Source organism: Corynebacterium casei LMG S-19264 (assembly GCF_000550785.1).
Classification (GTDB): Bacteria; Actinomycetota; Actinomycetes; order Mycobacteriales; family Mycobacteriaceae; genus Corynebacterium; species Corynebacterium casei.
This window is the reverse complement of the sequence record NZ_CP004350.1, coordinates 400,686-458,356: the sequence shown is the minus strand read 5'-3', so window position 1 is coordinate 458,356 and position 57,671 is coordinate 400,686. Positions and strand designations below refer to the sequence as shown.

Below are 57,671 nucleotides of genomic sequence, written 5' to 3'. Positions count from 1 at the left end.
GCCTTTTATGCCGTGCTCAAGCTGGGCGCATCGGTAGTTGAGCACAACCCGCTGTACACCGCGCCCGAGCTGGAAAAACTCTTTAAGGATCACGGTGCCCGCATTGCTATTGCGTGGGATAAAGCAGCACCAACCCTGGAGAAACTGCGCGGAACGACTGACTTAGAGACCGTTATTTCCGTCAACATGATTGACGCGATGCCCACGTTGCAGCAGATTGCCCTACGCATTCCGGTTCCACCGCTTAAGGCAAAGCGCGATCAGCTCTCCGGCGAAGCCCGCAATTCAGTTCCCTGGGACACTTTGATTGGCAACGCCATTGGTGGCGACGGCAGCGATATTGAATCTGAGCCATCAGTCACCACGGACACCACCGCCGTGGTTATGTACACCTCCGGCACCACGGGCCAGCCCAAGGGCGCCGAACTTACCCACGGCTCTCTCTTTGCCAATATCGCGCAGGGCAAGGCTTGGGTTCCAGAGTTGGGTGATTCCGATGAGCGCATGCTGGCAGCGCTGCCGTTCTTCCACGCTTATGGCCTGACCATGAACCTCACCTTGGCGCAGTTCATCGGCGGCGAGCTGGTCCTTCTCCCCTCCCCGCAGATTCCACTCATCATGGACATCATGAAAAAGCGCACCCCAACCTGGGTTCCGGGCGTGCCAACGCTCTACAGCCGAATCGTGGAAGCAGCCAAGGACAAAGGCATTGCTATTAAGGGCATCCGCAGTGCATTCTCTGGCGCTGCCTCTCTTCCGGTTTCCACCGTGGAGGACTGGGAAGAGCTCACCCAAGGCCGCCTGGTTGAGGGCTTTGGCTTAACAGAGACTTCCCCAATTCTTATTGGCAACCCAATGACTGATAGCCGCCGTCCTGGCTACGTGGGCATCCCTTTCCCCGATACGGAAATCCGCATTGTTAATCCAGAGAACCCGGATGAAATCATGCCGGATGGTGAGGAAGGCGAAATCATCGCCCGCGGCCCACAGGTTTTCAAGGGCTACCTCAACAACCCGGAGGCAACAGAGCAGGCCTTCCACAATGGCTGGTTCCGCACCGGCGACTTGGGAATCATGGAAGAAGACGGTTTCATCCGCCTGGTTGCACGCTTGAAGGAAGTCATCATCACTGGTGGTTTCAATGTATATCCAGCTGAGGTTGAAGAAGCACTTCTCTCCCACCCAGATGTGGAAGAAGCAGCCGTGGTGGGCCGCCCACGCGAGGACGGCTCCGAGGATGTCGTTGCGTGCGTAGCCCTTCGCGATGGCGCCGCATTGGATCCCGAGGGCCTCAAGGAATTCTCCCGCGAGCGCCTGACCCGCTACAAGGTTCCACGCACTTTCTACCACTTCGAAGCCCTGGCTAAGGACCAGCTGGGCAAGATCCGCCGCCGCGAAGTCCAGCAGGATCTGATCAACCTCTTGGAGAAGCAAAACAAGTAACAGCCACACTCGCAGATTCACTGCACAGGCTTTCCCGCATCGGACACATCCCCCACTTTCGCCGCAACACCTGGCTGAGAATGACGGATACCGATGTGGGAATTTTTCGCATCTGGGGGTGGAAGAAGTTTTCCTGCAACAAACCGAACAAAGGTGAGGTTTCCATCATGTTCGCTCTGTATTATGGAGCCTAAAATATTTAGGCGTCTAAATACAGTTTCTCCACACTGTTATTGTTTCGGCGTCAATTCATACTGAATAACCGAACACAATCGCATTAACGCGAGCCCGAACATTTGGAAGGACCGCATGTCAGCATCTGAAACCAAGGCCTGGACCAAGCTCTACGCCCCTTGGACCGAACCCGAACTGGAATATGGCGAAGACACCCTCGCGTCAATCTATGACCGCAACTTGGAGCTCAACGCCGACAAACCCGCTACTTATTTCTTCGGACGCGGCCAAAACTACAAAGAACTTGACCAGCAGGTGCGTGCTGCCGCCGCAGGCCTGAAAGCCTTTGGCATCCGTCCGGGTGACCGCGTCGCTATTGTGCTTCCAAACTGCCCGCAGCACCTCGCGGCTTTCTTCGCTATTCAAAAGCTTGGCGCAACTGTGGTTGAGCACAACCCGCTGTACACCGCGCATGAACTCGAAGGACTTTTCAAAGACCACGGCGCACGCGTAGCCATTACTTGGGATAAAGCGGCACCAACGCTGGAAATGATTCGCGCTACTACTGACTTGGAAACCATTGTCTCCGTCAACATGACTGAAGCAATGCCGCGTCGCATGCAGCTGCTGCTGAGCATTCCAATTCCTCCGATTAGCGCCAAGCGCGATGCATTAACAGGCGCTGCCCCAAATACGGTTCCATGGTCAACGCTGATTTCTCAAGCCATCGGCGGCAATGGCAGGGACTTTGTCAACAATGAAGTCTCTCATGATGACACCGCTCTGATTCTGTATACCTCCGGCACCACGGGCGCACCCAAGGGTGCGATGATTTCCCATGCCAATATTTTGGCCAACTGTGTCATGGGCAAGGCGTGGGTTCCAGGACTTGGTGAAAAGCCGGAGCGTTTCCTCGCGGCGCTGCCGTTCTTCCATGTGTACGGCATGACCACCGTGGTAGCGCTGGGTGTTTACGTTGGCGCGGAAATTATCCTGCTGCCGGCACCACAGATTCCGCTGATTATGGATGTTATTAAGAAGCACACGCCAACGTGGGCGCCAGGCGTGCCAACTCTGTATGACAAGATTTTGGCTGCAGCTGAAGAAAAGGGCATGGATAAGACGCAGCATCCGATTGCGAGTTCTTTCTCTGGTGCCGCAACATTGCCGGTTCGTACCGTAGCACGGTGGGAAGCATTCTCCGGCGGCTTGCTGGTGGAAGGCTACGGCCTGACTGAAACAGCACCGGTTATTTGTGCCAACCCGATGGACGGTAACCACCGTCCGGGCTATGTCGGCCTACCGTTTCCAGATACCGAGGTACGTATTGCTAACCCAGAAAACCTCGATGAAACTATGCCTGATGGCGAGGAAGGTGAGCTGCTAGTCCGCGGCCCACAGGTATTCAAGGGTTATCTCAATAATCCAGAAGCTACCGCCGCAACCTTTCACGGTGATTGGTTCCGCACTGGTGACGCAGGCGTCATGGAAGAAGATGGCTTTGTCCGTCTCGTAGCCCGCCTCAAGGAAATCATCATCACCGGCGGATTCAACGTCTACCCTGGTGAGGTCGAGGAAGCTATCTCAGCGCATCCAGATATCGAAGGCATTGCCGTAGTTGGACGTCCACGTCATGACGGATCCGAAGATGTGGTCGCGTGTGTCACGCTGCGCGACGGTGCTGCTCTCGACCCAGAAGGTCTAAAAGACTTTGCCCGCGAGCGTCTTACCCGCTACAAGGTGCCACGTACCTTCTACCACTTTGAAGAACTGGCCAAAGACCAGCTGGGCAAGATTCGCCGCCGCGAAGTCCAGCAGGATCTTCTTAAGATGCTGGGCGATAAGTAATTAACTCGTCCTCCCAAGCGATAGGACTTGGTGCACTAAGCTCATAAGAAGTACATCACTTCTTTGCCACTTCTCGCCGGTTGGCCCCGCAAGATTTTCACGCTGACCGTTGCAGATGCACCATCGATACATTATCCCTGGGAGGACGTCTTATGTCGGCATTTCAAACCAAGGCTTGGATCCACAATTATGCTGAGTGGACCGAACCGCATCTGAACTACGGCGATGACACGCTGGTTGATTTCTATGACAACAACTTAGAAAAGAACGGCAACAAGTCCGCGACCTATTTCTTTGGCCGCACGCAGACTTACAGCGACCTGGACCACCAGGTACGTGCTGCCGCGGCTGGGCTCAAGGCCTTTGGCATTCGCCCCGGCGACCGCGTGGCCTTGGTTCTGCCGAACTGTCCACAGCACATCGCCGCGTTCTATGCAGTGCTCAAGCTCGGCGCGACGGTGGTTGAGCATAATCCGCTCTACACCGCGCATGAGCTTGAAAGCCTTTTCAAGGACCATGGGGCACGCGTGGCTATTGTGTGGGACAAGGCCGCGCCAACGTTGGAAAAGCTGCGTGGCGTTACCCCTTTGGAGACCATCATCTCCGTCAATATGACTGAAGCCATGCCACGTCGCATGCAGCTTCTGCTGCGCATCCCAGTTCCGCCAATTACGTCCAAGCGTGACGCGCTTACTGGCGATGCCCCTAATACCGTCCCATGGTCTACCTTGTGCTCACACGCTATTGGTGGTTCCGGTAAAGATATTGAGTTTCCTGCGGTTACCAAGGAAGATACCGCGCTGATTCTGTATACCTCGGGCACCACTGGTCAGCCTAAGGGCGCCATGCTCAGCCACGGAAACATGGCTTCGATGTGTGTCATGGGTGAGGCATGGGTTCCGGGCTTGCGGGATAAGCAGCAACGCTTCCTCGCTACCTTGCCGATGTTCCATGTCTACGGTTTGACCATGGTGGCAACCCTTGGCCCTTATGTTGGTGCAGAGATGGTTTTGCTGCCAGCGCCGCAGGTTCCGTTGATCATTGATGTGTTGAAGAAACACACCCCTACTTTCGCACCGGGCGTGCCAACCTTGTACGAGAAGATCATTCAGGCCGCGAATGAGAAAAATATTGAAATCAAGGGCATTGACAATGCCTTTTCCGGCGCTTCTACACTGCCGGTCTCTACCGTTGAGGACTGGGAAACTCTCACCGGCGGCAAACTGGTGGAAGGCTACGGTCTAACTGAGACTTCCCCAGTTATTTGTGGCAACCCTATGAACGGCAAAACCCGCCCAGGCTATGTTGGCCTGCCTTTCCCTGATACGGAAGTGCGCATTGCCAACCCAGATAATCTGGATGAGACCATGCCCGACGGCGAGGAAGGCGAGCTTCTGGTTCGCGGACCTCAGGTGTTCAAGGGATACCTGAACAAGCCCGAAGCCACCGAGGAAGCCTTCCACGGTGATTGGTTCCGCACCGGCGACGTTGGCGTTATGGAAGAAGACGGCTTTGTGCGATTGGTTGCGCGCATCAAGGAAATCATCATCACCGGTGGTTTCAACGTCTACCCTGCTGAGGTCGAAGAAATCCTGCGCACCCACCCGGATATCACCGATGTCGCCGTGGTTGGCCGCCCCCGCCACGATGGCTCCGAGGATGTCGTTGCCTGCGTGACGCTTCGCGATGGCGCCGCCCTAGATCCCGAGGGCCTCAAGGACTTCTCCCGCGAACGCCTCACCCGCTACAAAGTGCCACGCACCTTCTACCACTTCGAGGACCTTGCCAAAGACCAACTGGGCAAGATCCGCCGCCGCGAGGTCCAAGCAGACCTGCTCAAGTTATTGGAGAAGTAGTCAAAATAATATCCGCCCTCCCCTGTGCTTCACAGCAATCAGGAGAGGGCGGATACTTCCATTATCAGTGGTAGCAAGAGCAATATGCTCTACCCACAGCTCGACTCAGGCACTGGGGGAAATACGTTAATTGGGACCATCGAATCCGTCGCGATCCAACCACGTGGAGGGTTTTCATGCCCTTGGTACGCTGCTATGCGCGTGCTATGCGTACAAGTTGGATCATCAAGAGATATCGCTAGTACCTCAAAGACTTCTTTCTCACCTTCGGGAGCGCTGTTTACCATGTATGCCATATTTTCATCGAAAGTCATTGAATAACCCCACAAGGGAGGCACAACCGAGACACGATCAAATATCCACTCACCAGTTTTCAGATCGACCGTGCTGAAGTTCCCATCTTCGTCAAAAACTGAATAACGTTTTGTCTTGGTATCTACGTCATCAAATCGTGCCAGTCGCCTTTCGGGAACATAGCCAAGTTCGATCGTTTCTCCCACGTCAACTTTCTCGCCATCGAATGTGATCTCCGTGGACGTAGCGAAAGACTCCCCTCGCTTTTCATCAAAATCGCCACGGACGTAGTACCCCGTCTCCCCATTACAGCCTAGAGTGCCACCCGAAATTGCTGCATAGTCCAATTCTTGTCCGTCAATGGGAATTTCTGCGGGTTCATCAGCATCAGCCGCCCAATACATGTAGATAGCCGGCCCGAATTCTCTGCGTTCTCCTGTGATTTCAATGTCACGTTCTATCCAATGCACTGATCTGTCTTCACATGCTGTCATAGCATCTACTGGACGAATCCTGCGTCCACTATCTTTAGCCACACCATCATGAACCGTGACGAGAATCGAATCATAGTTTCCGACAGGATTATCACCCGTTTCATTGAATTCATAGACAACAGTCGTGTTTTGCGGCTCTCGATCCGCAACCGCAACTTTTGTAAGTGACCCCTTATCTCCATCAGGCATGGCAATGGTGTCAACCTCACCAGTCACACCATCCACCATTATCAATTCTTCAGAACTTGTAGCAATAAACCCCGAATCTAGACGTCTAAGGGCTGAAAAATACTGATACCCAGCCTTCTTGATTCCTTTTGCCGCCACACCGCCTTCGGCGGAAAGAAAAACACTATTCTGTGTTTCAGCATTATCGAAAATGTCTATCGTATGCCCAATAAACTGCGCATCTTCTAATTCCAATTCGGAACCCTGCGGAACATCACGAACACAAGACGCCAACACGAAAGAGCCGATAAACATACAAACTACTAGAGAAACCCTAGAAGCTCGGGAATAATCTGCACCAATCATCAAGCCCAAATCCTAGGAGTACTCTACGGTTCGATGCGATCGAAGGATATCAATTGGATATACTCCAGCCCGATAAGGCTCATACGGAAACCGCTCACCAATATCAATTTGCCCATTCGATGCCGCTTTATACGCTGCCCACACCAACTGCGAACAGTTATAGCTGTCGCGGTTCAATATACCCATTTCCCTCACCACCCTCAGTTCTCACGCCGGCATTTCACGCGCAAAAGTAGAATAACAGACCTCTACAAATCCAGCCGGGAATTCGATAAAAATAAATATTGATTCACAAACAGTTATATAACCCCAGTTGCTTATAAGGGTTTGATAGCAGGGCTTTCAGATATTGTTGAACTAAGAATCCCACCATGAGCGTATATAGACATTGGTGAAATCGATAGGACAAACATTGGGTAGGATGCGCTTACGGAGTACTACCATCTTGAAGCTGTAGTCGGTTGCTGCGGCGCCCCTCTACGTTGAATCTGCTTAGCCAATGCCCGTTCTACTATGCATTTATGTAACTTGTACCTATGTCCCCGCGTTCGAAGAATCCTGAGCTTCCTGCAGAAACCCCGAATCCTTTTCGTCCGACCTTTGGTGCTTCACCGCGCTTTTGGGCTGGGCGGAAGGCTATTCTCGAGGGCTTTTCGGAAGCGCTAGATAGCCCGGTGGGACACCCCGACCGGGCTATGTTGATTAGCGGCACGCGAGGAATTGGCAAGACAGTGTTGCTGACGGAGCTTGAAGATATTGCAGAAGCTCGTGGCTGGATTTCGGTGCGCGGTATCGGCGGTGCAGGTATGGCTGAACACCTTATCAATACAGCCATCCCGTCGCACATTGCGAAGCTCAACCCGCAGGCAGAGACCAGGTTGAAAACGCTTGGCATCGCTGGCCTGGGCCGGGTGGAAACAGAGCTTGACCCACGGTATGGGCAGCTGCAGCCGGTTCCCACCGTGGAGACACGTATCCGTCAGCTCTTGGATTACACCAGTGGCAGTGGCGTGTTCATTGCCATTGATGAAGTCCAAGACGCTCCGAGCGAGGATTTGGCCGCGGTGGCACAGGCTTTCCAGAATCTCATTAAAGATGAGCTTCCCGTGGCACTCGCATTTGCTGGTCTAACCGTTGGCACCCGGGACTTACTGGATTTGCCGGGCACTACATTCCTGCGCCGCGCGAGCGCTTATGAGTTAGGGCCATTGACTGCCGATGACACCATGAGCCTTCTTGCATCTACTGCCGATGGCTCCGGTATCCACTTCGGCAACGCCGCCGCCCGGCGCGCGGCCGAGGCTTCCTACGGATTCCCCTACTTGGTACAGCTCATCGGCGCCCTGGCATGGCGGGTCACTAAAGACAATGCAAACAGCGAAGTCACCGAAGCAGTTATTGAGGAGATTCTCAAAGAGGCCATCGATACTTTTGGCTCCCAGGTGCATCGACCAGCACTGCGCCACGTTACTGACCTGCAGCGCGAGTTCCTACGCTCCATGGCGCGCCTTGGCCGGGAAGAACAATCCATTGGTGAAATTGCCGGGCTGCTTAAGAAAACCACCACCGGCATCAGCCGAATCCGCGCCGCTTTGATTAAGCAAGAGCTCATCGAGCCTTCCTCACACGGGCATGTACGCTTCACCCAGCCCTACATGGCGGAGCACCTGCTCGCCGAGCCCCGCACTCGCTATATTCAATAGCCACTCGCAAACAGGGCAGTGCCTTGGCGCAGGTTCTAGCAGCTAACTAGCTAGTCCAGGAATCGCGCACGATTTGTTGACTGTTTATACCCATTGCTATCTATATGCTCCAGGAGCTTTTTGCGCAAGAACTGTGCATCGCATTCTGCATTGATCACTTGGTACGGAACTGAAGACGTATCCGCGAGCAGTGCAAGTTGTATATGCTCCGCTCCGACCTTATCAGCCCCCGATTCACGGGCAATCGCTTCCGCAGTTGTCAGGAAGGTTTTAGCGCGAGGTGTCAATTCCATATTTGAGGTCCTCCAATGCCAGTACGTACGATGGAACTACAGGTACGTCTTGATTATCCAAGAAAAGCCAGCTTCACTTCTGAAGTTCGATCCCTTTAGCCGTAGCAGCTATTTCAGCCACCCGATCGCCATCAGGATGTTCCTCGAAATCCTTTAAATCCTCAATCAGAGCATTGGTGTCCCCGTTTTGATGCCTATTCCAAAACGTCACCAAAGCTGTAGCAGCTAGATCAACCGACCCCGGAAGATGAACAAGAGGAAACAGATAGTCATAAACTAAATTCTGAATTCTCTCGAACTCCACACTCGCTGGAAGAATTTTGACGGTTTCTTGAATGAAATCGCTTACTTTCTCAGCATTGTCAAACTTCCACTCATACGAAACTTCACTCCATTCCTCTGCAGAAAACTGGCTAAACAAAGCCACTAGTGTGGCTTCATCATTGTTTTCTGCAGCCTCAATGGCAGCCTCAAAATCGGAAATCTCCATCAGCGGCCCAACCACCCATCACGAATTTGACAGTTCTCTGAATACGAGAAAACCATCGTCTGTTTGGATTTTAACGTTGAGAAGCTCAAAGAATACACAAACGATGGGCCAGTTCTATGCCAAATCCCGCGACTGGGTCTCTCGGTGCTTCTTCCAAAAATCAACACCCCACAGCGACACCTTGCAGAACCAGAGCATACGATCAACATATTGTGCAGATGTCTGGCCCCGAAGCCTCGGGTCATCTTCATCCATGGTGGCCATGGAATATATGGCAAAAAGCCAGGTCCCAATATTGAGAAGCAATGCAAGCGGAAAGCCAGTCCAGAACCCCATCGAAGACGGAAATCCGACGAGCGTGCCAAGTACCAGCCAGTGAGCTAGCCCGCCGAGAGTATTTCCCAAAAAGAATTGATGAGCGCCCCAAGGCCCAGCCCAAACTGCGATCATGTACGCCCGTTGCTTGGTACGAACGAGTGGGACTCCTTCGGTTTCTTCGTCGGTTAAATCAAACCGCCCTGTAGGGATATACCCAAACACAATTCCATCCTTTTGAGCTATGTAGTCAGAGCGCAAGATGCGGCATACACCACTATCCTGGCGGTGAATACGGCAGGATTCTTTTTCAGAAATTCACGGAGACCCTGTGACGCCCCATATTCCAAGGCATTTCCTGCGGCAGCTGTAGCCCATGCCTGTGTCAACACATTAGCTGCACCTTTCCAGTCCTTAGCCCTTAGCCTTTGCCCAATTCGAACAGCATCAGAGTAATTGATAAACCCAGGTAGAAAACTTTCTGCCACACAGCGACCATAAGCTCCTGCGCTCCGCGTCTGCGCGGCGGACTGTTCTTCAGCGTTAAGCAAATCTGCTGCGCTTTGCAACTCTTCCATCGACATTTCAGGAAGTATTTCTGCGGCAGCCTCGGGATCGACTTCCCAGACTCCGTTTTCATTTGGCACAACTACCTTAGTGAACATTGTTTCGAAGCCATCGGCAATGTCTTCTTCAAGTTCGTAAACTTCTGCCTGCTCTGCCGTGATTTCAGACAAATTCGGCTCCCCCTTTGCAGTCGCAGGCGGAGCAATGCCAAGCACCAAAATTACAGACAATAACGACACAACTATTGATTTAACCTTCTCCTTACCCCTATGCCCCTATCTTTCGTACAAAGTAACCACAACTTTGCAAATTTCACACACGTATGTTGACGCGCCTAAGTTTACCGAACTCCATACAGAACGTCATTCTCAGTTTAAAATCGAAGATAATCGCCCCCTTTAACCTCATCCAAGATCCAGGCATTTTCAGTGAAATTTCAGGGTCGTAACAGGCTGGTTTTACGTTAAATTCGGGGACTATTTCGTGAGTTTTCCTCGGTGATTCTCGTGGTCAGGACACGATCGGTTACATCTTTTGCAAATATGAGAAAAACCTCACATTTGGGTGTGTGAAGCTCCAAACTTACGCACAAGTAGGCTACGGTGGCGTAATCGCGATAGTTTGTATTTGTTTAGCAAACTCCATGACGCCTATCGCGCCACTTTCTGGCTTAGGGAAAAGCCACGGAAAATATCACCGATACGTTTAAAGAGGACTAACAGTTATGTCGTTGACCCCCTTGCTTACCTTGTCCAATGACAGCACTGCTCCGGCAGTGCTGTTTGCAGGTCAGGGTTCTGCATGGCAAAAGGCTATCGCCGATGCCGCAGCCAGCCACCACCAGGCAGAAAACCTGCGCAATATCCTTGCAGAAGTACGCACCACCACCGGCCCTGTAGCGCGAATCATCGCCTCCTCTTGCCCAGGTGTCTATGAGCGCTTGGAAGAATTGGCTAGCACCCCAGCGGGCGAGCCACCAGTGGCTAAGGACTATGACGCTTACCCGGCATACTCCATCCCAGGTATTGTTCTGGGCCAGATTGGTGCCATTGACCACCTTCGTGAGCTTGGCTTGGACGTAGACTCCGCGCAGCTTGCTGGTCACTCCCAGGGTTCTTTGGGCGTTGCAGCTGTCAAGGATGCACGCCAGGCCCTGGCTCTTGCAGTTTTGATGGGTACCGCAGCTGCTGTTACCCAGGGCGCGAATGATTCCCGCTCCCACATGTTGACTGTCCGTGGCGTGCCACGTGAACTGGTTGAAGAGTACCTCGCGGGTGACGCAGCTATTGCTGTTGTCAACGGCCGCGTGCACTTTGCATTGTCCGGCACTCCAGAGGATTTGGCTAAGACCGAGTCCAACATCGAGCATGCTGCAAAGTCCTACAATGAGGCACTCGAAGAGCGTCTCATCGGTGGTTCTGAAATCAACCCGAAGTTCGACGTTCTGCCGGTAGCACTTCCTTTCCACCACTCATCCCTGCAGGCCACTGCAGACTTGACCGTGGAATACGCACAGCAGTGTGGCCTGGACGCAAAGCTGGCACGCGAACTCGCTGACTCCATCCTGGTTCAGCCACACAGCTGGGTTGAGGCCGTTGCGGCATTGGACTCCAACTACCTAGTAGCGCTGGACCGTGGCCTGTCTTCTTTGACTGCACCACTAGTTGGCGGTACCGGCAAGGTAGTTGTTCCTGCCGCTACCCCAGCTGAGCGCGATAATCTGGCAACCCCAGGTACTGAGCTGCCAACCGCTGTGAACTACGAAGAGTTCTCACCAAAGCTGATTTCCCTGCCAAACGGCAAGTCCTACACCCAGACCCGTTTCTCTGAGTGGACCGGCATGTCCCCCATCATCCTGGGCGGTATGACCCCAACCACCATGGATCCGGGCATTGTTGCTGCTGCTGCAAACGGCGGCTACTGGTCAGAGATGGCCGGCGGCGGACAGTACTCCGATGAAGCTTTTACCATCAATAAAGACGGCATGATGGAGCTTTTGGAGCCAGGTCGCACCGCAGCATTTAACACCATGTTCTTCGACCGCTACCTGTGGAACCTGCAGTTCGGTCAGGCTCGCATTGTGCCAAAGGCACGCGCTAACGGCGCGGCTTTTACCGGCGTCACCATTTCCGCGGGTATCCCTGAGTTGGATGAAGCAAAGGAACTGCTGGACCAGCTCACCGCTGATGGATTCCCTTATATCTCCTTCAAGCCAGGTACCACCAAGCAGATTCAGGACTGCATCGCTATCGCTGCGGATAATCCTGAGCACCGCGTCATCATCCAGATCGAAGACGGCCACGCTGGTGGCCACCACTCGTGGGTTGACCTGGATGAAATGCTGCTAGCCACCTATGCATCGGCACGCCAGCACGCCAACCTTGCGATCACCGTTGGTGGCGGCATCTACTCCCCTGACCGTGCATCTGAGTACCTGACCGGTTCCTGGTCCACCAAGTACGGCTTGCCAATCATGCCGGTTGATGGCGTCTTCTTGGGCACCGTTGCCATGGCAACCAAGGAAGCAACTGCTAATGATGACGTCAAGCAGCTGCTCGTTGACACCCCAGGTATCACCCCAGACACCAACGGCGGCTGGGTTGGCCGCCTGAAGGCTGACGGCGGCGTATCTTCCTCCCAGTCCCACCTGTTGGCTGACCTGCACGAGGTTGATAACTCTTTCGCTAAGGCATCCCGCCTGATCACCTCGATCCCTATCGAGGACTATGACTCCCGCCGTGATGAAATCATCGCGGCTTTGGCAAAGACCTCGAAACCTTACTTCGGCGATGTTTCGGAAATGACCTACGAGGAGTGGGCTTCCCGCTTCGCAGAACGTGCATTCCCATGGGTTGACCCAACCTGGCACGATCGTTTCCATGATCTTCTGCAGCGCGTTGAGGCTCGTCTCAACGAAGCTGACCATGGTGAAATCCCAACCCTGTTCCCTTCACTCGAAGATTCCGAGAACGCACCAGAGGCAGTGGCAAAGCTGATTGCTGCTTACCCGAATGCGAAGACCACCAAGGTCAACACTCGTGATGAGGCATGGTTCCCAACCCTTATCCGCAAGCACGTCAAGCCAATGCCGTGGACCACCGCTATTGACGGTGATCTCAAGGAATGGTTTGCAAAGGACACCCTGTGGCAGGCACAGGACCCACGCTACGACGCTGACGGCGTACGTATCATCCCTGGCCCAGTCGCTGTTGCGGGTATTACCAAGAAGAATGAGCCAGTAGCTGAGCTGCTTGGCCGCTTCGAGGACGCAACCACCGCAGCGCTTGGCGATGCCGGCGTGGAGTCGGTTTCCCTCTACTCCCGCTTGGCTTCGGCTAAGACCGCAGAAGAATTCCTGCGCAACGCGCCAACCATCATGTGGCACGGTCACCTCATTGCTAACCCAGCATTTGAGCTGCCAGACGAAGCATTCGACATCGTTGATGACGGCGAAGGCTTGGCCATTCGCATCAACTCTGATTCTTACTGGGATAACCTCCCCGAAGAGCAGCGTCCGTTCTACGTCAAGCACGTGGACATCCCAGTTGCGCTGTCTGAGGCAGTAGCAACCGGTGCATCCCCAGTTGTGGATGATGCACGTTTACCAAAGGCCGTCTTTGACCTGCTCGCAGGCGTTGCTGGTGTTGGTTCCATCTCCGAGACCGGCGATGAAATCACCGCACTGCCGAAGGTTATTGAGGGTTCTGTCTCTGAAGAGAACCCCTACGGCCTGGTGGAGTACTCCTTCACTTTGCCTTCTACCCTGCTGACCGCGCACACCGCTGTCACCGGCGCAGCCCTGGGCACCGCAAATGCTGGTACCCCGGACGCACTGGTTGGCCCTTGCTGGCCAGCAATCTACACCGCGCTGGGCACCGGTCGTTTGACCGAAGAGCACGGCGAGCCAGCTGGCACTGACTTTCCAGTCATCGAAGGCCTGCTCAACGCGGTTCACCTGGACCACGTTGTTGACGTGCGAGTTCCTCTCCAGGAACTCGCGAGAGGAGCCAAGGGCGAAGGCCGTCGCATTGACGTAACTTCCCGTTGTGCTTCTATCGCCGAATCCAACGCGGGCCGCATTGTCACCGTTGAACTGGAACTGCGTGACGCGCAGACCCAGGAAGTCGTCGCAACGCAGATGCAGCGTTTCGCCATCCGTGGCCGCGCAACCGGTTCTTCTGTCCCAGTTCCTGCACCAGCATGGGGCGGCGGCAAGTCCCAGGACAAGGTGGAGACCACTCCACGCTCCTTCGTGGACCGCGCTGTTGTCACCGCACCAGCAGACATGACCCCATTCGCGCTGGTCTCTGGTGACTACAACCCAATTCACACCTCCACCAACGCAGCACGGCTGGTCAACCTGGAAGCACCACTGGTGCACGGCATGTGGCTCTCGGCCACCGCTCAGCACCTGGCTGGCAACCACGGCACCGTGGTCGGCTGGACCTACTCCATGTTCGGCATGGTTCAGCTCAATGACGAGGTTGAAATCACCGTTGAGCGCGTCGGCCGCAAGGGCATCCACGCTGCATTCGAGGTCACCTGCCGTATCGACGGCGAAGTCGTTTCCCGCGGCCAGGCACTGATGGCGCAGCCACGCACCGCTTATGTCTACCCAGGCCAGGGCATCCAGGCTGAGGGCATGGGCCGTGGCGACCGTGATGCATCGGCAGCCGCACGCGAGGTATGGCGCCGCGCTGACCGCCACACCCGCACCGCGCTGGGCTTTAGCATCCGCCAGATCATTGATGACAACCCAACTGAGCTGGTTGTTCGCGGCACCAAGTTCATCCACCCGAACGGCGTTCTGCACCTGACCCAGTTCACCCAGGTCGCCCTCGCAGTGGTTGCTTATGCCCAGACTGAGCGTCTGCGCGAAGCTGGCGCTTTGGGCACCAACTCCATGTACGCCGGCCACTCCCTTGGTGAGTACACCGCGCTTGCATCTTTGGCGAATATCTTCGACCTCGAAGCTGTCATTGACATCGTGTACTCTCGTGGTTCCGCCATGGGCACGCTCGTTGAGCGCGATGCAAACGGTAACTCCAACTACGGCATGGGCGCACTGCGTCCAAACATGATTGGTGTTCCAGCTGACCAGGTTGAGGCATACATTGCTCAGACCGCCGAAGAAACCGGCGAGTTCCTGGAGATTGTTAACTACAACATCGCTGGCCAGCAGTACTCCATCGCGGGTACCAAGGCTGGTCTGGCCGCACTGAAGAAGAAGGCTAACTCCGTCAAGGACCGCGCATATGTCACGGTTCCTGGCATTGACGTGCCTTTCCACTCCCAGGTTCTGCGCGGCGGCGTTCCAGCATTCGCTGAAAAGCTCGATGAACTGCTGCCAGCAACCCTCGACTTGGACGCACTGGTTGGCCGTTACGTGCCAAACCTGGTGGCTTCCCCATTCGAGCTCACCCAGGAATTCGTGGAGAAGGTTAAGCCACTGGCTCCTTCCGGCAAGCTGGACAACCTCAAGGTTGAAGACCTTGATGACCAAGCTCTTGCTCGCCTGCTCGTCATCGAGCTGCTGTCCTGGCAGTTCGCTTCCCCAGTTCGCTGGATTGAAACCCAGGAACTGCTCTTTGGTGAAGTAGACCAGATCATTGAAGTTGGTCTCGCGGCATCGCCTACCTTGACCAACCTGGCTAAGCGTTCCATGGACATCGCGGGCGTTGACCTGCCAGTATTCAACGTTGAGCGCGACCAGGATCAGGTCATGCTGCAAGACGTCAAGGAAGCACCAGCTGCTACCTTCGACGCCGAAGAGCGCGAAGCAACGTCTTCCACCTCTGCATCGGAAGCACCAGCGGAATCCGCCGCTGCCGCATCTGACAACACTCAGGCCATCCCATCTGCTGAGCCACAGACCGTCGCTGCTGCACCATCAGCGCCTGTATCGTCGGCTGGCGCCACTGCAGCCAGCGATGCTCCGGACCTGCCATTTAGCGCTGCTGAAGCAATCATGGTTCTGTTCGCTTTCCAGAACAAGATCCGCCAGGACCAGATCAATGACACCGATACGGTCGAAGAGCTCACCAACGGTGTCTCCTCCCGCCGTAACCAGCTGTTGATGGATATGTCCGCGGAAATCGGCGTGCCAGCTATTGATGGCGCAGCTGATGCTGACGTGGCAACCCTGCGCGAGCGCGTCAAGACTGCTGCACCGGGTTACTCCCCATTCGGCACCGTCTTGTCTGAGGCAATCACTGCTCGTCTGCGCCAGCTCACTGGTGCAGCAGGCGTGAAGCCGGCCTACATTTCTGAGCGCGTCACCGGCACCTGGGGACTGCCTGCTTCTTGGGCTTCCCATGTTGAGGCAGAAATCCTGCTCGGCTCCCGCGAAGAAGATTCCGTGCGTGGTGGCTCCTTGTCCACCGTTCCATCTTCTGCTTCCTCGAAGTCGGATGTGGACGCTCTTGTCGATGCCGCAGTTCAGTCCGTCGCGGCAGCTCACGGCACGTCCGTGTCCATGGGTTCCGCTGGTTCCGCTGGCGGCGGTGGAGTTGTAGACTCCGCGGCCCTGGATGCTTATGCTGACACCGTCACCGGTGAAAACGGTGTTCTGGCAACCGCTGCTCGCCAGATTCTGACGCAGCTCGGTCTGGTCGATGAAGCACCAGAGACCCCAGAGACTGACAACACCTTGTTCGAGACCGTTGAGGCTGAGCTCGGGTCCGGTTGGGCGAAGACCGTCACCCCAGCATTCGATGCAAAGCAAGCAGTGCTTTTCGATGACCGTTGGGCTTCCGCACGTGAAGACCTCGCGCGCGTCGCGCTCGGCGAGCTGGACCTTCCAGCGGACCGTTTCCGTGGCACCGGCGAGACTATCGCTAAGCAAGCTGAGTGGTGGGCTAACAACACCGCTGTATCCACGGGTGCGCACGCGAAGGCAACCTCTACAGAAACCCTGCAGGCTATTGCTTCAGCAGCACGTGAAGAACTCAACGGCGAGTTCGCCGGCGATGTCGCACTGGTCACCGGTGCTGCACCTGGTTCCATTGCTACCGCTTTGGTGGAGCGTCTGCTCGAAGGCGGCGCGACCGTCATCATGACCGCGTCCCGTGTCAGCCAGTCCCGTAAGGAATTCGCACGCAAGCTCTACGCTGCACACGCCATCCCAGGCGCAGCCCTGTGGGTTGTTCCAGCGAACCTTAGCTCCTACCGCGACGTTGATGCCCTCATCGACTGGATTGGCACTGAGCAGCGTGAGTCTGTTGGCAACGAAGTCAAGATCACCAAGCCAGCTTTGACCCCAACCTTGGCATTCCCATTCGCGGCACCAAGCGTGTCCGGTTCCGTTGCGGATGCAGGTCCGCAGGCAGAGAACCAGACCCGTCTGCTGCTGTGGTCGGTTGAGCGCACCATCGCTGGCCTGTCCAACCTTGCGCAGCAAGGCGTGGACACCCGCTGCCACATCGTTCTGCCTGGTTCCCCGAACCGCGGCATGTTCGGCGGCGACGGCGCTTATGGCGAGGTCAAGGCAGCTTTGGACGCTATTTTGGCGAAGTGGTCTGCAGAGGCAGGCTGGCCAGAAGGTGTCACCCTAGCGCAGGCGAAGATTGGCTGGGTATCCGGCACTTCCCTGATGGGTGGCAATGACATCCTCATCCCAGCTGCAGAACAAGCTGGCATCCACGTGTGGGACCCAGAAGAGATTTCTTCCCAGCTGATGTCCTTGGCATCCGCTGAGTCCCGCGCGCAGGCAGCCGAGGCTCCACTGGAGCTGGATCTGACCGGTGGTCTTGGTTCTTCCAAGATCTCCATCTCCGAGCTTGCTGCGCAGGTTCGCGAAGACGCGGAAAACGCATCCGCTTCTGAAGAATCGGATAGCGTTTCCGCGGCAGAAGAAGTCACCATCCTGGCTTTGCCTAACACCCGCCAGGTAGAACTGCCTGCCGCGTTGCCAGAAGGTGAAGTCGGAGAAGTCACCACCGACTTGGATGACATGGTTGTCATCGCCGGTGTCGGCGAGGTTTCCTCCTGGGGCTCTGGCCGTACCCGCTTCGAAGCAGAATACGGTCTGCAGCGCGATGGTTCTGTTGACCTGACTGCTGCCGGTGTTCTGGAATTGGCTTGGATGACCGGTCTGGTGCAGTGGGCAAATGACCCACGTCCCGCCTGGTACGACGAGGACGGCAACGAGATCGATGAGGCGGATATCTACAACCGCTTCCGCGATGAAGTTGTTGCCCGCTCCGGTATCCGCACCCTGACCGACAAGTACAACATGGTTGACCAGGGCTCTATTGACCTGACTTCCGTGTTCTTGGACCGCGATATTGTCTTCACCGTGGCTTCTGAGCAGGAAGCACGCGATATTGAAGAAGCAGACCCATCCTTTACCAAGCTGCGTGAAGTTGACGGCGAGTGGGAAGTCACCCGCCTCAAGGGCGCAACCGCGCGTGTTCCACGCAAGGCAACCTTGACCCGCACCGTTGCAGGTCAAATGCCTGAGCACTTCGATGCAGCCAAGTGGGGCATCCCAGACCACATGCTGGATGCTCTTGACCGCATGGCAGTCTGGAACCTGGTTACCGCGGTGGATGCGTTTACCCAGGCAGGTTTCAGCCCAACAGAGTTGCTGCAGGTTATCCACCCAGCACAGGTTGCTACCACCCAGGGCACCGGTATCGGCGGCATGGAATCCCTGCACAAGGTCTTCGTGACACGTCTGCTCGGTGAAGACCGTCCTTCTGACATCCTGCAGGAGGCACTGCCAAACGTTATTGCAGCGCACACCATGCAGTCTCTGGTTGGCGGCTACGGTTCGATGATTCACCCAATCGGTGCTTGTGCAACCGCTGCGGTGTCCATCGAAGAGGGCGTGGACAAGATTGCTTTGGGCAAGGCCGACTTGGTTGTTGCCGGTGGTATTGATGACGTTCAGGTTGAGTCTTTGACCGGCTTCGGCGATATGAATGCAACCGCCGAGACCAAGAAGATGACCGACCAGGGCATTGATGACCGCTTCATCTCCCGTGCGAATGACCGCCGTCGTGGCGGCTTCCTCGAGGCAGAAGGCGGCGGTACCGTCCTTCTGGTTCGCGGCTCCCTGGCTCGTGAGATGGGTCTGCCGGTTTACGCTGTGGTTGCTCACGCGGCTTCCTACGGCGACGGTGCACACACCTCCATTCCTGCTCCAGGTCTGGGTGCTTTGGGTGCTGGCCGTGGACGTAAGAACTCCCGTCTGGCCAAGGGCCTGGCTGGTTTGGGTCTGACCCCGAACGATGTTTCGGTGCTGTCCAAGCACGACACTTCCACCAACGCTAATGACCCGAACGAGTCGGAGCTACACTCCATCCTGTGGCCAGCTATTGGCCGCGACGTTGACCAGCCACTGTTCGTCATCTCGCAGAAGACCCTGACCGGTCACTCCAAGGCTGGTGCGGCACTGTTCCAGACCGGTGGTTTGATTGACGTCTTCCGCACTGGCCGCATCCCAGCGAACCAGTCTCTGGACTGTGTTGACCCGCTGATTGAGCCAAAGGCGAAGAACCTTGTCTGGCTGCGTTCCCCACTACATGTCGAGGCAGCTAACCGTCCTGTGAAAGCCGCTGCGCTGACTTCCTTGGGCTTCGGCCACGTGGGTGCACTGCTGGTTTACGCTCACCCAGGTGTCTTCGAAGCTGCCGTAGCTCAGCAGGTATCGCCTGAGGCTGCTGCCGAATGGCGCGAGAAGGCCAATGCCCGCCTCGCTACCGGCGCTGCCCGCTTCGAAGCCGGCATGATTGGCAAGGAAGTTCTCTTCGAGGTCATCGACGGCCGCCGTCTACCTGACACAGCCGGCACCGTAGAGATCGAGAACTACGGCCCAGTCGCCGCCGACAAGGCCGCAGAAATTGCGCTCTTGCTTGACGATGACATCCGTCTCACCGCCGAAGGCACCTTCCCTCCGGCCAAGTAGAACCGCGTAGGGCGCGCTAACCCGCGCTCACGCGAAGGCTCCCCACCGGCCGGGACTGACTGAACAGTCTGGCTGGTGGGGAGCCTTCGCCCTGTTAGGGGACAAAATCTATACCAACCATAGCTATTCATGCAGATCCAGCGTTTAACACAATGCGAACATAGCAAGGCAAGGCCAACCTATTATAACGATTTAATCACAGTCCCGTTTGACCTGACTTGGCTCACGTTTCGGTGTTGTCACGTCATCTAAGTCCGTGACCTGCGGGGCTTCGGCGGAATTCGGCGAGAAACCGTACTAAACAGTCAGTCCTGGACCGGTAGACTCCTGAACATGCAGCCCAGGATCCGCACCGTGACCACCGCCTCCGGGGCTACTGCGGTGCAGATCATCTACTCCTACGCTGGTGGTGCGACCTCGATGGAACACCTCGGCTCAGCCCACACCGACGCCGAACTTGCCGCGCTGAAGGCCGAAGCCGCCCGACGACTCCAGGGCAACCAGCTCGAACTCGGCCTGGACCTCGACGTCACCGATATCCCAGCAGTCCGTGGGACAGGCACCGAAGAGCAACCGTGGGAGGTCACCGCACAACGCTCCGGCTACCTGCTCGACGCGATCGACACCGCCTATAGGGCAATCGGCCTGGACGTTGCTGCCGACAATGATGACGTGTTCGCTGGCCTGGTCACCGCCCGGATCCTGCAGCCAGGCTCGAAGTACGACTCCATCCGTGTGCTGGCCGAAGCCGGAGCAACCTCGGCGAGTTACTCGACGATTAAGCGCCGACTGCCTCGCTACGCCACTGACGAGTTCCGCGACGCGGTCACCGCCGTGTGCGCTGATCATGCGGGCATCGGGCCGACGTCACTGGTGCTCTACGACGTAACCACCCTCTACTGGGAAGCTGACGAAGGTGACGGGTTCCGTGAGCCCGGGTTCAGTAAGGAGCGCCGGATTGATCCGCAGATCACCGTCGGCATGCTCACTGACGTGAACGGGTTCCCACTGCGCATCCAGGCTTTTGAAGGGAACAGGGCGGAAACGAAGACGTTCCTTCCCTCGGTGGAAGCGTTCATGGACACCTACGACCTGCATGACGTCACCGTCGTCGCCGACGCCGGGATGATCAGTGAGGCCAACCGGCGGGACCTGGACGCCGCCGGCCTGTCATATGTCCTGGGTGGCAAGACCAGGGAGTTGCCGTACCCGATCTGGAAGTGGCGCAACGACCATCCCGGGGTCGAGTACACCCACGATCAGATCTGGGTCAGCCGGGATCCCGGCGACCCGGCCAAGGGGATCCGACCGTCACGGACGATCTACCACTACTCCGCCGACCGAGCCCGCCGGACCGTCAAGGGGATTGACGAGTCACTGCGCAAGGCCCGCAACATCGCAGAAGGAAAGACCCCGGTCAAGCGCAACCGGTACGTGAAAATGGGAAAGACGACCAAGGAAGTCAACCTCGAACTCGCTTCCCAGCACCGCGAGCTGGCAGGGATCAAAGCCTACGTGACCAGCAGGTTGGATGAGGATCCGATGGTGATCATCGGCTACTACCGGCGGTTGTTTCAGATTGAGCGGTCATTCCGGATGGCGAAGTCGGATCTGAAGGCCCGACCGATCTTCCACACGCTCAAGCAGTCGATTGATGCTCACCTGACGGTGGTGATGGCGGCGTTGGCGGTGGGTCGTTGGCTGGAGTCGGCATCGGGGTGGTCGTTGAAGAAACTGGTGCAGACGCTGCGTGGTTACCGGGAGATGCGGATCAATGTCGGCGGGCACGAGGCGGTCGCGGCAGTGCCGCTACCGCCGGAGTTAGTAGAAATCGTGAGCGATATTCGGCGCCGTGCCGTGGGAACACCGTACTAATCTGAGCCAAGTCAGGTTTGACGGTTCCATTCTCGTACAGGGAATGATACAAATTGAAATTAGGTCGCTCGTAATCGTCGAGATGACCAATTTCAAGATTATCGGCATTGTGGGCTAAATTGGCTACTTTAAAACAACGCTTTTCTGCCATCACGGCGGCACTTATTAGTGCATCTCTGATAGTAATTCCAACTGCAAATGCACAGAGCAGTCAAACTGTACAAGGGGAGGTCATCATCGCTGTCGACGAATTGGGGGAAATTGAATCAATTGAATCGCAGCCTAGCACTTCTCAGCTATCCGAGACGGAATGGGCGCCAGATTGCGTCCGAGCTGTTTCAGAAAAAGGATTCGTGCAAGTCTACAATAATTGTGAATGGGATCTCCGTGTCAAAGTCAAGATGGCGTTTTCACCAGATTCAGCTTGCAAACTAGTACTGGCAGGAACGAGAGCAAACATCGCTCCTCACACGGGCCGAATCGACGGGATTGAAAAATGCTAAAAGGTAATCCGCAAGAACTCACCCACAGTTTTAAACCAGCCCTATTATCAGCATTTCTAGCTCTTTCATCTCTGTTGGCCGCAGTGTCAGTTGCAATTGCACCTCAGGCCCACGCTGATATTGGCAAGAGGATGTTTGAGGACGGAAGGCAATGCCGAGAAGCTCTGGAAGAAATGCGCAAGGATCCTGGCATTGGGTACTGGGCGACGAAAGCAGATTGCCATTGGCACCCAGAACTCAACAACGGCAAAGGCATCTGGTGGATGCATCAATAAAATTTCTCGAGTTTCCATCCGAAAGGAATTGAATCAACTGATGCTAGAAGGTTACAGGGAACAGTTCGGCAACCGACTAGAAAAATTTGAAAATCAGGAGGTGCCCGAAGCACTTGCATCTTTAAACAGAGCAGACCGAAAACTAGTGGCCAACGGAGAAGGCGGTTTTCCTAAGGACATTTTGAACACAATTTTAGAATCCAACGACGACCAACAACAAAAAATCCACAAAATTGTTGCAATAACTGGGACATGGATGATCGCTAGCTCCGAGGCTCGTTGGGCAATTGGGCCCATCGAGGAAAGTCCCTATGCGGAACGGGTCGGCATTGGAATTGAAAATCCCAATGCCAAGTCTTTTACGCCGCTTTTGGCACAAGCGGAAGAGCTCGTGCTAGATGCGTCAGAAAGAAGTGCAAACTTGGATCTTCTAGCAGCTTTTGCCGAGTTCGATAAGCGCCAGTCAGCTAAGCCATAAACTCCTCATCAGTCGGTCAGCTAACACTCAGTTCCAGCCAACGGGGAGCTTTGCTGGCTTTCCAGTTTTAGAGTGCGTTTTGAATTCTGGGCGTCGTTGCACCAGTTGATGTGCATTTAGATGATGCTACCGGTTTCTCTTAGTGCTTGTGTCATGACTTCGGCAGAGTTTCTATCCCAGGATTTTCCTGGGTTTTGTGGTTGTAAATATCGGCAACCGTCTCTGAGCTTTCAGCAGTGGATTGCGATAAGTCTGACGATTTGGGAAGGTTTCTCCGCAGTCTGCCGTTAGTGTTTTCATTGCTGCCGCGCTCCGAGACCGACCAGGGCATCGATGACCGCTTCATCTCCCGTGCGAATGACCGCCGTCGTGGCGGCTTCCTCGAGGCAGAAGGCGGCGGTACCGTCCTTCTGGTTCGCGGCTCCCTGGCTCGTGAGATGGGTCTGCCGGTTTACGCTGTGGTTGCTCACGCGGCTTCCTACGGCGACGGTGCACACACCTCCATTCCTGCTCCAGGTCTGGGCGCTTTGGGTGCTGGCCGTGGACGCAAGAACTCCCGTCTGGCCAAGGGCCTGGCAGGGCTTGGTCTGACCCCGAACGATGTTTCGGTGCTGTCCAAGCACGACACTTCCACCAACGCTAATGACCCGAACGAGTCGGAGCTACACTCCATCCTGTGGCCAGCTATTGGCCGCGACGTTGACCAGCCACTGTTCGTCATCTCGCAGAAGACCCTGACCGGTCACTCCAAGGCTGGTGCGGCACTGTTCCAGACCGGTGGTTTGATTGACGTCTTCCGCACTGGCCGCATCCCAGCGAACCAGTCTCTGGACTGTGTTGACCCGCTGATTGAGCCAAAGGCGAAGAACCTTGTCTGGCTGCGTTCCCCACTACATGTCGAGGCAGCTAACCGTCCTGTGAAAGCCGCTGCGCTGACTTCCTTGGGCTTCGGCCACGTGGGTGCACTGCTGGTTTACGCTCACCCAGGTGTCTTCGAAGCTGCCGTAGCTCAGCAGGTATCGCCTGAGGCTGCTGCCGAATGGCGCGAGAAGGCCAATGCCCGCCTCGCTACCGGCGCTGCCCGCTTCGAAGCCGGCATGATTGGCAAGGAAGTTCTCTTCGAGGTCATCGACGGCCGCCGTCTACCTGACACAGCCGGCACCGTAGAGATCGAGAACTACGGCCCAGTCGCCGCCGACAAGGCCGCAGAAATTGCGCTCTTGCTTGACGATGACATCCGTCTCACCGCCGAAGGCACCTTCCCTCCGGCCAAGTAAGGTGCAGTTAGCAGGCTAACGCCACGCGAGAGAGATTAGCTCCCTCCCGGAATTGGTACTGTGGGAAACCACAACCAACCGGGGAGGGAGCTTTTTCATCCTCGGCATTGCCGGCACGTGGATGATCGCAACCACCGGGGCACGCTGGGCGATTGGCCCTATTGGGGAAGACCCCTATGCCGAGCGTGTTGGCATAGGGATTGAGAACACGTCCAACCGGTCCTTCACTCCTCTTTTGGCGCAGGTTGAAGAGCTCGTCCACCACGAAGATGTACGGGACGCGAACCTAGATCTCCTGGCAGCTTTTGCCGAATTCGACAAGCGCCAGGCAGCTAAGTAGGCTCCCAAATCGAAGGCCCCGGAGAGATCCCTACGTTTTAGCCGTACATCACCGGGGTTATTGATTTTTCTAGGCTTCGCAAACGGGGTAAGTCTTAGATTTCGGTGCCGAGCCACACTGGTTCGGGGATGAGCTTGACGCCGAATTCGTCGAAGACGCCATCGCGGATGGTGCGCGCCAAGTCCACGATGTCCTTGGAGGTGGCCTCACCGCGGTTGGTGAGCGCGAGGGTATGTAGCGTCGACAAGCGAGCCTGCGCCTCAATACCGGGGTAGCCGCGCTTGAAACCTGCGCGCTCAATCAGCCACGCCGCGGAAAGCTTTTTGCCTCCCTCGACGTCGAAGCGCGGCATGGTTTCGGCGGCTTCATCGCCAAGTTTTGCGGCAACGCGCTGTGCGACCTCGTCAGCTTTTTCTTCGGCCACGATGGGATTGGTAAAGAAGGAGCCGGCGGACCAGGTGTCCTTATCGGAGGGATTGAGCACCATGCCCTTGCCGCGGCGCAGCTCCAGGACGGTGTTACGAATCTCGTCGGCGGGGCGACGCTCGCCAGGGTTCTCAGTGAGCTGGCGGAAGTTCAGCGGGGCGGAAAGGCCATCGGTAGTCAACTGCATCTCAATGGCAAGCACCACGGCGCGCTCGGTGAACTTGATGTTGGAATAGCGGTAACGCAGCTCCAACGTGGAAGCCTCCACCCATTCATCTTTCTCAGTCCGGCGGTCATACAGGCGCACCCAGGTCAGCACGTCAGAGACCTCAGTGCCATAAGCACCGACGTTTTGCACTGGCACCGCGCCCGCACGGCCCGGAATGCCCGATAGGCACTCGATGCCGCCCAAGCCGGCATCGACAGCCGCTGCGACAACCTTGTCCCAATTCGCGCCCGCACCGGCACGCACAATGCCCGAATCCTTATTGACCTGAATGTGGTCAAACTCCAACGACACCGCAACATAATCCAACTCACCCTGGCCCATGGATTCATCCGCCACCAGCAGATTAGAACCATCACCAACAATGACAATCGGAATATTTTCACCATCGAGCACGCGGACTACGAAACTAGCCGCATCCGCATTGTGACAACGCACCGTATAGCGGGGTTTCCCGCCCACACGCAGCGTGGTCATGTCGGCGAAAGTGGCCTCATTGTCCACCTCAACGCCGACGAATTCTTTCAGGTGCTGGGTCATAAATTCATCGTTCACACCTACCAAGGTAGTCTGTTAACCATGTCAACCCGTAGCGAAAACACCGTAACTATCAATCACCCCATTGAAAAGGTGCACCAGGCGTACTCCACCAAGGAATTCTGGGAGTACATCGTAGCCAACCTCTCCCCAGAACCAGGCGAGGTCAACGAGTTCACCGGTGAAGAAGCAACCCTCTTCGAGGTTCTTCCAACCACCCTTCTGCCAGAAGCAGTTCGTGCCATGGTTTCCCAGTCCCTCAAGGTCAAGCGCGTTTTGAGCATCGGCAAGCTGGACGGCGAAAAGTTCACCACCGCCTTCAACGCTGACGTGAAGGGCACCCCAGTTGATTTCAAGGGCGACATCAACCTGGCTAGTGAAGGCGAAGCTACCAAGCTGAACTACACCACCGATGTCTCCATCAACATCCCACTGATGGGTGCCGCTATTGAACCTAAGGTTGGCGAGGCTCTGGAAGAGCTCTTCGGCAACGAAGCTAACCTGGCTGAGCAGTGGATTGCTGAGAACCTCTAAGGTTTTCTCCACCTCGTAATGGCCGACCATGCACATAATCTGCGCGCTGACGCAGTAGCTGGTCGGCCTTTTGGCGTTATTACCCGCGGCACCACCGGGCACAACCGGCTACGGCGCTGTGACCGGTGGATGGCTTATCACCCGGAGATTTCTTCGCTGCTGCGCATGACGCCCGAGCCTCTGGCTTTGGATGTTGGCTATGGCGCGTCCTACACCACCACCGTGGAGTGGGCGCGGTGAACCCTTCGGTGCGGGTGACGGGCCTGGAAATCAATCCCGAGCGCGTTTTGCCGCCGCGCGATGGTGTGAACTTTGAGCTCGGCGGCTTCGAGCTGCGCGGCTATCGGCCACAGCTGGTGCGCGCATTTAATGTGCTGCGCCAATATGACGTGGACCAGGTGCCCGCGGCCTGGGAGTCAGTTACCTCCCGTCTTGCGCCCGGTGGCTTCTTCGTGGAGGGCACCTGCGATGAGCTGGGGCGGCGCAGCACCTGGATCTTGCTGGATGCGCACGGGCCGAAGACTCTGACGTTGGCGTGGGATCCCTTCGATGTGGAAACCCCCTCACAGCTAGCGGAGCGTCTGCCCAAGGTCCTTATTCACCGCAATGTGCCGGGCGAGCCCATCTATGAATTGCTCAAGGCTGCCGATGAAGCCTGGGCGCACACCGCCGGCTGGGCCCCGCACGGCCCGCGGATTCGCTGGCGCGAGGCCCGTAAACTCATGCAGGCCCAAGGAATTGCCTTGCATCCGATTCGCCGCCGGATTCGGGATTGCGTCCTAACTGTGGACTGGAATGTAGTAGCGCCTGCAGTTTAACTGTGAATTGCCACCCTGCTTTGACTCCCGCATTGCCCGAAGTGGTGCACATGCGTCACACTAGTACCTATGGCAAAGACTAAATCAGCGGGATCAACCGCGTGGAAAATCATCGTCGGCACTTTGGTGGCTGTGCTCATCATCGTCTTGATCGCAGAATTCGGCCTGCGCTGGTTTACCGCGAAACAGATGAAGGACCAGTTCCATGCCGCCGCGCAAGAAGACGGCATTGAGGTATCAGAAAAACCTACGGTGTCCTTCGGCCCTTCCCCACTGATTTTTGGTCTGCTCGGCGGCGAAGTCTCGCAGCTAGAAATGCACACCCCCTCCACGCTGCAAATCAACGGCAACGTTATTACCGGCCAGCCAGAATCCACCGTGGAAATGGAAGGCATGACCCTGACTGAGGATCCTGTGGCGCGTCATTTGGTTGCCACCACCGTTATCCCAGAGGACTATTTACTGATTACCTTCCAGGAGGCAATCGCTAGTGAATCCGGCGTGGACATGCTGCGCGATGTTGTGGTCACTGAAATCACCGCCAACGGCGAAGAAGGCGTGTTGGACTTCCAGCTCGGCGGAGGACTAGCCACCATCTCCCTGCAGCCATCTGCTGTTGACGGCCAGCTGCAGCTGGAAGCAACCGATTCCACCCTCTTTGGTGTCTCCCTGCCTGAACAAGCCACCCAGTCCATCTCTGAGGGCCTAAGCAAGGGCATGCAAGACCAGTTCACCGGTGATTTGTCCATTGAGGACATCACCATCAATGACGGCACCGTTTCCATCCGCATGGCCGGCGATAACGTGAACTTCAACGAGTTAAGCCAGCAGATGAGCCAGACCGCTCAGGCTGTTGAAGAACCTGCGCCGGCAAGCTAACCAAGGCGCTGCCTGTGGATAACTTGGCCTGTTGGGTGACGTGTCAATGTAATTATCCACAGGTATTCAGGCCTGCTCTGGTGCGGGCTTTCGTTGTGGGTTTAGCGTCGAAGTTATGGACTTTCTTCACGCAATCAAATTCATCTACTCCCAGGGCATAGGGTTCCTCCGCTTTATCAACGAGCAGTCTCCCTATGACTTGGAGGACTTGGGCATTGTGCTGCCTAAAGCAAAGGAGTGCTCCAAGCTTGCCGATAGCCTTCTCGGCTCCGCCGACTCCCCGCGCCTGCAGCGCGAATCAATAGTGCTGGCCGAACAACGCCAGTTAAGCCTCGACCATCTCATGATGGTTAATAGATACGCGAAGAAATTGAAGAAGCGCGGCGCAGCCTGGAAACTGCGCGCAGAGCTTATCGCACACGAGGGCTCGTGCAAGGAAGTCAATGCCTACGGCAACCGGCGTGTGAAAGAAATCCAAGGCGACAAACCGAAAGAGCCCGGTGTAAAAGTGAGCCAGTCCAAGAACGGCATGCGCACCATGACCGTGACGGATACGCAGCGCCGAATCACTGATTTTACGAAGACCCTCTACGCGATAGAAACCACTGAGCAGCCGAGGAAGAAAGCGCTGTTGGAGGCATTTGGAAACTTATTGACGGTGGCGGAGGAATACTCAAACCGGAATACCGCACGGTCATTGCCATCGGCCTGGATCAATCTGCGCAAATCATCTGGGGCGAAGGCAACGAATCCATCATCGAAGCCTCCGACGGGACCACCACGACTGGCGCGGAAATCGTTAACCTTGCGATGTCCGGCGCCCTCGGTGACAAAGTCTATGCCGGGCTCTTCCACCCCACCGCAGGGCCCGTCAATCTCTACTAAGCGCGGTTCGCATCAGGAAAGCAACGGATTCTAGCCATGGCAGAAAACCTGGTGTGCCCATGGCCAGACTGCAAGGTGCCAGCGGATAGGTGCCAGGTGCACCACTTGGAGGCACACAAGAACGGCGGTCAGACCAACCCATCGAATCTCACCAGGCTGTGTGTCTATCATAACGGCGTCAACGATGCCGGTGAAGTTCAGGGCAAGAACTTCACGAAACCCAAACGCGGCCGCATGATTCGCCACCGCGGCAAAGTCAAACTTTTAACCTCCGCCGGAAAACTAGTGAGCAACACTCATGATGTGAGCGCGATGGGAGCGATGAGACTAATCTAAACCCTCGGCTAGTGCTCTGAAAGGAGGCGTTTAGAGGTCCACGACGTGAAATTCCAGCGGGGATGCTGCCTCCGCTAGCTCCGGCGATCCTTGCCTGGAGATAATGCGCTTGAAGCCTGCTTGGCGTGCTGCCTGGATGGCGGCGTGGGCTGCGGGGTGCGTGGGAGCACCGGAAAGCGGTGCGATAAGCCCCAGCTGGACGGGGTCCGGGCACGCCTCCGAAATGGCGATGAGCTCGCTGAGATGAGTATTGGAATCCGCGATAGTGTTGTCCACACTCACCCAGATTTCCTCCGCGCCAGACTGCACGGCAAGGCGCGCCTCTGAGGCCTTAATCAGCGTGTGATGGCGTCCCGTTGGATAGCCCGCGACGCTAATGATCATGACCGGAAGCTGGGCGTCTTTGACTAGCTGAGCGGCGAGAGTGATCTGCGTGGGATCGACGACCACACGAAAGCACTGGTTGCCAATGTGCGGCAAAGTACCCATCTGCTCAACAATCTTCTTGAGCTGGTCGGCAGAAGCACCGAGCATAGACAAAGCTACAAATTCAGACATGACAACCTTTGGGTAAAAGTTAAAGGACACAGAAGATAAATCTGCGCCCTTTGATTCTTGATTTTTGTTAAAGACTAGTAGTTGTACTCACCGTTGATGAGCGACCGGAGATGCGGCCTGACATCAAACCAGTAGATGCCGGTAGCGACCGCGCCGACCCACGACAAGATTGGCAGTGGGAAAATCATGGCGAACGCTGAACCACCCAGGATTGCCGCCCAAATCATCTTTGGGTGGCGGTCACCTGCCGGGAACGCATCTTCGCGGGTCATAAACACCATGACCAAACCGGCAATCGCCGCGATAGCAAGCACGCGGAACAGGTTAGCCTCGAAGAGTTGAACGAAGGTCAATAACGCAGATGCAAAAGCCATGATGGTGTCAGTCAAGTCTCAATCATAAAAAGTGTTTCGCGCCCAGAAGACTCTAGACGCCCGATACTGCTAGTGATCCTATCAGCCACTAAGCCAATGCACCTAGTGGGCAAACGGTATTCACATACAGCACCGATACTCTGGCGTTAACCTGTGAATGAGAGTGCGCCAGGGTGCTACTTGGTGTCATCTTCGGAGGAGATGACTTCGCCGTCGACTACCTCAGCGGTCGGGTCAGCGACATCATCGCCCTTGGTAACTGGCTTTTCCTCAGCGCCATTCTCAGCAGCCTTGGCTTCCTTGCGCTCATTCATGCGCTCTTTCACGGTGTTGACCGCGTCCGATGCTTCCTCCCGGACAACGCCGAAAGCACTGCCGGCCTTCTCCTTGGCATCTGAGTAGGTCTCGGTCTCACGGGTTTCTTCCGCCGCGCGGCGAACAGAGCCAGAAACATCCTTGGCAAATTCCGTAGCGCGGTCGAAGAAGGAGCCTTTCTTGCCGGACTCGGTGCCGTCAGTCGGATCTGCTGCATCACTTACCTCAGACTGTGCGGCACGATCTTCACGGAAACGGTTGGTGAACTCTTTCGCCAAGCCAAAAGCGGATGAACCAGCCGCCTTCAGCGACTCGAGGGTTTCATTCGCACCGTCATCGGCCTCGCCGTCTTTGCGGTGCTTCGCGCCGTCGGCATCGTCAGCCGCGTTAGCTGCGTTCGTCGCGTCGTCGTAGGAATCGTAAGGGGACTTTTCTTCAGCCATGATGAACTCCTTGGTCAATGGTGCGGTTTTGTCTCCATAATAGCGGCGTTGATCACAACGCGCTGTCCAAGAATACCGGGCAGTGGAAACTAGAGGCCGAAAATCAGGTGGTTAACCGCGTAAATCACAAGACCCGCGAGCGCACCAACAAGCGTGCCGTTGAGACGAATGAACTGCAGGTCTTTGCCCACCATCAGCTCGATCTTGTCCGATGCCTCATCTGCATCCCAGCGTTCGATGGTCTCCGAAATAATGTTGGTAACCTCTGGCGCGTAGTTATCTGCCAGGAAACGTGCCACGCCTTGGATACGGTTGTCCAGAGACTCGCGCAAATGCGGGTCTTCTTGGATGTTGGTACCCCACTTCACGCACAGTTCGACGATCTTCTCGCGCAGCATCGAATCAGAGGTTTCAGCCTGAGTGATGATAGCTTCCGCGGCCTTGGCCCAAATCGCCTCGGCTGCGCCCTGGACTGGGGTGGAGCCCATGATGTCAGACTTGAGCGATTCCACGCGGCCGATGAGTTCGGGATCTGTCTGCAGGTCGGATGCGAAGTTGTGCAGTCCGCGGCGAATAGCATGACGGGCCTCGTGGTCATCATCATTTTTGACGTCAGTAACCCAATCAACCAGTTCCTTGTACACACGCTCCCCCACCATGGAGCGGGCAAAGCGCGGTGCCCAGGTCGGCATACGTTCATCGATGAGGGTGACCACAGAATCTTCCATGGTCAGAACCTTCTTGTGGCCCCAATCGATGAGCTCATTGACAACTGGCTCCACCTTGCCGTCTTCGATGAGGCCTTCGAGCAGCTTGCCCAAAGGTGGGCCCCACTGTGGCTCGCCGAGCTTGTCAATCAGTTGGGACTGAATGAGCATCTCTGCGTCTTTGGGGTCCATCGCGCGCACTGCATTGGCGGTCAGTCGGCCGGCTTCGCGGGAAACCTTCTCCGCGTTTTCGGTCTGGGACAGCCATGCACCAAGCTTTTCTGGGATATTCGCCTGGGAGACTTTGTCCGTAATCAGCTCCGCGTTGAGGAAGTTCTCCCCCACGAACCCCGAAAGCGCCTCGCCAACGGAATCCTTCTTTTTCCGGATAAGTGCTGTGTGTGGAATTGGAATGCCCAGCGGGTGTCTAAATAGCGCGGTGACCGCGAACCAGTCTGCGAGGCCACCAATCATGCCGGCTTCTGCGGCTGCGCGGACGTACCCAACCCATGTCGGAGCGCCGCCTTCTTGGTTCTGCCACCACGAACACGCCAAGAAGATAACCGCGGCAACAATAAGAAGTGCCGTGACGAATGCCTTGTGATTGCGCAGGGTACGGCGGCGCTGCGCCTCAACCTCAGCCGATGGTCCTGGTACCTTGCGGAAGTCATCGCGCTTCGCGGGAGCCTTCGTCTTTACAGGCGCCGGTGGCGTTTCAGGTGAAGTTATCTCAGCGTTGTCGGCATCGTTCTGCGGATTCTGCGCCTCCTCCTGAGTGTTGTTCTCCGGTTCAACGGCGCGGTGTTTACCCATGGGTGGTGTGGTCTCCAAAATCCATTAGATGACTTAAATCTTCACTTCAATTGAGTCTATGCGATCACAAAACCCGCTGGTTGTTACCAGCGGGTTTTGTGTGGAGGTGTAAGGCTAAGTACTAGTCCTTGCGGCCAGTTCTTGCACGGAATTCACGCAGGCCCTTGCGGCCAGTCCACATCAGAACGATTGCAACAATAGCAACGATGATGGTGGCAACGACGCCGATCCACAGCAAGGTCTGGTGCTGCTGAGCACTCTGAAGGCCAGCTGGCTCAACCATGACACCCAAGGCCCACACGATGATGCCTGCAGGCGGCAGAGTTCCCATCAGAAGTCCCATACCAACCCACATTGAGGTGGTGTTCAGGGAAGAGTGAGGAGCGGACAAAGAGTTAGGAACGTAGCCCTCAACGTAATTATCCGAAATGTCCCCTGTGAACTCAGGGTAGGTCTCACTGCGGAAGTCAGCTACTGCCGGATCATGTGCACTCATAGCGGCTGGGATCTCTTTCTCGTACCTTAATATTTACGGTTTTCTATAGATGACTATAGCTTAGTCATCCTTGCCGCGGAAAGCTGCGCGAGCACGCTCGCTGGTAACAGCTGCCACAGCAGTCAATGGGATGCCCGCAGGGCAAACATCGGCGCACTCACCGTAGAGGGAGCAGTGACCGAAGTTGGTCTCCAGGTCATCAACCATGTTGCGTGCACGACGGCCACGCTCATCCTTGCCCAAAGGCATCAGGGAGAGGTGAACCAGCTTTGCACCGGTGAACAGGTGAGCAGCGCCGTTAGGGCAAGCTGCAACACAAGCACCACAGCCGATGCAGGCTGCGTGGTCCAGAGCGTACTCAGCGGTCTCGTGGTTCTGGTGCAAGGTGTCTGCATCTGGTGCAGTACCTCCATCCATGGAGACGTAGCCACCCTGCTCCATGACGTGGTCAAGGGCGCGACGGTCAACGACCATGTCCTTGATTACTGGGTAAGCAGCGGAACGGAAAGGCTCCAAGGTTACGGTGTCGCCATCAGTGAACTGGAATAAACGCTGCTGACAAGCAGGAGTGTTTTGTCCGGGGCCGTGCGGGCGGCCATTTACGGTCAAACCACAGGTACCACAGATACCTTCACGGCAGTCAGATGCAAAAGCGAACGGCTCTTCGCCACGCTCAATAATCTGGTCGTTGACGTGGTCAAGAAGTTCGAGGATTGACATATGTTCTTCGGCATCGTCGACCTGAACGGTCTCAAAGTTACCGTCGTGGGTTGGTCCAGCCTGACGCCAGATCTTTAAAGTCAGCTTCATTACTTGTAGTTCCTAGTCATCAACGGGATCGAATCAAAGTACAGCGGTTCAGCGTGGCGGATGAATTCGCCTTCGGTTTCGCCTGGCTCCCAAGCGGACACGAAGCACCAGTTCTCATCATCGCGCTCAGCTTCGCCGTCTTCGGACAGGTGGTCATCACGAAAGTGCGCGCCACAGGACTCATCGCGGTCGAGAGCATCAATACACATGAGCTCACCGAGGTCGATGTAGTCAGCAACGCGGGCACCGTACTCCAGCACCTGGTTCATGTCATCAGCGGAGCCTGGGATACGTACGTTCGCCCAGAAGTCCTTGCGCAATTCGCGAATCTTTTCAATCGAGGTCTTAAGATCCTCGATGTTTCGAGAAACGCCGCAGCCCCAGTACAGAATCTCACCGAGCTGGCGGTGGTAGTACGCAGGACCGTGTGGGTTTTCACCACGAATGTTCATCAGGCGGTCAATACGTGCCTGCGCACGCTCAACCGCTACCTTTGCCTCAGCGGAGTCCTCCGCCAGCTTCTCCTCACCGAGGTGCTTAGCCAAGAAGTGAGGAACGGTGAATGGCAAGGTGAACCAGCCATCGACAGAAGCAGACAACAGGGAGTTTGCGCCCAGACGGTTAGCACCGTGGTAGGTCCAAGATGCCTCACCGGTGGCGAACAAACCTTCAATGGAAGTCATCTCATTGAAGTCGGTCCACAGACCGCCCATGGTGAAGTGGCAAGTAGGCGCAATACGCATTGGGGATTCGTATGCAGACTCACCAATTGCTTCTTCATACATCTCAATGAGGTTGGAGTAACGCTCACGGATGGTGTCCTTGCCTAGACGCTGAATTGCGTCACGGAAGTCAAGGTATACAGAGTTCTTCAGAGGGCCAACGCCGTAGCCGGCGTTGATCTGCTGAGAAATCGCACGGGATGCAACGTCACGGGGAACGAGGTTGCCGAACGCCGGGTAGCGGCGCTCCAGGAAGTAATCGCGCTCGTCATCTGGGATGGAGTTTGGATCGCGGTCATCACCTTCGGTCTTAGGAGACCAGATGCGGCCGTCATTGCGCAGCGACTCCGACATCAAAATGGTCTTAGACTGCCAGGAAGAGTTCACTGGAAGACCGGTTGGGTGGAACTGGATGAATGCTGGGGAAGCAAAGTATGCACCCTGCTCGTAGGCACGCATCAAAGCGCCGGCGTTCGAGTTCTTCGCCAAGGTGGACATGTGGTAAACGTTGCCGTAGCCACCGGTACCCAAGATAACTGCGTTACCGGTGAAAGCCTTGAGCTCACCAGTGATCAGGTTACGGGTAACAATGCCGCCTGCACGGTTCTTACCTTCGTTGTCGTAGGTAATAACGTCCTGCATATCGTGGTGAGCAAAAAGCTCCACGTTGCCCAGGCCCAGCTGGCGGTAAAGCGCAGAAGTGGTGGACAGCTGCAGCTGCTGACCGGTTTGTCCACGGGTGTAGTAGGTACGGGAGACCTGCACACCGCCGAAGGAACGCGTTGCCAGGGTGCCGCCGTACTCACGGGCGAACGGTGCACCAATAGCGTTCATGTGGTCGATAACGCGTGGGGATTCCATCGCCAAACGCCAGCAATCGGACTCACGGCAACGGTAGTCGCCGCCCTTGACGGTATCCTTTGCATGGCGATAAGCGGAGTCGTTGTCAACCTTCTTGGAACGTGAAGAGTTCACACCACCCTGTGCAGCAATGGAGTGCGCACGACGTGGGGAGTCATGGTAGGTGAAGACCTTAACGTTGTAGCCCAGCTCGCCGAGTGCTGCCGCAGCTGCACCAGCGGACAGGCCAGTGCCGGCAACCAGAACGGTGAACTTACGGCGGTTAAGTGGAGACACAAGGTCCATGTGGTCCTTGTGGTAGTTCCACATATCCTTCATAGGCACACCGTGAGGTTCGTGAGATTCCAGGATGTTACCTGCAGAGACACCGTCAACGATGGACTTAGGGTGCGAGAAGTTCGGGTGCTCTCGCAACAGTTCAGTGTTAGTCATGGGTTATTCAAACTTTCCTATCAGTCCTGGTTCCTAGCTGACCCAGCCAAAGGCGATGGACAGCGGCATGATGATGTTGCCCAAGCAGACAACTGCTGGAATGACATAAGACAAGAACAAGAAGGTCTGGCGAGTCTTGAAACCGGTCAGGCTCAAGTCATTAGCAGCCAGCTTGATGCCGTGAGTCAAGTGCAAGAAAAGGCACAGCATTGCCAGCACGTAGAAGATGGTGACTGGCCAGCGGCTGAAGGTCGCAATCATGTTTGCCTTAACAGCACCATGAACGAAGGAATCAGACGCAGCTGGAGCAACACCCATGGTGAGGTCCAGAATGTGGAAGATGATGAAGAGCAACAGCACGACGCCGGTAACCAGCATGGTGCGGGTTGCAAATGAACCCAGGCCACCCATGAGGTTGGTGCGACGGAACTTGCCGCGAGAATCACGGGAGCGGCTGTGCAGGACAATCGCGCCGTAGATGTGTGCGAACAGTGCTGCCAGCAAGACGATGCGGATTACCCACAGCAAAGTGCCGTGCGGCAAGATTGGCTCACCCATGCTGCGCAGGAATTCACCGTACTTGTCCAGGGCTTCTTCGCCGCCGTGGGCTGGCGAGTAAAGCTTCAGGTTGCCGGCCATATGGCCGATAACGAACAAAGCAAAAAGTAGGCCTGTTACAGCCATGGTCAGCTTCAGCGCCCAAGACGGAGTTGACGGCTTGGCACGCAGTGGCTCATTAGTAATGTGGCCGTGGTCTAATGCTTCACGGTCCGGATTTTTAACAGTCATGACACCTCCATAGTCGCTATTACCTTACGCAGGAATAACCGCCGGTTACCAGTCGATATGCCTGCTTGTGAACCGTTTTTTGGCCAGCATTTGTTGACGTCCGCACAACTGTTAGGTAAGGATCACCTAGCTTCATGCCATCAAATACCGCCGCACGCTTGGGTTCATCCCTTTAGGCAACACTGGTGTTGCGTAAAGATTAGGCAAATTGTGAGGTTTGGCACAGACGTTTCCAAGGGTGAGGTATTCACCCCGATCGGTGTCATACTTTCGTAAGTGCTCCCCCACCCCACCCCTATCAAACATTGCAACTTTGGCTAAGTGCCTACTCACACCCACATTTGCAGATTCGCGAACGATCTTGACACAAACTTTGCTAATTTCCCGATAATGGCAATTTCTATTGTGTAATCTTGCGGCCATGAGTAAGACCTACGTGGGATCCCGCCTTCGTCAACTGCGCCGCGAACGCGATTTAAGCCAAGCTTCCCTCGCTGCAACACTCGGCCTTTCAGCCAGCTATGTCAATCAAATCGAACACGACGTTCGTCCCCTCACCGTTCCCGTCCTTCTTCGCATCACCGAAGTTTTTGGCGTCGATGCCACATTCTTCTCCCGCGATGATGACTCACGGTTGCTTGCTGAAATTCAGGATGTTGTTCAAGACAAGGAACTCTGCCCTACCCCGGTGGAGTTCCAGGAATTGAGCGAACTGGTTTATAACCATCCCTCTGTCGCGCGCACCATGGTTGATATTCACCGCCGTTACCGAAACGCCCGGGACAAACTATCCTTGGCAACTGATACTCGCCGCACCCGCGATGGTTCGCAGGCATTGTCCATGCCGCACGATGAAGTTCGTGATTTCTTTTATGCTCGGCAAAACTATTTGGACGCTTTGGATAACACCGCGGAGCGGCTATCCGCAGAGCTTGACGTGTCCAATTTCAGGATTCGAGAAACCGAAGACGCCCTCGTTGAACGCTTGAAGGAAAAGCACAACGTCGAGGTCATCACCACTTCCCCGCTGGATGGAACCCAGCACAGCTTTGATTCTGAAACTGGCGTTTTGGCCTTGGCCAGCCGTTTGACCGAAGGCCAGCGCGCATTCCGCATGGCAGCAGAGTTGTCGTTCCTTGAGGCTGGGGATTTGCTCAAAGAACTTACCGATGACGAGCCTTTTACTTCTGAAGCTTCACTCAATCTGGCTCACCGTGGCATCGCCAGCTACTTTGCGGCTGCAACCTTGATGCCTTATGACACTTTCCATACTGAAGCTGAGCAGTGCGGATACGACATTGAGTACCTCTGCCAGGTCTTTGGCGTGGGATATGAGACCGTGGCTTCACGCCTTTCCACATTGCAGCGCCCTAACCAGCGTGGCATCCCGTTTACTTTCGTCCGCGTGGACCGCGCCGGCAATATGTCCAAGCGCCAATCCGCGACTGGCGTGCATTTTTCCAACTCGGGCGGCACGTGCCCGCTGTGGAATGTGTACGAAACCTTCGCGCAGCCTGGCGTTATTTCCCGCCAACTGGCGCAGATGCCGGACGGGCGCAACTACTTGTGGATTGCGCGTTCCATCCGCCATCCACAAGGCCAGTTCAAAGACACCAGCAAACTGTTTTCTGTTGGTCTCGGCTGCGAGGCCCGCCACGCAGACCGCACCATTTACGCCGAAGGTCTTGATCTCACCGACATGTCCGTAGCCACCCCCATCGGTATTGGCTGCCGCATGTGTCCACGTGAAAACTGTGCGCAGCGCGCTTTCCCACCAATCAACGAACCACTTGAAATTGATGCTCACCGCAGCTCGGTAGCGCCGTACTAACAAACAACTAACAAAGCCGAAGGGCGGCGCACTCACATTGTGGAGTGCGCCGCCCTTCGGACGTTTTCTAGAAGTCCCTAAAGCTAAGGATTTTTAGAGGTTGATCATGTGTCCAGCAATGCCGTGGGCAGCTTCCTTCATTGCCTCAGACAGGGTTGGGTGGGTGTGAACGTTGCGTCCGATTTCCTCAGCGGTGAGGTCGAAGCGCTGTGCCATGGTCAGCTCTGGCAGCAGCTCAGAAACGTTAGCGCCAACCATGTGGCCGCCCAGCAGTTCGCCGAACTCAGCGTCAGCAACCAGCTTTACAAAGCCAGCGGTTTCAGCCAGGCCAGCTGCCTTACCGTTTGCGGAGAATGGGAAGGTAGCAACCTTGATCTCGCGATCAGGGAACTTTTCCTTAGCCTGCTCTTCGGTGTAGCCGAAGGATGCAACCTGCGGATTGCAGAAGGTTGCGCGAGGCATCATCATGTAGTCGCCCAGCTCCTGGGTTTCTGCATCAGCGATGGTCTCAGCAGCAACAACACCCTGTGCTTCAGCAACGTGTGCTAGCTGCAGCTTAGCGGTGACGTCACCGATAGCGTAGATGCCGTCAACGTTGGTGCGCATGCGGTCATCAATATCAATTGCGCCGCGCTCGGTGAGCTTCACGCCGGTGTTTTCCAGACCGAAGCCCTCGGTGCGAGGAGCGAAACCGATGGAAACCATGCAGCGGTCCACGGTCAGGGTGTCCTTCTTGGAACCGTCCTTGGACTCAACCTCAACGGTGACGTTATCGCCGTTGTCCTTGATGGATGTGGTCTTGTAGCCGGTCATGAGCTTAACGCCAAGCTTTTTGTACTGCTTAGCAATCTCCTTGGAGACGTCCTTGTCCTCATTTGGAAGAACGCGATCCATGAACTCGACGATGGTAACGTCCACGCCGTAGTTAGCCAAAACGTATGCGAACTCCATGCCGATGGCGCCAGCGCCAACGATAACCATGGAATCTGGCTTGTTTTCTTCCAGAATCTGCTCTTCGTAGGAAACGATGTTACCACCGATTTCTACGCCTGGCAGGGAACGAACAACGGAACCGGTAGCAATGATGGCGTTGTCAAAGGTAATGGTCTTACCCTTGTCATTGCCCTCAGTAATCTCCAGGGTCTTAGCATCCTTGAAGGAGCCCAGGCCGTCGATTTCCGTAATGTTGTTCTTCTTCATCAGGTAGTGGACACCCTTGACGATGCCCGCGGAGACCTTGCGGGAGCGCTTGTGCGCTACACCGAAGTCAAAGCTCACGTCACCGGAGATACCAAAGGTCTTAGCCTCATGGTTGAAGGTGTGCGCAACTTCCGCATTCTTAAGCAGTGCCTTGGATGGGATACAACCCACGTTCAAGCAAACACCGCCCCAGTACTGCTTCTCTACAACCGCAACCTTCTTGCCCAGCTGTGCTGCACGAATGGCGGACACGTAGCCACCAGGGCCCGCGCCGATTACTACTACGTCATAATGTTCATTAGTCACACCTACTAGGGTACTTAAATCACTAGCCAAATGTCTGCATCGGGATGACTTATTCACCCCGCGAACCCGTTTCTACAGTGCACCACGAATGAATCTGCGCCGAAAACCACAAAACCACCCAGTCTCATTGGGTGGTAGGCGGGGTTTGGTAGCCCCAAAATGAGGTACTACCCCCGAAGCGAAAGAGCCCCGGGACTTCTCTCAATCAGCGCTTAGAACAGCCCGAGGGAGAGTGCCAGGTTGGAGGATGCGGAAGAACCCATGTGGACGAATGGGCCGATTGCGGTGGTGAAAGCCACGATCATGGAATCAATAAAGCTCATGTTGCTGCTCTTTCATGTTGTTTGGAAGCTCAGTAGCGATCCTTCACGCGGGCGATTATTAACCTTCAGCTTTCAGCCGATGGCCAGTTTCACACCGTGCTACAAGATTTCGCGTTGACATCTATTACTAACGGTTGGAAGCAATAGGCCGTTACCGGTTGGTGGACAAAGCCCTTGTCACCAGCACTTCAAGCTCAATACCAAAGAAGATTAGCCACTTCTTTCATATTCAACATGCGCACTGCAAGGCCTCTGCGAAGATTATGACATATTTGTCACTTCAGTACCACCATTCACATTAATTTGCTGTTAAGCTATGCTCGTTCCACGATTTAGTAACTGCTGGGCAGGTTTCTTTAGTAGGTTTTTAAGGAACTTCCGTTCGGGAAATGTCAAAACCCTTTCTGAGCGGCATTAACTTAATCTCTGCTAACAAAATCTGAGTATCAGTCGATAGTTAAGCAGCGGAATATTATCTCGCACGTAAAGATTTTTCAGGCTGCTGGCACGAAATTGAAGGTCGTCACATTCGGTGTCGCACTTTAGTGTCAGTTCTCGTCAATAAGGAAGCACTGGTTTTATGAAACTCCTGCGCAACGTAACCGCCGTGACAGCAGCAATTGCCCTGTCTGCAGGCGCGTTTGCACTGCCAGCTGTCGCGCAAGATGGCTCCGAGCAAACCAATAATGAAAACACGTCTGATGTCGACACCGGCAGTGAAGAAAACACTGATGGCGACGTGGCCGTGGATGAAGTTGAAGAGGCCGACACCGCTGCTGCTACCACCAATGAGGGCGACGAGGACCGCGATTTCACCGCTACTGATGGTGACACCGCAACCGACACTGACCTCATCCAGGATTTGGTAGATGCTGCTGGCGAGTCGCTGACTCAGCAGGGCGACAATTCTCCGGCTGAGGGCGCTGACGGCGCAGAAACCTTCCAGACTGAGAGCGCTGAACCAGCTGTCCTGACTGAGCTGGACATTGCTGCCAAGATGCAGGAGTACATCGCGGAAAACAAGAAGGCTCCTCTCAATGAGACCTGGATGACCCGCGTGTACAACCACAAGGATGAGAACGGCAACCGTGACTGGTTGGACCACGTCATTGGCTTCAATGCATCCTCCCCTTCCATGGACATGGAAATTCCGCTGGCCGTCATCACCCCGGATGACACCTTCGATGAAAAGCGTCCAACCATCTACATGCTCAACGGCGCTGGCGGCGCGGAGCAGGGGATGGACTGGATCACCGCGACCACCTACTCTGACCTGGAGCCTGAAGAAAACATCATTGAGTTCTACAAGGACAAGAACGTCAACGTGGTTATCCCACAGGCTGGCGCCTTCTCCTACTACACCGACTGGGTGGAGTCCCCACAGTCCGGTTACCTGACGCAGGAAAAGATCCTCTGGGAAACCTTCCTGACCAAGGAGCTGCCTGATGTCCTAGAGAACGAAATCAACGGCAATAAGAAGCGCGCTATCGCGGGCATGTCCATGTCGGCTACCTCCGCACTGGTTCTGGCTGAGCACAACCCAGGTTTCTATAACGCTGTTGGTTCCTTCTCCGGTTGTGCGGCAACTTCCCGCCCATTCCCTAACATGTTCGCAAACCTCACCGTCAACCGCGGTGGCGGCAACACCACTCAGATGTGGGGTCCACAGGGTGGCGAGTACAACGTCTACAACGACGGCCTCGTCAACGCAAACAACCTGCGTGAGTCCGAGGTTTATGTTTCTGCCAACTCCGGTCTGCCAGGCATGACCGATATGGGCTCTTCCAAGATTGAGTCCCAGGGCCTGTCCGCTGCGGCACAGGGTTCTTCCACCCTCATCATTGAGGGCGGCATCATTGAGGCAGCCGCTAACTCCTGTACTCATGACCTGAAGGCCAAGATGGATTCCCAGGGTATTGACGCTGACTGGAACTTCCGCCCAACCGGCACCCACTCCTGGCCAGGCTGGCGCAAGGACCTTTCTGAGTCCTGGCCAACCTTCGCCCGTGGCTTGGGACTGGCGTCCTAGTAACTTATAGCTCGCACTCGAAGATCATCTTCTATGATTATCGCTGAGTGCGGGCTCCCGCTCTTTTACATGTAGATACGGAAAAGAAACACCTATGAAGCGTATGAAGACTTTTGCCGCAGCGCTCGCGGTCGCTGGCACCTTGTTGGTTGCACCGGCGGCATCGGCAGCAACCGTGGCCCCTGAGCAGGTAGCTGGCAACACCCAGCTGTCTGAGGTTCGCGATATGACGATTACTCCGGAGATCGAGGACCAGCAGTGGTTCCAGAAGTACGGTGATGATCCACGCGTTCTTAAGCTGGAAGCAACCTCACCTGCGATGAATGGCCGCGTTGTTCCAATTTCGGTCATCAAGGCTAAGGATGCCAACCGCCCAACCATCTACCTGCTCAACGGCGCTGGCGGCGCTGAGCAGAACGCTGACTGGCTGAACATGACCCGTGCGGTGGACTTCTACGCCAACAAGAACGTCAACGTTGTTATTGTGCAAGGGGGCGCCTTTTCCTACTACACCGACTGGAACACCAGCCCTAACCGTGAATACCTGAAGGGCCCACAGAAGTGGGAAACCTTCATGACCAAGGAGCTGCCAGGACCACTGGAAGATCGTCTGCAGGCTTCCAATAAGCGTGCGGTTGCCGGCATGTCCATGTCCGCGACTTCCGCGCTGTTGTTCGCTCAGCACAACCCAGGTTTCTATGACGCGGTTGGTTCCTTCGCTGGTTGTGCAGCAACCGCTGCCCCATTTGAGTATGAGGCATTGCGTTTGACCGTTAACCGTGGCGGCGGCCAGCCGGAGCAGATGTGGGGCCCCATGGGTTCCCGCCAGAACCGTTACAATGACGCGCTGATGAACTCTGAGAAGCTGCGCGGTACTGAGCTGTACATCTCCTCGGGTAACGGCCTGCCAGGTATGACTGACATGCCTTCTTACTACACCAAGCAGGGCGTTGACCCGACGGTCGCTTCCGTTGGTGCAGCTACCTTGCAGATTGAAGGCGGCGTCATTGAAGCCGGCGTTAACCACTGCACCCACAACTTCAAGGCAAAGCTGGATAGCCAGAACATTCCAGCTACCTACAACTTCCGTGACACCGGCACCCACTCTTGGCCAGGATGGAAGGAAGACATCCGTGAATCCTGGCCAGTATTTGAGCGTGCTTTGAACTAGTTCGCGCAGGACTGATTCAGTACCGAATTAGCCAGAAGCCTTAAGGGCGGTAGAATTGCAGCATCATGAAGTCGCTGCTATCTACCGCCCTTAAGCATTTGTCTGGGGAATTTAAAGATTCTTATACCGGGGTTGATTTCAACCTCGGATTTTCTATTGAGCATTATGACCTGGAATTGGTCTACCGGGTTGAGCCGAACCTGCTTTCTGGCGTTGCCAAGTTGCATATTTCCATCGAGGAAGACTTGGACAAGCTGACCCTAGACCTGGGCGGCGCAATGGCGACGCGTCGCGTTTCGGCCAATGAGGGCATCAAGATCACGCGCTTTCGGCAGTCCGGCGGCAAGGTTCGCATTACTTTCGATGACACCATTGAAGCCGGCACCGACTTCGTCCTCACCGTGCGCTATGGCGGCAATCCTCGTCCCATCCGCACCGCGTGGGGCGAGATCGGTTGGGAGGAAACTGAGTCCGGTGCGCTTGTAGCTTCGCAGCCCAACGGTGCGCCGAGCTGGTTCCCGTGTGATGACACGCCAAGTGAGAAGGCGACTTATGACATTCGTGTCACTGCGGATAGTCCTTTCACCGTGATTTCCAACGGCAAGCTGGTGTCCAAGAAGGCACAAAACAGCACCACCACCTGGCATTACAAGGTGGATTCCCCGATGGCAACGTATTTGGCCACCATTCAGGTTGGCGAGTACACAAAGTTCAAGCTGGGCCGCAACACCACGGCGTGGGCGCCGGCGCACTTGCGCGCGCGGGTGGAGGAAGAGTTTAAACAGCAGCAGGAAATGCTGGACTTTTATGAGTCTGTCTTCGGCGAGTATCCTTTCCCGGATTATCAGGTGGTCATCACCGATGATGAGCTGGAGATTCCGCTGGAGGCACAGGGCCTTTCCATTTTCGGATCCAACCACATCGCTGGCGACCACCGTTTTGAGCGCTTGATTGCGCACGAGTTGTCGCACCAATGGTTTGGCAACGCTGTCGGAATTTCGGAGTGGAAGGATATCTGGCTCAATGAAGGTTTCGCCTGCTATTGCGAGTGGCTGTGGGTGGAGCACTTGGGCACCAGTACTGCGCATGAGGTCGCGCGCAGCCATTACTTGGTGCTGAGCCGTAAAGGCCAGGATCTGACGCTTGCGGATCCAGGTACCCGCGACATGTTTGATGATCGCGTGTACAAGCGCGGCGCGATTACCATCCATGCGTTGCGCCGTCTGCTCGGCGATGAGGCTTTCTTCGCTGCGGTGCGCAATTACCTCCACGGCGCGCGCCACAGCACGGTGGTGCCGGATGATTTCATCGGCCACGTTGAGGCCGCCGCAACCCGCGCGGGTATCGCGACAGAAGAGCTCGCAGAGCTTCTCGATGTTTGGCTGAACCAGAAACCACTGCCCAAATTCCCGGCATAAATCTCGGTATAGACTTAGACCCCATGCGCACTTTTGATAATTCAACCAGTTCCACTGACTTATTCCGCACGCCGCGTGTATTTCAGCGCATGCTGGTCACCGGTGGGGCGGGGTTTATTGGCGCGAATTTCGTGCGCCTTGTTGAGCAGGAGTGGCCGCAGTGTGAGGTCGTGGTCATTGACAAGCTAACTTATGCGGGCAACCGGGAGAACCTTGCCGGGACCAAGGCTAAGCTCGTTGAGGGGGATATCAATGACGCACAGCTTGTCGATGATTTGGTGGGAAACACCGATGTCATCGTGCACTTTGCGGCGGAGTCGCACAATGACAATTCTTTGAAGGATCCTTCGCCGTTTATTACCACCAACATCATGGGCACTTTCACGTTGTTGGAGGCAGCGCGCAAGAATGGGGTATATTTCCACCACGTGTCCACGGATGAAGTTTTTGGTGATTTAGAAATCGGTGCGCCCACCAAGTTCACTGAGTCCACTGCTTATGCGCCGTCCTCGCCGTACTCGGCGTCCAAGGCGGGTTCTGACCATCTGGTGCGCGCGTGGGCACGGTCTTTTGGTGTGCCGGTGACTGTCTCCAACTGCTCCAATAACTATGGGCCTTATCAGCACATTGAGAAGTTCATTCCGCGGCAAATCACCAATATTTTAGATGGCCGCACGCCGAAGCTTTATGGCACGGGTGAGCAGGTCCGCGATTGGATTCATGTAGATGACCATAACTTGGCGGTGCTCGATATCTTAAGCCACGGCGAATTTGGTGAGACCTACAATATCGGTGCAGACCAAAAGGACATCAACAACGGTGAGGTCATTGAGCTCATCTGTGAGCTCATGGGCCGCCCCGGCGACTACGAGCACGTCGCCGATAGGCCTGGCCATGACCAACGCTACGCCATGGACGCAACCAAGCTGCGCGAAGAACTGGGTTGGAGCCCGCGCTACACCAACCTGCGCGAGGGCCTTGAGCAGACTATCGCCTGGTACACCAATAACCGTTCTTGGTGGAGTGCGTCTAAAGAATCCGTCGAATCCACCTACGCCTCCCAAGGCCAGTAATTCTAGAAAGGTAGCTACCTGCGTGCATATTGAATCCACTGAGATTGACGGCCTGCTCATTGTTCACCTGGATGTCCACGGTGACAATCGCGGCTGGTTTAAGGAGAACTGGCAGCGTGAGCGCATGGTTGAAGCTGGCCTGCCAGATTTTGGCGTGGTGCAGCACAACTTTTCTTTTAATGCATCGGCAGGCGTGACGCGCGGGCTGCACGCGGAGCCCTGGGACAAGCTGGTCTCTGTCGCCCACGGCAAGGTATACGGTGCGTGGTGTGATCTGCGGGAGGGCTCTGCTACCTATGGACAGCTGGTCAGCACGGAAATCGGCCCGGAGACCGCGGTCTTTGTCCCGCGCGGGGTGGCTAATGGTTTCCAGGCTTTGGAAGATGACACCGTCTACTCCTATTTGGTCTCTGACCACTGGTCGCCGGATGCGCAGTACACCGCAGTAAATTTGGACATGGTGGATTGGCCATTGGAGCCAACTGAGATTTCAGACAAGGACCGTTTGCACCCGCAGCTTGCCGAAGTCTTACCCATGCCACCGCGCAAAATCCTCGTCACCGGCGCCGATGGCCAGCTGGGGCGCGCACTGCGTACGGCGTATAAGAATGCGGCGCACGTGGAGTTCGCAACCCGTGCGGACTTTGATATCACTGCCGAAGATATCGCCACGGCACGCCCATGGCGTCAGTATGAGGCGATTATCAACTGTGCGGCTTATAACGATGTCAACGGCGCGGAAACTGACCGTGCAGGTGCCTGGGCGGTTAACGCCACGGCACCGGCGCGCCTGGCGGCCGTTGCTGCGGAGAATAACCTGACGTTGGTGCACGTGTCTTCGGATTATATTTTCGACGGCACCCGCGACATCCACTCCGAGGAGGAGCTGGCGTCGCCGTTGTCGGCCTATGGGGCATCGAAAGCCGCTGGCGATACCGCCGCCCAAACCGCACCCCGGCACTATGTCATCCGCACCGCGTGGGTCTTTGGTGAGGGTAATAACTTCATGTCCACCATGGCGTCTCTAGCAAGCCGCAACATCGAACCGTTGGTGATTAATGATCAACGCGGGCGTCCAACCTATGCTGAGGACCTGGCCAAGGGCATTAAGCACTTGTTGGATACTGGTGCGGATTATGGCGTGTACAACCTCACCTCCGGTGGGGATGCGGTGACCCGCGATGAGATTGCCATGGCGGTGTTCATCGGCATGGGCCATGACCCGGCGGAAGTGCATTCTGTGACCAGCGAGCAGTACAACACCTACCGCGCCCAGCAGGCCGAGAAAAATGGCCAGCCTGCGCCAGCAGTGGAGGCGCCGCGCCCGGCGGAATCCACGCTGGATTTGTCCAAGATTGAGGCAACCGGTTTCAAGACGTCGAATTGGCGCTCCTCGTTGGCTTTGTATCTCGCTTTGTTGGAAAGCTAGGCGCTAGGCTTTATAGCTATGAAGGGAATCATTCTCGCCGGCGGGTCGGGCACGCGCCTCTACCCCATCACCAAGGGCATTTCGAAGCAGCTGATGCCGATTTATGACAAGCCGATGGTGTACTACCCGCTGTCCACGCTGATTCAGGCGGGGATTCGGGAGATTCTCATCATCACCACGCCCGAGGATTCAGCGGCATTTGAACGCTTACTGGGTGATGGCTCCCAGTTGGGTCTGATGCTCAGCTACGCCGTGCAGCCCAAGCCGGAAGGGCTTGCGCAGGCATTCATCATTGGTGAGGAGTTCATTGGTGATGACGATGTCGCCCTCGTGCTGGGCGATAATATCTTTGATGGACATGGCTTTTCCACTGCGCTGGCAGAATGCAGGACCCCCGACGGTGGCATCATCTTCGCTTATGAAGTCTCTGACCCCCAGCGCTACGGTGTGGTGGAATTCGATGACTCCGGCCAGGCACTCTCGATTGAGGAAAAGCCCGCGGAACCAAAATCTAACCACGCGGTGGTCGGGCTTTATTTCTATGATAACTCCGTGGTGGAGATAGCTAAAACCATCGAGCCTTCCGCGCGCGGGGAGCTAGAAATCACCGCTATTAATGACGCCTATTTAAAGCAGGGCAAACTGCACGTCAAGCGGCTTTTGCGCGGGGACGTGTGGCTGGATACCGGTACAGTAGATTCCATGTCTGAGGCTTCTGCCTATGTGGAGGTGCTGCAAAAGCGCACCGGCACTATCATCGGCTCCCCCGAAGTTGCGGCCTACCGCGAAGGATTCATCAACGCCGCAACGCTTTCGGAGCTTGCAGGGCCGCTGGAAAAATCGGGCTACGGTGCATATTTACACACCGCAGCCCGCGAAGACTAGCCCAAGGGCTAGTCAATGGTTAATCCACGTTAGAGCTAGTAGCCGCGCGCTACGTATTCATCGATACGCGCTGCCTCTGCACCGATGGTGGTCTCCGCGCCGTGGCCTGGGTAGACCTTAGTCTCACCCGGCAGGTTGAAGACAACGTTGCGCAAAGACTCCACGATGACATCGAAGTCGGAGTATTTGCGGCCCGTCGCTCCAGGACCACCGTTGAACAGCGTGTCGCCGGAGAGCAGCACGTTGTCCTGCGGCAGGTGCAGCACCACGCAACCCGGTGAGTGGCCAGGGGTGTGGAAGACGGTGATTTTCTCGCCGTCAAGCTCAAACTGCTGGTTATCGCTCAGCGGAACATACGGTGCATCACCGTTGGTTTCCCTCCACAGCATGTCATCTTCAGGGTGCAGGTGAACCTCCACGCCGAAGTGCTCAGCCAGCTGCGGCGCGAGCTCACAGTGGTCATTGTGCGCGTGGGTCAAGATAATCCCGCGCACGGGACGACCTGCTAATTCATCAATGACAGCTTCCGCATCGTGCGCTGGGTCGACGATGTACACGCCGCCCTTGCCGCCGAGGATGTAGACGTTATTGTCCACGTCCCACTCGCCGCCATCAAGGCGGAACTTACCGTTGGTTACAAACTTGTCAATCTTCATGGATTCTCCTTTTAGATCTCGACAACTGAACGCAAGACCTTGCCGGTCTTCATGGTGGCAAAAGCCTGCTCAACATCATTGATACCAACGCGCTCAGTCACGAACTTGTCCAATGGGAAACGGCCCTGGTTGGCCAGGTCTGCATACATTGGGAAGTCGCGCTCTGGCAGGCAGTCGCCATACCAGGAGGACTTCAGTGCGCCGCCGCGGCCGAAGAAGTCCGCCGCTGGGATATCGAAGCGCGCGGTCTGGTTTGGCACGCCAACTAGAACCATGCGGCCGGCAAGGTCGCGGGCGTAGAAAGCCTGACGGCTGGTTACTGGGATGCCCACGGCGTCGATGGCGACATCGGTGCCAAAGCCATCGGTTAGCTCGCGCACCTTTTCAATAACTTCTTCTTCGCTGAGCTTGGAAGAGTCGATGGTGTGGGTCGCGCCGAAGGTGTTCTTTGCGGTCTCCAGCTTGTCTGCGTCCAAGTCAATCGCAATAACCTTGGACGCACCCGCCAGCACGGCACCAGCAACAGCAGCCATGCCAACGCCACCAACGCCAAAGACTGCCACGGACTCGCCGCGCTTGATGTCAGCGGTGTTGACCGCCGCGCCAAGACCAGCCATGACACCGCAGCCCAACAGGCCAACCGCTGCTGGGTCGGATTCCGGATCCACCTTGGTGCACTGGCCCTCATGAACCAGGGTCTTGTCTGCGAATGCGCCGATGCCCAGCGCCGAGGTCAGCTCCGTGCCGTCTTCCAAAGTCATCTTCTTGGAAGCGTTGTGGGTGTTGAAGCAGTACTTCGGATCACCCTTCTTACATGCACGGCACTCGCCGCAGACTGCACGCCAGTTCAGGACAACAAAGTCGCCCTCTTCAACGTGGGTGACGTCCTCGCCGATGCTTTCAACCACACCAGCAGCCTCGTGGCCGAGCAGGAATGGGTATGCGTCTTCAATATCGCCATCGCGGTAAGCCAAGTCAGTGTGGCAAACACCGCAAGCCTGGATTTTGACGATGACGTCATTTGGTCCTGGCTCCGGGATCACAATGGTGACGGATTCTACTTCTGCGCCCTTTTCGCGCGCGATTACTCCAGTTACGTTTTCGCTCATGTGGCCAAGGCTAGCTTAAAATCTAGTTTCCGTCCGCTAATGAAAAACGTTCCCACACCTCGCGATTCGAGGGCAGAAACGTTATGAGAATTTAAGCAGCTAGCTGCGTGCCAGGATGCGCGCGACGGCTTCGTGGCCGCGGGCGTTGATGTGGATTGGCAGGTTGCCGTTGCCGCCGGTGAAGTCAATGAGTCCGGCGAAGTAGCGGTCACCGGCGCCGGCACACATGCCGTTGTTGCGGGTTTGTGGCTTGATGTCCACGAACTCAGTGCCTGTGGCGCGGGCTAGGTCAACCTGCATCCACTGCGCGGAGTCCTCCCAGCCGCGAACCTGCGGCAGGTAGGTGGAGTCAGATGGGTTTGGACCGAAGTGCAGCAGGCAATAGCGGTTGCCGGAGCCGATGGTTGGGTAGCCAACAATCTGAATGCGGGCATTCGGGGCGGCGCGCTTGATGCGCTCAATCTGTGGCGCGGTGGTGCGCACAAAACGAGCGCGCAGCTGGTCACGCGACAGGTTGGAGTTGTTGTAGGTGTCGTTGAAACCAGATGAGAAGATCACGCGCTGCGTATCAGCGGTCAACGCACCGTTGCGGATGGCGGTGTCGATCTGCGTGGAAATCTGCGGACCCTGCGACATCGAGACTGCACCGGAGCAGGAGTAGTCACGTACCGGAAGGCCAACCTTTGCGCCGGTGCGCTTGGCAAAGTTATTAGATGACGGGCAGTTAGCGCCGTTGGCGGTAGACGAGGTCAAACGCGAAGACAGATAAATATCTGCACCGGGGTCGGCCAGGATGGAATCACCGAAGGCGACTAGGTTCTTTTGCGCGGCCGAGGCGGTGGGTGCAGCAACTACGGTGAGCGCAAGCAGTGCGGCGGCGAGTAATGTACGAAGCTTTTTCAATTTCTTAGGCCTTCGATTCCTCATCTATGTTTGTGTTCCCAGACAAAATTACACTATATTCGCTAGCGTAGGTTAGTTAATAGAAAACATCATAACTAACAATTGTCACTCTAGTAACGCGAGAAACGCCTGGAGTCCCCGGAGCGATACACCCGTTGAGGAACTAGACTCTTAATTTTCTTATTTTCAATTACAAGGATTTCATCGTCGCCATGGCATTAAACGTTTCAGCACTATTTAACCCCAAAGGGATCCAGGAAGTCATTTTCCAGGCCAAGGGTGTAGCTGCACTGGTACCGGCACTGGTGAACTCTGGCATTATTGGCGCACACGGCGCGAAGGCGACCGCCGTTTTACCGGCGAACTTGGCGCGTTACCGCCTGACCACCGCGCGTGAGTTGGAACAGGGCTACGCTACGTGCCCAGAACGCGTTGCTCTTATCGATGACACAGGTGCGATTACCTACCGTCAGCTGCGCAATAATGCGCGCACGCTAGCTAAGCACCTGCTATCACTTGGACTTGATGAAATCCGTTTGGGCATCATGGCGCGCAACGGCCGCGGCATTGTCACCCCCACGGCGGCGAAGGGCTACGCCGGCGCTTCCATTTATTTGCTCAACGTCAGCTCTTCCAAGGAGCAGCTCGCGGGATCTATTAAGGAATGCGGCATCAATGTGCTCATCATCGATGATGAGTTCGCCGACCGCATGCCAACGGACATCCTGAGCGATACCCCGGTCATTATTGGTTTCGATACGGCATCGGAAGGCACTGGCACCGAGCCTTATGAGGTAGCTGAGCACAACTACCCGCTGATGAAGGACATTGTGGCGCACCCTGAGCGTCTCAAGGACGTCAAGCTGCCGATGTTCCCCCGCCACGGCATGATCGTGCTGATGTCTTCGGGTACCACCGGCATCCCGAAGGGCATCATGCGCAATGAGCCAGTCTTCCCGGTTGTTGTCGCAACACTGATGGGTACTATCCCTTGGCGCGCGGATCAAAAGGTTCAGGTCACCGCATCCATGTTCCACACTTGGGGCTGGGCAGCCATCAACCTGGCGCTCGGTGCGCGCAACACCGTTGTCACCCACCGCATTTTCAACCCGGAGTCCGTTCTGGATGACATCGAGCGCTACAAGCTCGAGGGCATGGTGTCCTCCCCGGTCTTCTACAAGCAGATGATCCAGGCCGATCCTGAAAAGAAGTACGACACCTCCACCCTGGAGTTCATTGCCTCCGCTGGCAACGCTGTCTCCCCACAGCTGGTCAAAGACGTACACGGCCGCTTCGGCCCAATTCTGTGCAACGCTTATGGCTCCACTGAGCTGGCTCTCGCTTCTGCCGCTACCGCTGAGCAGGTAGCAAAGGACCCAACCACCGCCGGTAAGATTGCCTCGGGCACCAAGCTGCGCATCATCGGCAAGGATGGCCTCGAGAAGCCACGCGGTGAAATCGGCGAAGTCTTCCTCACCAATGAAACCGCCCTGATTGGCTACACCAATCCGGACAAGAAGGTGAACAAGAAAGAAGGCCTGGTTTCCATCGGCGACCTGGGCTTCATCGATGAGGATAACCACCTGCACATCGTGGGCCGCGCCGATGACATGATCATCGTCGGTGGCGAGAATGTCCACCCGCAGTCCGTCATTGAAATCCTGGAAGAAATGTCAGGCATCAAGGATGTTCACGCCCAAGGCGTTGAAGATGACCTGACCTTTGCCCGCGTAGCAGTCTGGGTCGTTCGCCGCGACGACGAAGCAGGCCATTCGCTTAACGATGACTCCATCCGCGAATTCGTCCGCGAAAACCTCGCCGACCACTCCGTTCCCCGCGACGTACACTTCATCGACGAACTGCCCCGCAACCCCACCGGCAAGGTCGTGCCGCGCCTGCTCTAATCTCTAGAGCTCAGCAACCCCAGTCAAGAGCATTATCCTTCAATGCTTTCGCCTGGGGTTTCTTTGTGATTCAGCACAGAACCTCTTTCACCTTAGGCTAGCCTATGCTACATTAAGCCAGTTAATGGGGTGCGCTTTCGGGGAACGCTCCTTTCCTACAATCACAAGAAGGTGGGCAAAGAACTTGGCTACAAATAGGAAGACTGGCAAATTCAACCTGGTCACAAAGGCAGCAGCAGGTTTAGCGATGGCTAGCCTCGCGCTCGCAGGCACCGCCGCGTGTAGCAGCGAAGATGGAGAACCAGCAACCGAGACTGCCGAAACTTTTGCTGCTGAGGCCGGTGAAGATTCGGGAGACGCAGAAACCTCGGAAGCTTCGGAAAACATTACGGTTTCCCACGCCTACGGCGAAACTGAAGTGCCGCTCAATCCGGAAAGCATCGCCACGCTCGATGGCACGTGGTCCAATGCTTTGGGCGAGCTGGGCGTTGATATCACTATGGCGCTCACCGTCAGCCAGCTGGAAGATGGTGGCCCGTGGGCTGACTACGCAGCCGAGAACACTGCTTCATATGACACCGCTGCTGGTGAAAGCATCCTGGCAAATATAGAAAAGATTGCCGCCCAGAAACCTGATGTCATTTTGGCTGGATACCTGCCAGACCAGGACGCATACGACAAGCTCAGCAAGATTGCACCAACCGTCGGTGTTGTTGGCGGTGGATTGGTCAACGACTGGCGCGAAGCAACACTTATTGCCGGGCAGATCACAGACCGCGAAAGCGAAGCACAAGCAGCCATCGATGAAGTCGACGCCCAAATCGAAGCCGTGCGCGAGGCACACCCAGGGCTCGAAGGCGCGACTGGAGCATTCGTGCAGATTAGTCCTCAAGGCTTCGCGGTTGTCACGGAAGATACCGACCCAGCCAACGAATTCCTGTCAGATCTCGGTGTCATCGTTCCAGCAGAAATCAAAGAAGCAGGTCAAGATGGCGGACGCGCTTTCATCTCCGAAGAAAACATCGGAATCTTCAACACCGACATGCTTCTATCCTGGCCTACCGGCGCAGACCCCGCCGACGCCCAGGGCTGGAACGAGCTAGAACCGGTGAAAAACGACACCGTTTTCAGCGCAGACTTCATCACCGCCAACGCCATCGGCACTCCGACCGTTCAATCCGTGCCGTGGGCGCTGGAGCAGCTGGAACCAACTCTGCAGCGGCTGGATGAAGTACGCAGCTAATGCCACTGGAGTGAGCAAGCTCTGGTCAAGATTGCCAAAAGAGCGTTAAATTGCAATTGGAGACAGACTCCACGGAGTTCTCCCCTCAATGGATTGGATTCAAGCCCCGTTTGAAGTACCCAAGCGCTTCTGGCTGGGCTTGATCAGGTCTTGCTGCCCACAACCTTCGCAACGTGTAAACCCCAGCCGGAACAGTTTTCGTGTTCTGACTGGGGTTTTATTTGAGCCGCTTAGGAGAATCGAACTCCTGACCTTCTCATTACGAGTGAGACGCTCTACCGACTGAGCTAAAGCGGCCTGCGCCGAGATTAGAAATCAGCGCTCATAAAGAATAGCCCAGCCGATATGCGGGCGTGAAATCAGCTGGTTATTAGCGGGTAAATCACCTGGTCTTGCAGGCTAAACGCAGGCGGCCGACAAGGCCATCGAAAGCAATTTGCTGCGTGACGTTGTGATTCATTTGTTCACGGCATTTCCGGATGGCGTTCTGGCAGGCCAAAAGGCCTTCTTCGCTAACGCGGTTGGCCAGTTCATCGGCAAGACCTTCAAAGTCCGGGTGGGTTAATTCCACCTCGGCGCCGACTTTGCGCATCAGGGCGTCGCGGTAAATGCCGGCCAAGTCCACCAGAACCAAGTCCAGGTAGTCGCGTTGGCGACGCGTTTGGCGCAGCTTGTGCTGTTCTTCCAAGCGCTTGACCGCAGACTTCAAATCGCGGTTTTCACGCCCGGTTCCCTTGCCTTTACCGCCCGCGCCATAGGCGACTTCCAAGTCGGAGATCTCTTTTTCTTCCCGCTGCGCGCCATCAGTTTTTGCCTCTTCATTCACTAGCTTGATGAGCGCCTGGGTGGACTGGAAGGCTTGCGATCCGTGGAAAACGTCCTCAGCCAGATTAATCGCCATTGCACGGCGCTTTTGTGCCTCGGGGTTGGTGACCAACCGGCGCGCACGTCCCACGTGGCGAAGAGAAGTGAGGGCGGCGAGGTGGGCATCGGCAGGCGATGCCCCTTCAGACACCAACTGCTCCACGATGTACTCCACCGACGGTGAGGGGATATAAAGGTGGCGGCAACGCGAGCGCAGAGTCTGCGAGAAATCCTGCGGATCCGCCGATGGCGCGCACATGATGATGACGGTCTGCGCCGATGGCTCCTCCACCGTCTTGAGCAACGCATTGGACGCACCCGGGGTCATTCGGTCAGCATTATCGAAGATGATGACGCGGAACTTCGCATGCGTCGGCAAAGCGATAGCATCCTTAATAACCCCGCGGACCTCATCCACCTTGATGGTGAGCCCCTGCGGCGCCCAAAACTTCAAGTCCGTGTGCGACTGCGTGTCCAGCACCGAACGGCAGGCATCGCACTGCCCGCAGCCTAGCTCCGCCTCGGGGCCATTGGTATCCGGGTTGGTGCACATCAACGCCGCAGCGAATGCCAACGCGGCATTAGAACGCCCCGAACCGGGCGGGCCAGTAAACAACCACGAATGGCTCATCGCGCGCGAATCTGCCCCCGGCAAACCACGTGCGGCGCGGGCTGCCGCCATGATGGTCTCCTGCACCCCAGGGCGGTCGGCCAAGCGCTGCGCTACTGAAATCTCATTCACCCCAACCATATTACTTTCTTCCTTCTCCACACCCTGACCGCCCACCTTCACACCGGGTTAAGTGATGTCCGACCTTTTCGCACGAAGGGGTTAGTAATAACGATAGAGTGGGAAGCTATGAGCAGAGTCATGCGCGGTTTTTCTTGGTTGATGAGCACCTCGTGGCCCACCTATGCCGCGATCGTGCTCGGAACCAATATCGTCGGCGCAATTGCGATTATGACCTTCGTGATTTTCTTCCTGCCCATGCCGGAGATCCACGCGTTTACCACTGACTTTGATAACCTCTTCGTGATTGGCGCCGCTTACGTTATCTTCGCGGTGCTCGTGGGCATGGCTGCCACCATGCTGCTGTTTAGGCCCGTGTGGGATTGGCAGCGCAACCCGGATGCCCATGACCCGAATATGGTGCGCAACCTGGTCATGCGCATTCCTATTTATCAGGCTGCCGTCGCGGCCCTAGTATGGCTTATCGGCATTGTTCTCGCCGTGGTGACCACCTCTGCTTCTGATGGCAAACTCGCACTCGTGGTGGGCGTATCCACCACCTTGGCGGGCATGATCGTGGTACTGATTACGTATCTGCAGGCCGAGCGCATGGTTCGCCCCGTGGCAGCGTCGGCGCTGGCGCGGCGGTTTGAGGACTCCACGCTGGAACCACCCATTAAAAGCCGCCTGTATCTGTCGTGGTTCATGTCCACTGCGGTGCCGTTGCTGGGCATTATTTTGGTCTTCTTGGCGCAGCGTTCTGGCCTGTTTACCGGGGATTCCGATGACATCCTGCCGGCCGTTATCGCGTTGACGCTGACGGCTTTGGGCACGGGCGCTATCGCTACCGCCTACTCCACCATGAGCGTGGTGGATCCGATTTATGAGCTGCAAGATGCCATCAACCGCGTGCGCCGCGGCGAACGCCACGTAGAAGTAGACATCTACGACGGCTCGGAGCTGGGCGTGCTGCAGGCGGGCTTTAATGAAATGATGCGCGGTCTGCATGAACGTCAACGTCTGCGCGATCTTTTCGGCCGTTATGTCGGCGATGAAGTTGCGCAGCGCGCATTGGATGAACGCCCTGAGCTCGGCGGCGAGGACCGCAAGGTGGCGGTGCTGTTTATTGACGTTATTGGTTCCACCAACTTCGCCGTTAACAACACTCCTGAGCGCGTTGTGGAAGAGCTCAACAACTTCTTTGAGCACGTGGTTGATGTGGTGCACCGCAACAAGGGCATCATCAACAAGTTCCAGGGCGACGCGGCACTGGCCATCTTCGGTGCGCCACTCAACGTGTATGACTCCACGTCGATGGCGCTGCAGGCAGCGCGCGAGCTGCGCCACGAGCTGCGCAACATGGAACTGCAAGCCGGCATTGGTGTCGCCGCGGGCCACGTGGTGGCCGGGCACATCGGTGGCCATGACCGCTTCGAATACACCGTCATTGGTGACGCCGTGAATGAAGCCGCACGTCTGACGGAGTTGGCGAAGGAAACCCCAGGCCGCGTTCTGACCAACGCTTCGACGTTAAAGAACGCTAATGAAACTGAACAGGCCCGCTGGACTTTCATGAAGTCCATTGAGCTGCGCGGACGCCGCCGCATGACTCAGCTGGCGCGCCCAATCCGCGCAACGTTGGCCGACCGCGCGGAGTTGTAGCTGTTACTCTTAGCCGCATGACGGTAGATGACAACAGACCATCTCAACAACCACTAGCCGGCGCAACCACTAAAGCACGCATGGTTGTGCCCGATGTAGCGCGCGGTATGGCGCTGCTCGGCATCGCGATAGCAAACATCCCCACCGCGTGGCTGACCCCGGGCGCCCCGCACACGGCCTTTCTTGGTTCGATAAACAATATCTTCGACCAGGTTCTGGCCGTTCTAACCACAATGTTCGCGCATAATCGCGGGCTGCCGCTGTTTTCTACACTGCTGGGTTTCGGTGTTGGGCTCATCGCCATG

General features: G+C 56.1%; 41 protein-coding genes, 1 tRNA gene and 3 pseudogenes (2 of these 45 cut by a window edge). 25 read left to right on the top strand and 20 right to left on the bottom strand.

Annotated features, from left to right (window positions below; translation table 11 throughout):
- From CCASEI_RS02240 to CCASEI_RS02230, 3 genes are all read left to right on the top strand, one after another.
- Positions 1-1,443 carry the 3' portion of a long-chain-fatty-acid--CoA ligase gene (locus CCASEI_RS02240; RefSeq protein ID WP_025387026.1) on the top strand. Its footprint begins 273 nt before the window's first position, so 1,443 of the gene's 1,716 nt are visible here — the last part of the coding sequence; its start codon lies off the left edge, out of view; the stop codon is at positions 1,441-1,443.
- 309 nt (positions 1,444-1,752) lie between these two features.
- Positions 1,753-3,465 (top strand): long-chain-fatty-acid--CoA ligase, encoded by a 1,713-nt coding sequence (locus CCASEI_RS02235; protein ID WP_025387025.1) that lies wholly within the window; start codon positions 1,753-1,755, stop codon positions 3,463-3,465.
- A 152-nt stretch (positions 3,466-3,617) separates the two neighbouring features.
- Complete coding sequence (locus tag CCASEI_RS02230) at positions 3,618-5,321, top strand: long-chain-fatty-acid--CoA ligase (protein ID WP_025387024.1); 1,704 nt, start codon at positions 3,618-3,620, stop codon at positions 5,319-5,321.
- Between the two features lie 89 nt (positions 5,322-5,410).
- Here the strand turns inward: CCASEI_RS02230 and CCASEI_RS02225 are convergent, their stop codons facing one another.
- Positions 5,411-6,643, bottom strand: coding sequence for a hypothetical protein (locus tag CCASEI_RS02225; protein WP_025387023.1), 1,233 nt, complete (start codon positions 6,641-6,643; stop codon positions 5,411-5,413).
- Between the two features lie 536 nt (positions 6,644-7,179).
- Here CCASEI_RS02225 and CCASEI_RS02220 point away from each other — a divergent pair.
- Positions 7,180-8,346, top strand: coding sequence for an ATP-binding protein (locus CCASEI_RS02220; RefSeq protein ID WP_025387022.1), 1,167 nt, complete (start codon positions 7,180-7,182; stop codon positions 8,344-8,346).
- Between the two features lie 50 nt (positions 8,347-8,396).
- Here CCASEI_RS02220 and CCASEI_RS02215 read toward each other — a convergent pair whose 3' ends face one another.
- From CCASEI_RS02215 to CCASEI_RS02200, 4 genes are all read right to left on the bottom strand, one after another.
- Positions 8,397-8,639, bottom strand: coding sequence for a Clp protease N-terminal domain-containing protein (locus CCASEI_RS02215; RefSeq protein WP_025387021.1), 243 nt, complete (start codon positions 8,637-8,639; stop codon positions 8,397-8,399).
- A gap of 73 nt (positions 8,640-8,712) precedes the next feature.
- Positions 8,713-9,129 carry a hypothetical protein gene (locus CCASEI_RS02210; protein ID WP_006823577.1) on the bottom strand — a complete coding sequence of 139 codons (417 nt, stop codon included), beginning with the start codon at positions 9,127-9,129 and terminating at the stop codon, positions 8,713-8,715.
- Between the two features lie 114 nt (positions 9,130-9,243).
- Positions 9,244-9,669, bottom strand: a complete 426-nt coding sequence (locus tag CCASEI_RS02205) for a hypothetical protein (protein ID WP_006823578.1) — start codon at positions 9,667-9,669, stop codon at positions 9,244-9,246.
- A 17-nt stretch (positions 9,670-9,686) separates the two neighbouring features.
- On the bottom strand, positions 9,687-10,250 hold the full coding sequence (locus CCASEI_RS02200) for a hypothetical protein (protein ID WP_006823579.1): 564 nt from the start codon (positions 10,248-10,250) through the stop codon (positions 9,687-9,689).
- A 485-nt stretch (positions 10,251-10,735) separates the two neighbouring features.
- Between CCASEI_RS02200 and CCASEI_RS02195 the strand changes: the two genes are divergently transcribed.
- The 6 genes and pseudogenes from CCASEI_RS02195 to CCASEI_RS02170 all read left to right on the top strand — a co-directional run bounded on the left by CCASEI_RS02195 (position 10,736) and on the right by CCASEI_RS02170 (position 24,669).
- Positions 10,736-19,921 carry a type I polyketide synthase gene (locus CCASEI_RS02195; protein ID WP_025387020.1) on the top strand — a complete coding sequence of 3,062 codons (9,186 nt, stop codon included), beginning with the start codon at positions 10,736-10,738 and terminating at the stop codon, positions 19,919-19,921.
- A gap of 333 nt (positions 19,922-20,254) precedes the next feature.
- Positions 20,255-21,796, top strand: coding sequence for an IS1634 family transposase (locus CCASEI_RS02190; RefSeq protein ID WP_025387019.1), 1,542 nt, complete (start codon positions 20,255-20,257; stop codon positions 21,794-21,796).
- Positions 21,797-21,915: 119 nt separating this feature from the next.
- Positions 21,916-22,299 carry a hypothetical protein gene (locus CCASEI_RS14975; protein WP_006823581.1) on the top strand — a complete coding sequence of 128 codons (384 nt, stop codon included), beginning with the start codon at positions 21,916-21,918 and terminating at the stop codon, positions 22,297-22,299.
- 192 nt (positions 22,300-22,491) lie between these two features.
- Positions 22,492-23,052, top strand: a complete 561-nt coding sequence (locus tag CCASEI_RS02180; RefSeq protein ID WP_006823583.1) for a hypothetical protein — start codon at positions 22,492-22,494, stop codon at positions 23,050-23,052.
- Positions 23,053-23,369: 317 nt separating this feature from the next.
- Positions 23,370-24,329 (top strand): annotated as a pseudogene (locus CCASEI_RS02175) (type I polyketide synthase); the annotation flags it as partial.
- 52 nt (positions 24,330-24,381) lie between these two features.
- Positions 24,382-24,669 (top strand): hypothetical protein, encoded by a 288-nt coding sequence (locus tag CCASEI_RS02170; RefSeq protein WP_139017045.1) that lies wholly within the window; start codon positions 24,382-24,384, stop codon positions 24,667-24,669.
- 94 nt (positions 24,670-24,763) lie between these two features.
- Here CCASEI_RS02170 and CCASEI_RS02165 read toward each other — a convergent pair whose 3' ends face one another.
- A complete protein-coding gene (locus CCASEI_RS02165) occupies positions 24,764-25,876 on the bottom strand; it encodes a UDP-N-acetylmuramate dehydrogenase (RefSeq protein WP_025387015.1) in 1,113 nt (370 codons plus the stop codon).
- Between the two features lie 24 nt (positions 25,877-25,900).
- On the opposite strand from CCASEI_RS02165, the gene CCASEI_RS02160 reads away from it, so the two are divergent.
- The 4 genes and pseudogenes from CCASEI_RS02160 (at position 25,901) to CCASEI_RS02145 (ending at position 29,310) form a co-directional block, all read left to right on the top strand.
- On the top strand, positions 25,901-26,392 hold the full coding sequence (locus CCASEI_RS02160) for a DUF2505 domain-containing protein (protein WP_025387014.1): 492 nt from the start codon (positions 25,901-25,903) through the stop codon (positions 26,390-26,392).
- 18 nt (positions 26,393-26,410) lie between these two features.
- Positions 26,411-27,210: pseudogene (locus CCASEI_RS02155) on the top strand (class I SAM-dependent methyltransferase).
- 69 nt (positions 27,211-27,279) lie between these two features.
- Positions 27,280-28,089 (top strand): LmeA family phospholipid-binding protein, encoded by an 810-nt coding sequence (locus CCASEI_RS02150; RefSeq protein WP_025387013.1) that lies wholly within the window; start codon positions 27,280-27,282, stop codon positions 28,087-28,089.
- Positions 28,090-28,204: 115 nt separating this feature from the next.
- Positions 28,205-29,310: pseudogene (locus CCASEI_RS02145) on the top strand (HNH endonuclease signature motif containing protein).
- Positions 29,311-29,340: 30 nt separating this feature from the next.
- Here the strand turns inward: CCASEI_RS02145 and CCASEI_RS02140 are convergent.
- From CCASEI_RS02140 to CCASEI_RS02105, 8 genes are all read right to left on the bottom strand, one after another.
- Positions 29,341-29,868, bottom strand: a complete 528-nt coding sequence (locus CCASEI_RS02140) for a deoxyribose-phosphate aldolase (protein ID WP_225868430.1) — start codon at positions 29,866-29,868, stop codon at positions 29,341-29,343.
- Positions 29,869-29,942: 74 nt separating this feature from the next.
- On the bottom strand, positions 29,943-30,242 hold the full coding sequence (locus CCASEI_RS02135; protein WP_025387011.1) for a DUF2516 family protein: 300 nt from the start codon (positions 30,240-30,242) through the stop codon (positions 29,943-29,945).
- Positions 30,243-30,418: 176 nt separating this feature from the next.
- Positions 30,419-31,000 (bottom strand): CGLAU_01105 family protein, encoded by a 582-nt coding sequence (locus CCASEI_RS14315; RefSeq protein WP_225868429.1) that lies wholly within the window; start codon positions 30,998-31,000, stop codon positions 30,419-30,421.
- Positions 31,001-31,089: 89 nt separating this feature from the next.
- Positions 31,090-32,520: a DUF445 domain-containing protein gene (locus CCASEI_RS02125; RefSeq protein ID WP_025387009.1), complete on the bottom strand. Its 1,431-nt coding sequence runs from the start codon at positions 32,518-32,520 to the stop codon at positions 31,090-31,092.
- Between the two features lie 121 nt (positions 32,521-32,641).
- Positions 32,642-33,016, bottom strand: a complete 375-nt coding sequence (locus CCASEI_RS02120; RefSeq protein ID WP_025387008.1) for a hypothetical protein — start codon at positions 33,014-33,016, stop codon at positions 32,642-32,644.
- Between the two features lie 60 nt (positions 33,017-33,076).
- A complete protein-coding gene (locus CCASEI_RS02115) occupies positions 33,077-33,826 on the bottom strand; it encodes a succinate dehydrogenase/fumarate reductase iron-sulfur subunit (protein WP_025387007.1) in 750 nt (249 codons plus the stop codon).
- Positions 33,826-35,841: a fumarate reductase/succinate dehydrogenase flavoprotein subunit gene (locus CCASEI_RS02110; protein WP_025387006.1), complete on the bottom strand. Its 2,016-nt coding sequence runs from the start codon at positions 35,839-35,841 to the stop codon at positions 33,826-33,828. The genes CCASEI_RS02115 and CCASEI_RS02110 overlap by 1 nt, the downstream gene beginning before the upstream one ends.
- 33 nt (positions 35,842-35,874) lie before the next feature.
- Complete coding sequence (locus CCASEI_RS02105; protein WP_025387005.1) at positions 35,875-36,630, bottom strand: succinate dehydrogenase cytochrome b subunit; 756 nt, start codon at positions 36,628-36,630, stop codon at positions 35,875-35,877.
- 421 nt (positions 36,631-37,051) lie between these two features.
- On the opposite strand from CCASEI_RS02105, the gene ramB reads away from it, so the two are divergent.
- Positions 37,052-38,461: an acetate metabolism transcriptional regulator RamB gene (ramB, locus tag CCASEI_RS02100; protein ID WP_025387004.1), complete on the top strand. Its 1,410-nt coding sequence runs from the start codon at positions 37,052-37,054 to the stop codon at positions 38,459-38,461.
- A gap of 93 nt (positions 38,462-38,554) precedes the next feature.
- On the opposite strand, the gene lpdA is transcribed toward ramB, so the two are convergent.
- Positions 38,555-39,967 (bottom strand): dihydrolipoyl dehydrogenase, encoded by a 1,413-nt coding sequence (gene lpdA / locus CCASEI_RS02095; protein ID WP_025387003.1) that lies wholly within the window; start codon positions 39,965-39,967, stop codon positions 38,555-38,557.
- A 903-nt stretch (positions 39,968-40,870) separates the two neighbouring features.
- Here lpdA and CCASEI_RS02090 point away from each other — a divergent pair.
- From CCASEI_RS02090 to rfbA, 6 genes are all read left to right on the top strand, one after another.
- Entirely contained in the window at positions 40,871-42,319 is a 1,449-nt protein-coding gene (locus CCASEI_RS02090) for an alpha/beta hydrolase (RefSeq protein WP_025387002.1), read from the top strand.
- A gap of 94 nt (positions 42,320-42,413) precedes the next feature.
- Entirely contained in the window at positions 42,414-43,490 is a 1,077-nt protein-coding gene (locus CCASEI_RS02085; protein WP_025387001.1) for an alpha/beta hydrolase, read from the top strand.
- A gap of 65 nt (positions 43,491-43,555) precedes the next feature.
- A complete protein-coding gene (locus tag CCASEI_RS02080; protein ID WP_025387000.1) occupies positions 43,556-44,908 on the top strand; it encodes a M1 family metallopeptidase in 1,353 nt (450 codons plus the stop codon).
- Between the two features lie 89 nt (positions 44,909-44,997).
- Positions 44,998-45,981 carry a dTDP-glucose 4,6-dehydratase gene (gene rfbB / locus CCASEI_RS02075; RefSeq protein ID WP_038574865.1) on the top strand — a complete coding sequence of 328 codons (984 nt, stop codon included), beginning with the start codon at positions 44,998-45,000 and terminating at the stop codon, positions 45,979-45,981.
- A 22-nt stretch (positions 45,982-46,003) separates the two neighbouring features.
- A complete protein-coding gene (locus CCASEI_RS02070) occupies positions 46,004-47,410 on the top strand; it encodes a sugar nucleotide-binding protein (protein ID WP_025386998.1) in 1,407 nt (468 codons plus the stop codon).
- An 18-nt stretch (positions 47,411-47,428) separates the two neighbouring features.
- Positions 47,429-48,295, top strand: coding sequence for a glucose-1-phosphate thymidylyltransferase RfbA (rfbA, locus tag CCASEI_RS02065; protein ID WP_025386997.1), 867 nt, complete (start codon positions 47,429-47,431; stop codon positions 48,293-48,295).
- Between the two features lie 35 nt (positions 48,296-48,330).
- Here the strand turns inward: rfbA and CCASEI_RS02060 are convergent, their stop codons facing one another.
- The 3 genes from CCASEI_RS02060 to CCASEI_RS02050 form a co-directional block, all read right to left on the bottom strand.
- Complete coding sequence (locus CCASEI_RS02060; RefSeq protein WP_025386996.1) at positions 48,331-48,951, bottom strand: MBL fold metallo-hydrolase; 621 nt, start codon at positions 48,949-48,951, stop codon at positions 48,331-48,333.
- An 11-nt stretch (positions 48,952-48,962) separates the two neighbouring features.
- Positions 48,963-50,060 (bottom strand): S-(hydroxymethyl)mycothiol dehydrogenase, encoded by a 1,098-nt coding sequence (locus CCASEI_RS02055; protein WP_025386995.1) that lies wholly within the window; start codon positions 50,058-50,060, stop codon positions 48,963-48,965.
- Positions 50,061-50,159: 99 nt separating this feature from the next.
- Positions 50,160-50,987: a GDSL-type esterase/lipase family protein gene (locus CCASEI_RS02050; protein ID WP_006821274.1), complete on the bottom strand. Its 828-nt coding sequence runs from the start codon at positions 50,985-50,987 to the stop codon at positions 50,160-50,162.
- A 188-nt stretch (positions 50,988-51,175) separates the two neighbouring features.
- Here CCASEI_RS02050 and CCASEI_RS02045 point away from each other — a divergent pair, with 188 nt between their 5' ends.
- Entirely contained in the window at positions 51,176-52,867 is a 1,692-nt protein-coding gene (locus tag CCASEI_RS02045) for an AMP-binding protein (protein WP_025386994.1), read from the top strand.
- Between the two features lie 184 nt (positions 52,868-53,051).
- Entirely contained in the window at positions 53,052-54,110 is a 1,059-nt protein-coding gene (locus CCASEI_RS02040; RefSeq protein ID WP_159461452.1) for an ABC transporter substrate-binding protein, read from the top strand.
- A gap of 224 nt (positions 54,111-54,334) precedes the next feature.
- On the opposite strand, the gene CCASEI_RS02035 is transcribed toward CCASEI_RS02040, so the two are convergent.
- A tRNA-Thr gene (locus tag CCASEI_RS02035) sits at positions 54,335-54,407 on the bottom strand.
- 85 nt (positions 54,408-54,492) lie between these two features.
- The gene (locus CCASEI_RS02030) at positions 54,493-55,725 is read right to left on the bottom strand and encodes a DNA polymerase III subunit delta' (protein ID WP_006821291.1); all 1,233 of its coding nucleotides are present in this window, start codon (positions 55,723-55,725) and stop codon (positions 54,493-54,495) included.
- 108 nt (positions 55,726-55,833) lie between these two features.
- On the opposite strand from CCASEI_RS02030, the gene CCASEI_RS02025 reads away from it, so the two are divergent.
- Positions 55,834-57,366, top strand: a complete 1,533-nt coding sequence (locus tag CCASEI_RS02025) for an adenylate/guanylate cyclase domain-containing protein (protein WP_006821292.1) — start codon at positions 55,834-55,836, stop codon at positions 57,364-57,366.
- A 17-nt stretch (positions 57,367-57,383) separates the two neighbouring features.
- Positions 57,384-57,671, top strand: partial view of a DUF418 domain-containing protein gene (locus tag CCASEI_RS02020; protein ID WP_006821293.1) — the beginning only. The gene runs 1,002 nt beyond the window's last position; 288 of the gene's 1,290 nt are visible here — the first part of the coding sequence; its start codon is at positions 57,384-57,386; its stop codon lies beyond the right edge, outside the window.

Coding starts and splice junctions, on each gene's coding strand:
- CCASEI_RS02195 (WP_025387020.1), top strand. CDS start 10,736: ATGTCGTTGACCCCCTTGCTTACCTTGTCCAATGACAGCACTGCTCCG.
- CCASEI_RS02120 (WP_025387008.1), bottom strand. CDS start 33,016: ATGAGTGCACATGATCCGGCAGTAGCTGACTTCCGCAGTGAGACCTAC.
- rfbA (WP_025386997.1), top strand. CDS start 47,429: ATGAAGGGAATCATTCTCGCCGGCGGGTCGGGCACGCGCCTCTACCCC.
- CCASEI_RS02235 (WP_025387025.1), top strand. CDS start 1,753: ATGTCAGCATCTGAAACCAAGGCCTGGACCAAGCTCTACGCCCCTTGG.
- CCASEI_RS02140 (WP_225868430.1), bottom strand. CDS start 29,868: ATGTCTGAATTTGTAGCTTTGTCTATGCTCGGTGCTTCTGCCGACCAG.
- CCASEI_RS02150 (WP_025387013.1), top strand. CDS start 27,280: ATGGCAAAGACTAAATCAGCGGGATCAACCGCGTGGAAAATCATCGTC.
- CCASEI_RS02190 (WP_025387019.1), top strand. CDS start 20,255: ATGCAGCCCAGGATCCGCACCGTGACCACCGCCTCCGGGGCTACTGCG.
- CCASEI_RS02060 (WP_025386996.1), bottom strand. CDS start 48,951: ATGAAGATTGACAAGTTTGTAACCAACGGTAAGTTCCGCCTTGATGGC.
- CCASEI_RS02215 (WP_025387021.1), bottom strand. CDS start 8,639: ATGGAATTGACACCTCGCGCTAAAACCTTCCTGACAACTGCGGAAGCG.
- CCASEI_RS02125 (WP_025387009.1), bottom strand. CDS start 32,520: ATGGGTAAACACCGCGCCGTTGAACCGGAGAACAACACTCAGGAGGAG.
- CCASEI_RS02230 (WP_025387024.1), top strand. CDS start 3,618: ATGTCGGCATTTCAAACCAAGGCTTGGATCCACAATTATGCTGAGTGG.
- CCASEI_RS14315 (WP_225868429.1), bottom strand. CDS start 31,000: ATGGCTGAAGAAAAGTCCCCTTACGATTCCTACGACGACGCGACGAAC.
- CCASEI_RS02025 (WP_006821292.1), top strand. CDS start 55,834: ATGAGCAGAGTCATGCGCGGTTTTTCTTGGTTGATGAGCACCTCGTGG.
- CCASEI_RS02210 (WP_006823577.1), bottom strand. CDS start 9,129: ATGGAGATTTCCGATTTTGAGGCTGCCATTGAGGCTGCAGAAAACAAT.
- CCASEI_RS02090 (WP_025387002.1), top strand. CDS start 40,871: ATGAAACTCCTGCGCAACGTAACCGCCGTGACAGCAGCAATTGCCCTG.
- CCASEI_RS02030 (WP_006821291.1), bottom strand. CDS start 55,725: ATGGTTGGGGTGAATGAGATTTCAGTAGCGCAGCGCTTGGCCGACCGC.
- CCASEI_RS02160 (WP_025387014.1), top strand. CDS start 25,901: ATGTCAACCCGTAGCGAAAACACCGTAACTATCAATCACCCCATTGAA.
- CCASEI_RS02110 (WP_025387006.1), bottom strand. CDS start 35,841: ATGACTAACACTGAACTGTTGCGAGAGCACCCGAACTTCTCGCACCCT.
- rfbB (WP_038574865.1), top strand. CDS start 44,998: ATGCTGGTCACCGGTGGGGCGGGGTTTATTGGCGCGAATTTCGTGCGC.
- CCASEI_RS02225 (WP_025387023.1), bottom strand. CDS start 6,643: ATGATTGGTGCAGATTATTCCCGAGCTTCTAGGGTTTCTCTAGTAGTT.
- CCASEI_RS02085 (WP_025387001.1), top strand. CDS start 42,414: ATGAAGCGTATGAAGACTTTTGCCGCAGCGCTCGCGGTCGCTGGCACC.
- CCASEI_RS02135 (WP_025387011.1), bottom strand. CDS start 30,242: ATGGCTTTTGCATCTGCGTTATTGACCTTCGTTCAACTCTTCGAGGCT.
- CCASEI_RS02105 (WP_025387005.1), bottom strand. CDS start 36,630: ATGACTGTTAAAAATCCGGACCGTGAAGCATTAGACCACGGCCACATT.
- CCASEI_RS02045 (WP_025386994.1), top strand. CDS start 51,176: ATGGCATTAAACGTTTCAGCACTATTTAACCCCAAAGGGATCCAGGAA.
- CCASEI_RS02220 (WP_025387022.1), top strand. CDS start 7,180: ATGTCCCCGCGTTCGAAGAATCCTGAGCTTCCTGCAGAAACCCCGAAT.
- CCASEI_RS02050 (WP_006821274.1), bottom strand. CDS start 50,987: ATGAGGAATCGAAGGCCTAAGAAATTGAAAAAGCTTCGTACATTACTC.
- CCASEI_RS02080 (WP_025387000.1), top strand. CDS start 43,556: ATGAAGTCGCTGCTATCTACCGCCCTTAAGCATTTGTCTGGGGAATTT.
- CCASEI_RS02115 (WP_025387007.1), bottom strand. CDS start 33,826: ATGAAGCTGACTTTAAAGATCTGGCGTCAGGCTGGACCAACCCACGAC.
- CCASEI_RS02055 (WP_025386995.1), bottom strand. CDS start 50,060: ATGAGCGAAAACGTAACTGGAGTAATCGCGCGCGAAAAGGGCGCAGAA.
- ramB (WP_025387004.1), top strand. CDS start 37,052: ATGAGTAAGACCTACGTGGGATCCCGCCTTCGTCAACTGCGCCGCGAA.